Consider the following 57671-nt stretch of genomic DNA (forward strand, 5'->3'; position numbering starts at 1 on the left):
AGCGCAGCGGAGAAGCTTGTGCCACACGGGCTTGCCCGAAAAACGTTGCCCAAGATGCGCAGCGAAGCGGAGTATCTTGGGCAACGGTATTGTATATGAAAAGTAGGCGATTTCGAAGTACAAAACTTTCAGTTAAGCACAAACTTTGAAACGAGCCAAAAACCTTATATTTAATACTATTTCGCCTATTTTTTATATACCTTGTTGCCAGTAGTTATTCATAATTATATCTTTCCATTAAGGTCGTATTTTCTTAAGAAATTCCATATTTCTTCGGTAGCGTCAATGTCCATATTACCTTGGTGACCTGGCCAGTCGTGTGCGCCACCTGTTACTTTAAGGTGTTGAATTTCTACTTCATTATCGCCATTTAGATAAGTAAATCTTTCTACAGTACTGCCATCAGTTGTATTAGAATTTGGAATTGTAGATATTATAGGTGTACTATCTGTGTTATTGTGATTTATCCAAAAGTTTATTACATCATCCACTCCTGAATAATTGACAACATTATCTTGCGTTCCGTGTATTTGAAGTACAGGTATTGGTCTTGTGGGTTGGCAATTATTAATTACGGGTTGAAACATTAATCCAGTAACCGAGCCAATGGCAGCAATTCTTTCTGAAAGCTCACAAGCCAGTAAAAAACTAAAAAATCCCCCATTGGACATTCCTGCACTATAAATTCGATTGGATTCTATGCTATAGTCTGCTTCTAGTTGATTCAAAAGAGCTTGTGTGAAATCAACATCTATATTGTTGTTTGCAGTAACCGCATTCCATTGATTCGAAATTCCATTAGGGTGAACAGCAATAAAATTTTCACTTTCAGCAAGTAAATAAAGTTTTGAATTGTTATAACTCGTTTCCATAGTACCTCCTAAACCGTGAAATGCCAATACTAAAGGGTATGAGGTTGTATTAGTGTAATTTTCTGGTATATAAACAATATAATCTCTAGTGGTCCCATTTACATTAAGTTGCTTTGTTATTTTTCCTGTAGAAATACCTTGTTCTGGATTCACAGGTTCGGTATCATCAGATTTATTGCAGGAAATCAAAAATAGGGTTATCAGAAAATATGAGACTTTTTTTATCATTATTTATTTTTTTAATTTGGACTAAATATTTTGAGTAAGGTTTAATTACTGGCAACGTTTTGCGTGTATGAGAAGTAGCGGATTAAAAAGCACTTCACTTTCAGTTTGGCACTGACTTTTATTAAAAGCACAGACCTTTGATTTAGCACTAAAACCGCTATTTCTTATACACGCTGTTACCTGCTGGCTATTTTTATTTCAGTTTATATTCTCTTCTCTATTTTAGAAAACATTTTTACTTTTCTGTCGGATTATCTTTTGGAAAAAAATTATAAACACCTTTTCCTTCTGCAATTAGTTCATCATTTTGGAAGGCTTTCATTTTCGTTACAAGTATTCTATTTCCAAATCTAACAATTTTGCCTTCTACAATTATTGACGATGCTTCTGCGCCTTTTAAATAATCTATTCTTATATCAATTGTTACTAATTTATCCTCAAAAGATTTAAAGTGAGTTCCGCCCGCAATTCCTCCAACAGAATCCATTATTGTTGCAATAATTCCTCCGTGCCATCTGTTTCTTCTAAAATCACCGACCACTTCGTCTCTAAAGGGAACGCTAACTCTTACAAATCCATTTTCGAGGACTAATAATTTCAGTCCTAAAAATTTATGAATTGGAATATTTTGTTCAATTACTTGTTTAAAAAATTCATTGTTTTGTACTGTCATTTCATTCTAGTTTATATTTTTTCACATCGCTCCAAATTTCTACCTTCATATTAGTATTTACATAAGTAGGTGTTTCTATTTTAATTCAGGATTCAATAATAAAACTACGTTCACTAAAAGCTGGAATAGTTGGTTCACCTTCGAAAAAATGCTTGATTTCATCTGTCTTATCTATAAGTCCCAAACTGTAAAGTACAGGAACGTAATGGTCGGGAGTAGGAGCGGCTAATTTCCCTAATTTATGACTGTTTTGGTAATTAATGAGATTGGCAAAGTTTCGGGAATCAATTTGTTGTTTAATCCAAGCATCGTATTCTGCCTCCCAGCCATAAGGAGTTGTATTGTTTGTGCGCATTTTTTGCATTGCCAATGGCAAATTATGGATAAGTGCACCGCTACCAATTATTAAAACCCCTTTGTTTCGCAATGATTTTAGTTGTTTGCCCAACTCATAATGATATTCGGGCTTGGCGTAATAGTCAATACTTAGCTGAAAAACAGGAATATTGGCATCTGGAAATAAGTGCATCAGCATTGGCCACGCACCGTGGTCTAAACCCCATTCCGTTGTTTGGGAAACGGAAGGAACAATTTTCTTTACTTCGTGAGCAATTTCGGGCGAACCTTTGGCATTGTAATACACTTTGTAGTATTCTTCTGGAAAACCATAGTAGTCGTAAATCTGTTTTTGATCAGGAGAAACATTTACGAATGTACCTTTAGTACACCAATGTGCTGATACGACCAATGCAGCTTTTACTTCATAATTTTTTTGAAGATTAATCCCTAAGTCATAAAGTTTTTGCCAAAATTCCCTTTCACTTCTTGAAACCGGGATGTCCATCGGGTTTCCGTGTGAGGTAAACAGCACCGGCATTTTTTTACTCTGTGAAGGAAGTGTGTCAGTAAAATTTTTAAGGCTGCTTAATGTTCCCATTGCGGTTAAGGCTAAAATTGATTGAAGAAATTTTTTGCGTTCCATAGTAATTTATAGTTTGGGTTGAATAGGTACTTTTTTATACCTGCCCCATGCAATGAAAAGTGCTATTGCTCCTAAAATCAAATTAAAGCCTAATACTTGATATTCGCCTTTGGTTATATGATATATAAAAGCGAACACCATAACCATAAAGACCCAACGCTGCCAAAGGCGTAAAAAATGGTTTAATGCGCAATAAGGCAGGCAGTAAAAGTCCGATACCGCCAAGCAATTCAGAAATACCAATGAACCTGACAAAAACCACAGAAAAGTCATTTACCCAAGGCATTGATTTTCCAAGTTCTTCAATGGGTTGAGTTGACTTCATAGCACCTGCCATTAAAAACATGGCTGCTAGTAATGCTTGTGCTACCCACAAGGCTATGTTTAGTGTTTTATTGTTTTTAATTGTCATATTTTATTGGTTGTCTGACAATTTTTGTGGTTTGAGGATGGATTGATTATAGGAGTTTGTAAATCATTGATAATAAACCCCAAAGGAGTGAACTGTTTTCCTACTTGACAATCCTCTACAAAAATTGTCAGACAACCTTTTTATTTTTTAAATTTAGCTAAGAGAAATTCTTGAACTGAAGTTGGTTTACGACCGAGTAGTTGAGTTAATTCAGTTGTAGGAACATTCATAGTATCCGCTGCAAAAGCAACTGCAAATGCTGCAAACATGCGTGCATACATCTCAGGAACACCATATTGCATTAAGGTTTGCTGATATTCTTCTTGTTCGGGAGAAACATAGTTTATCGCAACTCCGGTAATATCAGAAATGTACTTCGCAACTTCTCCAAACGACACTGGTTGCTCAATTCCAATGTTGTATGTTTTATTTTCGTGACCGCCCGTAGTTAACACATTAGCAAGTGCTTCTGCAATTTCGTTACGAAGTACAAAATTTATTTTTCCATCACCTGCCGGAACAAAAATGGTTTTGGTTTCTAATACCTGTTCACCTACAAAATCCATTAGCATATCCAAATAAAAAGCGTTTGCAAAAAGAGTATAAGTAATGCCTGATTCTTTAAGGTATTTTTCGGTTTTCACATGATCCTCGGTAATAAACCAAAGCGGAGATTTAGGGTCGTCATGGGTTCTCATAAAGCCCGTATAGATGATATGCTTCACACCACTTTCTTTTGCAGCTTTGATCGCATTGATGTGCTGCACCGCTCTGCTTTTTGTCATTTCGCTTGAAGAAATTAGTAGCAAAGTTTCTACGCCTTGCATAGCAGAGCGAAGGGAATCAAAATCATCATAGTTGCCTATTTTTACATCTACACCCTTAGATTTTAATTCTGCTGCCTTTGCTTCATCTCTTGCCAAAGCTGAAATTTGATTTGCTGCAACACCTTTTTCAAGCAGAAAGTTAATTGTTGACTTCCCTAGCTGTCCTGTTGCTCCCGTAATTAATACTTTATTCATAATGATTTTATTTTTTTTAGTGACACATTTTTTTAACTGTGCAAATATAGTTACTTTTGCTATACTTTAGTAACTATTATACCATAGTATATTACTATACTTTAGTATAGCATAAGCATAAACAGGATAAAATGAGCAGAATATCACAATTAGAAAGTGTAAAGAAGTGTTCGGGAGAGTTTGTTTTAGCCATAAACGATACGATGAACGTGTTGAACGGCAAATGGAAATTGCCGATAATAGGTTCTTTGCTCTATGGCAAAAAACGCTTCAAGGAATTGGAAAGGGAAATTCCTAAAATCACACCCCGTATGCTTTCCAAAGAACTGAAAGACCTGGAAGTCAACGGTATTGTAACCCGCACTGTTTATGATACCATACCTGTTACGGTAGAGTATGAACTGACAGAATCGGGAAACACCCTCAATATGGTTTTGGATGCTATGATAGCATGGGGCTTGCAACACCGAAAAATAGTTATCGGAAAAAAGAAGAAGGTTGCGGAAATTGTCAGTGTTTAACAAAGTGGTGGTTTTTAGAGGTGTCCTTAAATAGTTCCCGCTTCAATCTTTTCTTTAACAAGCGGAATTACTTTTGTCGCATAAACGCTTATTGCTTCTTTAACTATATCGTGAGGCATAGTTGCCAAAGGCATTTGAATTATAAACCTGTCAATGTTCAAATGGTTTATAAGCAACATAATTTTGTCAGCTACTTCTTCGGGTCCACCTACAAATAATCCTTGTCCTGAGGAACGTGCGTAATCAAAGTCGCTTCTTGTGTAAGGCGGAAAACCACGTTCTCCCAATAAGTGATTTCTGTAATACTGTATGTATGGAAAAAATGTGTCGGCAGTTTCTTTGCTGTAGTTAAGCACAAAACCGTGTGCGTGAACGCTGAATTTTAATTTATCCGAATCGTGTCCACTTTCTTGTGCTACCGCGCGATATAATTTTGCGTAATTACAGAAATCAACAATATTGCCACCCAACATAGCTAAAACCACGGGAAGTCCAAGTTTTGCCGCTTTAATGACTGTACTCCGCGAACCACCCAAGGCCATAGATATGTTCAATGGTTTTTCGGTACGTGGATAAACGCCTAAGTTGTCAATCGGACTTCTTGTTTTTCCCCTCCACGTAACAAATTCGTTATCTCTTGCTTTAAGTAACAATTCAAGTCGTTCATCAAACAATAAGTCGTATTGATTGAGGTCGAAACCAAACAAAGGAAATGATTCGGTAAATGCACCACGACCAACCAATAATTCTGCTCGTCCATTACTGATGGCATCAATTGTAGCAAAGTCCTGATACACACGAATGGGATCGCTGGTCGATAAAACGGTGACGGTACTACCCAATGTAATGTGTTTGGTATTTCCCGCAGCCGCAGCCAACACTATCGCTGGCGATGAAGCCGCAAATTCTCGTCTATGATGCTCGCCTACGCCATAAAAGTCAACTCCCAACTTGTCAGCCAATACAATGTCATCAACCACTTGTCGAATGCGTTCTGCTTGTGATATAGTTCTGCCCGTATGTGGGTCAGGCATAACATCGGCAAAGGTGGAAATGCCATATTCAATTTTCTTTTTCATACTTTATTATAATGCTAGCGGTGCTTCACTATTGTGGTTGATATTATTTACATTACTTATCTAGCGTGCATATTTTTCCTTCTTTCACTTCCAAAGCAGTTTCTGGATGCGTTTTTTACACAATAAAAAATTCAATGTTTAGTTCCATAATTCCTTTGAGTTTTATTTTTTTTCAGCTTGCAGGTAACGTTTTTCGGGACATGCGAAGTTCGGAAATTTTCGGCGCAGCCGAAAAAATTTTTGAATTTCCGCATGTCCCGTGTTGTACGAGGTTCGCAGCGCAGCGGAGAAGCTTGTGCCACACGGGCTTGCCCGAAAAACGTTGCCCAAGATGCGGAGCGCAGCGGAGTATCTTGGGCAACTTACTTATATGCGAACAAAATACCCCATTTGACGTACTTTTACAAAAAAAGATCATCGAAAGGGCTACGGACCTTTTGCAAGGTTTGCTGGCTCACGTGGGTGTACTTTAGCGTGGTTTTAATATCACTGTGCCCTAGAAGTTCTTGAATAAGACGTACATCCGTACCTGATTCCAACAAGTGAGTGGCGTAGCTGTGACGTAAAGAGTGAAATGTAACGGCCTTACGGACACCTGCTTTCTCTTTTGCTCTCCGGAAAATGGTCTGAAGACTACGCACGGAGTAGGGTTCTCCTGGTAACTGTCCGGCAAATAGCCATGTTGTTGGTTGATACTCCAAGAGGTAAGCCTGCAACAAACCAACCAGAACAGGGCTTAGGGGCACCATTCGATCTTTGCTTCCTTTAGAATTTACGATGTGAATCGTCATTCGTTCCAAGTCAATGTCGCGGGTCTGCAATTGGCAAACTTCACTCACCCTCAGGCCTGCACTGTAGGCAATGTAGACCATCGTTTGGTGCTTTTTGTTCTCAATCACAGCAAATAGTCGCCGTAACTCTCCTGCCGATAGCACACTGGGTAAGCGGCTGTTTTTTCGAGGTCGCTTGAGCTCGTAGACCGTCCTTGGTTGGTTCAGTACCTTTTCATAATAGAACTTAATGGCGTTAATGTGCTGATTGAGCGTAGACAGCGCGATATTGCTTTTTGCTAAATCGTTGCAGTACTCCTGAATCTCTTCGCGATTTCGATCTGCTAAACCCTCCTCACCAAGGCGTTCCAAATATCGCTTAAAACAAGCCGTATAGGTTTTGATGGTGTTCCAGCTATAGCGCATACCAATGAGCAAATCGGTGTAGGCCCGAACGATATCTTTCTCATTCGTTTCCAGCTTTTTCAACAGGTGCTTTTGCCTCGTCGACCAATCACGCCTGTCCAACCCAATGGCGAGTTTAACGCCCTGATAATATAAAGTAACACCAAGGTCAGAGAAATGTCCCGCTAATTCCTTGATCAACTGGATATTATTAGGGATAAGCCAACCGCCTTCTGCTTTTGAATATCTCCGACCAGCGATCCGCTTCACCGCCGCAATCGTATCTACCCGATACGGAAAATTGACTTTTAGCCAATCGTCCAAGCTTGGATGGGCAACAACTCGCGCGCACAGTCCTTGTGGCCCTGATGAAGCATCGGTCAACGAGTTTTTTTCAGGTGTTCTGAGTATTCCTTCTAGCTTTCTGTAATCCGATTGCTCCCAGTACTGGTAGCGTTCTTGCAATGCCAGAAGGTTGCCCTCACTGGCTTTCATTACCCAGCAAGCTTCGGTTTTGTGCCAGTAGGCAGACTCCAAGCTTCGTAAAAAAACAACTTCTTCCCGTTTATAAGCCAATTTAATGGCTAAATATCCTCCTCGCAAAGCAATATGGTCAGGCTTTATTTTTGGCCTTATGTCAACCTTGTGCCGTGGTCTTCCTTTGGCAGTAGTTGAAGAAAAAGGGATGTCCGTATTGTCAGGCGCATTGGAAGACAGCCCGGTCCGGAAATTTGCTGCAGGAGTAAGATTTAAATCAGGGGAAATCGCGCTTAAAGCTTCAGCAATTTCAGGGCCAATAGGTAGATGCCAACACTTGCGCGTTTCACTCCACCTTCGCCCGGGGATTTGCTTTATCTTATCAACCAGTTTTTTTTCGTACCCAAAGTTTAAAGCCCACCGCTTTTCACCACGATGAGTAATGGGTTCTATTGCTATGTTAGAGCGCGACATTTTTCAAGAATTAATAAGCTTGACTTTCGGCATTTTTCTGAAAGCCGTAAAAGGATGCGCGGCGATTGGATCGCCACTTTGAGTAGAGCGACTTTAATAACGCTAGTAGAAACGATTTGTAAATTTCCAAACGCCAACTTTTACAATCGATTTGGGAATTAATACTTAATCGTCTACTATCCCTTTACCCTTTACCCTTTACCCTTTACCCTGAGGGTGTGAAGCAACCCGCATCTTTCTACAGACTTTTGCTGAAAGCCAAAATAAGTGTTTTTGTTTAAAACTCTGCACAAAGACAACAAAATAGTTATTTATTTACAATATTGCAAATTCTCTCAGCTTTTTTAGGGATTTAGGGCTATTCGGGGTACCCGAACCGAATCCCGATCTTTGGTTGATGATTGGATGGATGGTGCTTAGAAAATCTTACATCTACCCCGTAGGGATGCCTTCGGCAAAATTTCTACAGGCCATCTTCCAGGATTGAATTTACGAATCCAACCACGCAGATAATATCCAATCACCCTGTCATTCCCATAGCTTCACTGCACCAGCCCACCAGCCCCCTGCAAAGTCTCCTCCACTTGAATAGAATGTGTTATTTTGCCTCAGTATAGTCCTCCATCTCAGGATTACAATTCAAAAATCAGCTTAATTCATACTGTTCACTATGTTGAAATACCTACTTTCCATCCTGATACTTGCACTGAGTATTAGTGGCTTTAGCCAAACCGACACCACTGCGGTTCAGCAGGATTCTGTCAAAAAAGAAGACAGCAAAGAACCATTGCCACTAGAGGCCACCCGCAGCATTCGCATCAATACCGACAATGGCACCTGGCTTTCGCTGGATGTTAGCCCCGACGGGAAGACCATTGCTTTTGATATGCTGGGCGACTTGTATACGCTACCTATTGCTGGTGGAAAAGCTACCCGTATCACGGAAGGCCTGGCCTTTGATTCGCATCCGAAGTTTTCGCCTGATGGCAAATCGCTCCTCTTTCTTTCTGATCGCAGCGGCGGCAACAATGCCTGGATCATGGACCTCGAAAAAGGAGACAGCACCCAGGTTACCAAAGGCAACAACGACAATATGCAGTCGGCCGAATGGACACCCGACGGGCAGTACATCGTCGTCAGTAAAGGTACCCGTAACCTCAAGTTACACCTCTATCACCGCGACGGTGGATCGGGTGCTCAGCTGATCAAAAAACCGGAAGCCTTGAAAACAGTAGAGCCGGCTTTCGGTGCCGACGAGCGTTATATCTGGTTTTCTCAACGCAAGGGAGCTTGGCAGTACAATGCGCAGTTTCCGCAATACCAACTGGCCACTTACGATCGCGAAACCGGGAAAATCGCCACTCAAACTGCTCGCTACGGATCGGCCTTCACACCTACCCTTTCGCCTGACGGTAAATGGCTGGTGTACGGTAGCCGATGGAACGACGAAACCGGCCTAATGGCTCGCAACCTCGAAAACGGTGACGAAAAGTGGTTGGCCTACCCTGTACAACGTGATGAGCAGGAATCTATCGCCCCGCTGGGCGTACTCCCGGCCATGTCATTTACACCTGATAGCAAGCATTTGATCGCTTCTTACGGTGGCAAAATCTACCGCCTGCCTATGGATGGTGGCGATGCGGTGAACATCCCCTTCCAGGTGGATGAAGAACTGGCAGTAGGGCCGCGCCTGAAGTTCAACTACCCGATCAGTGATGATCCGATGATGACGGTGACCCAAATCCGTGACCCCAAGGTTTCTCCTGATGGCAAGCAGGTTGCCTTCACGGCACTCAACCGGCTATACGTCATGAATCTTCCTGATGGTAGCCCACGCCGCCTGACCAACTTCGACTACACGGAAGCCATGCCCACTTGGAGCCCTGATGGCAAACAGATCGCATTCGTGACCTGGAATGATACCGATGGTGGCCACCTTTACAAGGTAAACGCAGCAAGCGGTAGCACCCCAACCCGACTGACCCAAATGGCTGGTGTCTACTCTGAACCCGCTTGGAGCCTGACCAAAGACCGCATTGTGTTTATGAAAGGCAGCAAGCAAACCTACAAAGACGGCGACAGTCCTTTCACCTTCGGCACGCAAGATGAACTCCGTTGGATTGCTGCTAGTGGCGGCGAAAGCCAGTTGATTGAAAAAAGCAAAAACCGGGCTACTCCTCATTTTGTAGAAGGCAAAGACCGCATCTATCTGTATGGGCTGGGAGGACTTCAGTCTATCCGCTGGGATGGTACTGATGAAAAGACCATCGTTAAAGTTACCGGTATCACCACTTATGGTTCCATCCATGATATTCTTGACCATCACCATCACAGTTTGCCGGAAACGGTAACAGAGCCGCAAAAGAAACCCTCTAATGCCTCAGTGATTATGATGGCACCACAAGGTGATCAGGCGATGGCCAAAATTAACAATGAGATTTACACCGTTACGATTCCTTACCTCGGTGGGGAAACCATTACCATCAATGTAGCTGATGCCAGCAAGGCGGCTTTCCCGGCAAGGAAGCTCACCAAAATAGGCGGGGAATTCCCTAGCTGGAGCAATGATGCCAAACTGGTTTACTGGTCGATAGGAAACGCCTTTTTTAGCTATGATTTAGCTGCAGGCAAAGCCCGTGACGAAGAAATTGCCGCCAAAAAGAAAGCCGCTGCTGCTGAAAAAGCTGCCGCTGCCAAGAAAAAAGAAGAAGGTGGCGAAGAGGACGGGGAAGAAGAGGAGAAAGAAGAAGAAAAAAAGGACGAGGAGAAGAAAGAGGAAGATAAGCCCTACGAAGCCGCAGAACTGCGCATCAAGGTAGAAGTACCACGGGACATTCCACAAGGCACGGTCCTATTGCGCAACGCGCGCGTGATCACCATGAAAGGCGATGAAATTTTCGAGCAAGGAGAAATTCTTATCGAGAACAATCGCATCAAGCAGGTGGGAGCTGCTGGTAGTATCACCGTTGGCAGTAGTGTCAAGACGATGGACATGAGTGGCAAGACCATTGTCCCTGGTTTCGTAGATACGCACGCCCACATGTGGCCAGCTTGGGGTATTCATAAAAATCAAATTTGGATTTACGCGGCCAACCTCGCCTATGGCGTTACGACTACGCGTGATCCGCAAACGGCAACGACCGATGTACTTACCTACGCCGACATGGTGGACGCGGGTATGATGTACGGCCCTCGGGTATATTCTACCGGCCCAGGGGTGGGCTTCTGGTCTTACAATATCAAAAGTCTCGATCAAGCACGGGAAGTACTCAAGCAGTACTCGGAGTATTACCACACGAAGACGATCAAGATGTACCTCACCGGTAATCGCCAGCACCGTCAGTGGATCATCATGGCCGCCAAGGAGCAGGAATTGATGCCCACCACCGAAGGCGGGCTGGACTTCAAGCTGAATGTTACCCAAATTCTGGATGGCTATCCTGGGCACGAGCATGCCTTCCCGATCTACCCGCTTTACGAAGATTTCAAAGCCTTTGTCTCGGAGTCTCGTACCACCTACACCCCTACCCTGTTGGTAGCTTACGGTGGCCCTTGGGCAGAGAACTACTACTATGCAACAGAAAATGTGCAGGGTGATCCCAAGCTCAATTTCTACACCCCAAAATCGGAGCTTGATGCCAAATCACGCCGTCGTAATGCGGGTTGGTTTATGAAAGAAGAGCATGTATTTGAAGACCATGCTGTATTTGTCAAAGACCTGGTAGAAGCCGGTGGTTTGGCCGGTGTTGGTTCTCACGGACAGCTCCAAGGGTTGGGCTACCACTGGGAATTGTGGAGCGTACAGTCTGGTGGACTGAAAGAACATGACGCCTTGAAAGTAGCAACCATTTTCGGTGCCGAATCTATAGGTTTGGAACAAGACCTGGGCAGTATTGAGCCTGGTAAGATTGCTGATCTGGTCATCTTGGGTAAAAACCCGCTGGAAGACATTCGCAACTCCAATACGGTAGAGATGGTCATGAAAAACGGCCGCCTCTTCAATGCGGAAAACCTGGACGAGGTGTACCCACAGGTGCGCAAAGCACCTGCCTTTGAGTGGCACCAGGCTGCGCCGGAAGGTGTGCCGGGGATACGGAAGTAAATATTTTGTTCTCGGACAACTTTAAGTTGCCCGAGAACACTTTTTAAGATCGACACTTATTTGTAGAATAGGAATAAAAGCTTTAACATTGCCTCACTGGATTTTATAGAACATCATATTTTACCAGCCATTTTTTCATAATATTTTATTGTGAATTAGAGAGAAGTATACCTAATTAAACCATAGGTGTTCCTACATCTATTCTCTTGGCTTGGTTTCTTTTCACTAGACATTTTCAAGAGTATCATGCGATGGAGTAGCCTCCACTCGTACTGGTTATTTTTTTGGCGTTTTGGGATTTCCTGACAAATACTAATGTAGGCGTCAGGTTTACTTTATTCTACCATTGGTTTTGTATTTGAGAACCCAAAATATTTTGCTTTTAACAAATACCCTTCCGGTGATCCATGAATTTCCTACCATTGGTTCACTTTAAGAGGGCACATTACTTTTACTCACTAAAATTTTTAAAATGAAGTATTTAATCACCCTGCTTTTACTGGGCACAGTGCCGCTCCTGGCTCAGGACATTTCGGTAACAGGTACAGTTACCGATGATGCAGACGGCCAACCATTGATTGGTGTCAATATTCTGGTAGAGGGTACTGCTACCGGTACCATTACGGATCTTGATGGCAATTACCGCTTGTCGGTACCGGCAGACGCTACCCTCGTTTTTTCTTACACGGGTTTCACCCCCGAAACGGTCGCTGTAAACGGCCGTAACCTTATTGATCTTTCTATGACTGCGGGAACCCGCTTGGACGAAGTGGTCGTAACTGCCTTAGGTATTTCCCGCGAGAAAAAAGCCCTGGGCTATGCCGTTCAGGAGCTCAATGGGGACGAACTTACTGCCACGCAAGAGAGTAATCTGGTAAACTCTTTACAAGGGAAAGTAGCCGGCGTACTGATCAACAGTTCGTCTGGCGCCCCTGGTGCTGGTTCTAACATCGTCATCCGAGGTATTACCTCTTTTGGCGACAACAACCAGCCACTCTTTGTTGTCGATGGCGTACCTATTGACAATAGCACCATTGCAGGTAACAACCTTCCTAGTGCAGGGTCTAATTCTCCCGGCAGCTCCGAACAATCGAGCTTTACCAACCGGGCGGCGGATATCAATCCTGCGGATATTGCCAGCGTTTCGGTACTAAAAGGCCCTGCTGCAACAGCACTTTACGGTCTTCGTGCTGCAAATGGTGTTATTCTGATCACGACTAAAACAGGTACAGCGGGTAAGGCCCAAGTTTCCTTGAACTCATCTTATGGCATTTCAGAAATTGCGAAACGCCCCGAATATCAGACGGACTATCGCGAAGGTCGCTTTGGCCGGCTGCGCTTCAGAGGCGATGGTTCTCCTCTGCGTTTCCAGCAGTTTGGCCCCAAGGTATATAGTGGACTTACCCCTCAATTTGATCCCATTGACGACTTTTTCCAAAGTGGTTATTCCCAGGATCATTCACTGAGCATTTCCGGAGGAACCGACAAGGCAACCTTCGCTACGTCTTTTTCTTACCTTGACCAAGAGGGTATTATTCCTAATTCTACCTGGAGCCGCCTTACCGGGCGTTTATCGGGTACCGTGAAAGCGTCTGACAAGCTCAAGTTTACCGGTTCGGTCAACTACACCAACTCTGGTGGTAACAAGCCTCACTCGGGCGACAAATCTATCTTATCTTCCCTGAGTTACCATGTGACCAGCTTCGATGTCAACGATTACATCAATGCCGATGGTAGCCAACGGGATTATTCCGGTGGAATCATTGACAGCCCACGCTACCTAGCTGAATTTTCTACTCTCAATGATGATGTAGACCGCTTTTTAGGTAATATGGGTTTCACTTATGAGCCTACCGATTGGTTTACGTTGAGCTATCGTGCCGGGCTGGATTTCTACAATGATTCTCGGGTACGTGTAGTACCTGCTGGTTTGGATGTCTCTTCCCAAGTGGGTGGTTTCATCATTGAAACAGACATTGATCAGCGTCAATTCAATGGCACGCTAACCCTGAATTTCAAGAAGCAACTGACTGACAGAATTGGTGCAAACCTATTGTTGGGTCATGAAATGAATGAGCGTCGTAGCGAATCCACCAATGTACGTGGAGAACGTTTCACTGAGCCTGATTTCTTTCACCTTAGCAACACCGAAGTAAGCTTCATTGACAACAGCAAGTCTTTGCGTCGGATCGTCAGTGGTTTTGGCCTTCTGAGTCTTGATTTTGATAATGCTATCTACCTGGATATTACGGGGCGTAACGACTGGTCGAGTACCCTGCCTATAGAAAATAGATCGTTCTTCTATCCTTCTGCTAGTTTGTCTTTAGTACTTTCCGAATTGATGGGCCTGCCAAGTTTCGTGACCTTTGCCAAAATTCGTGGATCTGTAGCACAGGTAGCAAAGGATACCAACCCTTACCTTATCGGAACCCTCTACGGCCAGGACCCTGCTTTCCCGCAGTTTGGCACCAACGGCTTCCGTCTGAATTCTGTTTTCGGCGATCTCAACCTAAAGCCAGAAACGACCACCTCCTCGGAAGTGGGGCTTGATTTGCGCTTTTTCAACAATCGCCTGGGGCTGGATATCACTTACTACCAGCAGAACTCTAAAGATCAGATTTTGCAGGTTCCGGTATCAAATACTACCGGCTTCTCGCGCTTCCTGACTAACGCCGGAGAGATTGAGAACAAGGGTATTGAGGTATTGCTGAATGCTACACCAGTAGAACGTGGCGATTTCACCTGGGACGCTTCTCTTAATTACACCCGTAACCGCGGCGAAGTAATTTCTATCCGTGATGGCATTGAGGAAATCGTCCGTTTTGAAGGTACTGGCGGTATCACTTACAAGCTTGTTCCTGGCGGACAAGTGGGTGATCTATATGGCTATGCGTTCAATCGCGATGATGCAGACAATTTAATCATTGGCAGCGATGGTTTCCCTTCGCTGAACCTGGATACCTTAGTAAAAGTAGGCAATGCTTTGCCCAACTTCACTGCTGGTCTCACCAATACATTTCGTTACAAAGGTGTAGGTTTATCTGTTCTTTTGGAATGGCGTGATGGCGGCGACATGGTAGACATGGGCATCCGTAACAGTATCCGTAATGGACTGCTTGAGCAAACAGCTCGTCGTTACGAAGAAGTTATATTTAATGGTGTTACCGAAACTGGCGAAACCAATACACAACCCGTAGAGATCACCGGCGAAACGCTCTACCGTAGTTTTGCTCGTTATAACGGCGCAGCAGAAGTGATCCTGGAAGATGCTTCTTGGTTCCGTATTCGTCGGGTGAGCGTTTTCTACGATCTACCGAAAGCTTTGCTCGGAGGTGGCAAGTTTATTTCTACCGCAAGGGTAACCCTTACGGGGAACAATCTCTTTATCAACACCCCTTTCCGTGGTTTTGATCCAGAGACCAACTACCTAGGTTCAGGCTCTAGTATCTATGGCTTTACTGGTCTTCAGACGCCAGGCGTCCGTACCTATACCGCCAGCCTAAACCTGACCTTTTAGTATTCCCTTTATCTAATTAAAAACTGATTATTATGCGCAAGCATTTCAAATATATTATCCCCTTGTTGCTCCTCGTATTTTCACTAACCAACTGTGAAGACTACCTGGATATCAACGATGACCCCAACAACCTCACAGAGGTCGGTTTGGCGTCCTTACTTCCTGCTATTGAGTTCCGACTGGCTGATGCTCAGTATTCAGTGTCTTACCAAGCGGCCCAAGCTACCCAGCAGACCGCCTCTTATTTTGGCTATTTTGAGAACTTCCGGATGGGAGGCGCATGGAGTATTCTCTACCTGCGTGTATTGGCAAATGCTGACATTTTGGCTCGCCAAGCAGCAGCAGCTGAGGTACCTAACTACGAAGGCATTGCCTATGCTATCCAGGCTTACGCCTTGAGTACCGTAACCGACAGCTGGGAAGCAGCGCCTTGGACGGAAGCCTTTGACGGTAGTAATGACCTGGAACCTGTTTATGATGAACAAGAACAGCTCTACGCTACCATCAATACTTTATTGGATAAGGCTACTCCCCTACTGGAGTATGAGGTTGTTGATTGTAACAACGAAATTTGCGTTAGCGCTGGCAGTGATCTCATTTACGGCGGCGACATGAGTAAGTGGCTAAAAATGGTCAACGCACTACGTGCACGCATGGCGATCCACCTGCTAAATAAAGGTACGGGCAATGCTACAGCGGCGATCACTGCGGCTGGACAAGCCTTTGCCAGCAATGACGATGATTTCCAGTTTGCCTACAATGATGTAGAACGCAACCCTGCTCATACTGGAATTGCATTAGCGGTAAACACANGTAACTTTACCGTAGCACCAGGCGGCTATGCTGTACGGATGCTCAATGGCGAGCTATACAATGTTGCTGATCCACGTTTAGAAATCTTATTTGGTACAGCAACCGAATACATCGGTATCGACAGCTACGATGATGATGCTCCGGCGAATACGGTCGACTTTTCAGAGACCACGTTCCACAGCCGCGAACAGACGCCTATGTTTATGCTCACTTTTGCAGAGATGAAGTTTATCGAAGCAGAAGCACAACTGGCGCTAGGACAAACTGGCCCGGCTTACGACGCCTACCTCGCTGGTATTCAAGCCAGCATGGACAAATACGGTGTTGATCCGACAGCGGCTGATGCTTACCTCAATGATCCTGTAGTAGCAGTAGGTGCAGCAGCACTGACCAACGAACTGATCATGAAGGAGAAGTACATCGCGCTTTATTTCAACTACGAAGTATGGACCGATATGCGCCGCTACAACTATAGCAGTGACGTTTACCGCAATTTCGTCATTCCAGATACCGACCTTTTTGGTGGCCCTGCCCAGCGAGCACTTTATCCTACGGACGAGTTTAACCGTAATGGTGCCGAAGTGAGCAAAGTAGTCCGCGATTTTGAAACACAGATGTGGCGCGACCTCAATTAATTACAAATTTATCGACGATGAGCATTGCTCCTCGTGCTTAATAAAAAGACAATTATTATGAAATCAATTCATATTAGCCTATTTCTTTCAATTTTGGTTTTAGGCTTTAGCTCTTGCTACGAAGAGCCAGATTGGCTAGCTGACAATACTACGCCAGGAAGCGGCAACTTCCCTGTTATTTCTACTTTTGGGACCTCCAACGGCAGCGAATTCGCTGTCGGTGAAACAGCCCAATTAGACCTGCGTTTCTTTTCAGTAGATGAAATTGACCGCATTGTTCTTTCCAGCATTATCAATGGAGTAGAAACGGAGGAAGAAACTTTCGCTTATACACCTAACTTCTCGGAAGACAGCCAAACGGATGTATTACTCATGAGTTATACCGTACCCACAGGCTTGGCCTCAGATGTAACTACCATTTCGCTCAAGGTAGAGATCATCAATAAAAATGGCTTGACCAGGGATAGTAGTGTTGACATCGATATCCTCATGTAAGTAATATTGATGTGATCGTATAAAATAGGCTCTCGGACAATTCAATTTGTTCGAGAGCTTTTTTGTGTAAAACACAGGACTACTGCATCCCTTTGAGCAAAAAAACATGAGATACTTTGTACTAATTATTACTCTTCTCTCACTGAATTCCCTTAATGCCCAATATGGCACCAACTACCAATTTCACTTCACCCTGCGAGATTCAACAACCGGATTTGACAGTACCACCGATGAGCACAAGGTAAAAACCAGTAAAGGGGGCCGTCGTCTTGTAATAAAAACCAAGGACTACAATTATCATATCTACTCCGAAGCGGGTTATTCCTTATCGGCCCAAGATGGCAAAGTAACCGTCGTCTACGGAGTTATTCCTCCTCGCGCTCACCTTGAGCTAACCATACAGCGGCGTGGGCACGGTAATAAAGCCGCCTTACATCTGGCCCTCACTTACTTGCAGAAGGACGATTTTTCGGAATTACATTGGCAACAAGACAGCCTAATACTCGACTTATCCTACCAGAAAAACCTAATAGATTATGAACTTATCACTCCTAAAACAGCAGAAGGCCATAGAGACCTCAGCTGTTTTTTGTTGGCCCAATGCCCTCCTACCTGGCAACTTACTCAAAGAGGAATAGACAAAGAAGAAGCCCGCAGAATCCTGAAATTCAAGCGCATAAAATACCGCCTCGATCATCAAGTTGATAGTTTAATTTCGGCGCACTTTCTCAATGACATTTTTCTGGAACTTTTTGATCTGGAATGCGCCACGGGTTACTATCATGCTAATCTTGTGCCGCCACGCAACCATTGTGAGGTCCTTGTAGATACCAGTCTGATGGGGATGAGACAATTGTATAAACTTAAAGCACCTCAGCTTACTACACCTTTCTATTTGGACATTCATACGTACGAAGGCTATGGAGCCTATTTTAGCAGTCATTATTTTGGCAAAAAGCGTTTTACCCGCCATGAATTAAACTTCCTACCTGCGGAAGAGATCAGTCGATTTGCACAAGAGGAATTTCCTGATCTAGACTTTATCGCAGATGAAAATGGCCAGCCCGTTGCCACCTTGATCTACCTTGCGGAACAACCTCGGAACATTACTGAAAACCATGATTATCCATTTGAACTGCGGGACATTCCTGTGAAAAAAGACACCTCTAATTGGCCTGGCACTTTTGCCTATTATCTCCAACGCCCGCTTCCGCAAGTTGGGGACCTTTGTGGATATGAGAACTATTACTTTTATGCACACACGACACGTTTTATCATGAAAACAGAAAATTATTACGACCTTCTCGACGAATAAAAACCGAACGCTATGAATGCGCTACGCGAGCAATACCCTGCTTTAGAAAACTTCACTTACCTCAACTCCTGCTCCTCGGGCTTAATGTCCAAGGAGTTACTGGCCTTTCGGCGAAACCTGGATGAAGACTATCAACTTCAGGGGAGTAATTTCCGGGCGGGGGTGTACGATAAAATCAGGGCAATCAAAGCTGTTATAGCAAACACCTTTGGCGGTAATACTGAAAGGACAGCGCTTATCCCCAGTTGTTCGCACGGTATAAATATGGTGCTGGATGCCTTAGCGAATGGCCAAAAGGTGCTGCACCTACCGGGAGATTATCCTTCGATAGTCTGGCCCTTTACAAGCAGAAATTTTGTCTGTACGACTTTAGTAGTCGAAGGGCCTGACACCTATTCCCTGGAAACGCTAAGTGAGGCCATCGAATCGCAGCACATTGAAATCCTCGCCGTTAGTGCTGTTCAATATTCCAATGGAGAAATCATTCCTCCTGCTACTTTTCGGGCGCTGAAAGACCGATTTCCTGATTTGCTTATCATCGTTGATGCGACTCAGTTTCTGGGAATAGCTCCTTTTCATTTTCACGAAAGTGGCATTGATTTGTTGGTTGCCAGTGCCTTCAAATGGTTATGTGCGGGGTATGGTAACGGCGTCTTGTTCATCAGTGAAGCATTGGAAAAATTACTCAACTCGAAACTCAGGGGCTACAACACCTACAAGAACCCCCGCAAGGAAGGTGAGCCCACCACCGGAGAGTACTTTGAACCCGGCCATCAGGATTTACTGGCGTTTCAGTCGCTGCGTTTTCAAGTAGAACAGCATCAGGCTATTGGCTACGACCAAATTCAGGCCCAAATTCAAAAGGTAAAAAACTATGCTCGGAGGAAAATCGTTGCGGAAACGCCCTACACCATCATCACCTCCGAAGATCCCGGTATGGCATCGGGCATCCTTTCAGTGGAAGCGCCCCCAAAACTCGTGAAACACCTCAACGAGCAGCAGATCGTATGCTCCTATAATCGAGGCTTGCGCCTGGGGATTCACTTTTACAATAATGAAGAAGATATTGATCAGTTGGTGAGGGCGATGAAAGATTAGTTCCAGGCTTTTATATAAGATTCTATGTGACTATGTGATAAAAAACTTCCTTTAAGTGCCTTTGGTGGTTCAATAAAACTACCACCCTCCCTCCAACAAGCTCCCACTCAAGCGTAGCAGCTCCAACTCGCGTTGTTTAGCCAAGAGCTGAGCCTGTAAAAAACGGGTATTCGCATTGACAACATTGAGCTGAATGAGGCGAAAATCTACATTGGTCAGTGCACCTAATTCGTATTGGCGTTGAGCGATGAACAGGGCTTCTTGCGCCGCGGCTAGGCTTTGCTGCTCTAGTTCGGTCTGACGAACACGACTTTGCCAGCGGGCGTAGGCCACTTGCAGCGAGGCTTCCGTTTCCAAGATCAGGTCTTCGGTACGAAGTTGCTCCGTTTCTACCTGAATGAGGCTGTTCTGGCGTTGTGCTTCTTCGCGGCCACCGGAGAAGAGGTTGAAGCGGACGCGGATGCCATACTCCGGGCCAAAACTACGGCTAGACTCTAGGAAACCGACCTCATTGGCCTGCCTGTTAAAACCAAAGCTACTGTACAGTTCTACCTCGGGAAACAAGGCGCCTTTGCGTATATCTACCTCACTGATGGCAATGAGTTCCGCCAGCTGTTGTTGGTTCAGGGAGGCATTATTGGTACGGGCGCTTGCCGCCAGGGCAGGTAGTTCGAGGTTGGGGCTAAGTTGGATACTGTCCGTCGTTTGAATCGGAGTCACCAAGTCGCGGTTGATCAAGCGATTGATAACAATGGTCAGTTCCTGAATTTGCGCCAGCTGATTGACAATCAGCGCACTGTCTGTATTACAATCTACGCGAGCCAGCTGTACATCCAGCATATTGGCGTTGCCCAATTCGTAGGAGTGTTCGGTAAAATCCAGGCGTTCCTGCGAAACGTCCAGCGATTCACGATAGGCAGTAAGCAGCTGATTTTCTTGTTGAAGCTGATAGTAAGTGCTAGCCAGATCCGCTACCGTTTGTTCCATAAAAAAGCGGGTATCGGCTTTGCTCAGCTGTTGCAATTGAGCCAGTTGCTCCTTGCGGGCAAACATTGCCAGGCCATCAAAAACGATCCAGCTGGCCTCCATGTTTGCGGTAGTAGCGGTACTTTTGGCATTGTTGGCTTCCTGGGAATCACCTGTGAAAAATTGCTGCTGGGAATTGTTGACGGAAGTGCGGCGCTGTGCCGTGATATTCACCTCGGGGAGCATGCCGGCGTTGCCTCGCGTGTTATTGTTGGCTGCCGTACGTTCCGTGTTGCGAACTATACGGATTTGGTAATTTTCCTGTAATGCTCGCTCAATGAGTTCGCTGAGACTCAGCTGAATTTCAGCCGACCCAGTTTGGGCCTGCCCTTGCGTGGTGTAAACAATACCCAGAAATAAAACTGCTCCAGCTATTAGCCCCCTGAAGTTCTGCATATTAATATTCATTATTGTGCGGTCATATCTTCCAATAAGGTCTTATCTTTCTTACTGGTAATAAGCGTATAAAGAACGGGGATTACATAAAGCGTCAGTACCAATGAAAACACCAATCCGCCAATGATCGCTACCCCCATCGGGATACGACTAGTAGACCCGCCTCCCAAGGCAAGAGCTATCGGCATCGCTCCAAGAATGGTGGCCATACTCGTCATCAGAATAGGGCGAAAACGCTGAGCCGCCGCATCTACCGCCGCCGCTTCAATACCCAACCCATCCTGGCGGCGCTGGTTGGCAAACTCTACGATCAGGATGCCATTTTTGGTCACAATACCGACGAGGACAATCATCCCAATCTGGCTAAAGATATTCAGGGTGTGATCAAAAAGCCACAGGGCCAAAATAGCTCCACCAATGGCCAAAGGCACTGTAAGCATAATCGTAAAGGGGTCGCGGAAGCTTTCAAATTGCCCCGATAAAGCGAGGTAAACCAATACCAAGGCCAGCAAGAATGCGAAAACCAAGCTCCCTGAGCTTTCGCTAAATTCTTTGGAGGTTCCAGCCAAACTGGTGGTATAACTCTCGTCCAGCAAATCCTTGGCGATAGACTCCATTTCTTCAATTCCTTGCCCGATAGTGATCCCATCTTTAGGGGCAGCCGAGAACGTAGCCGCTGCAAATCGATTGTAGCGATAGAGCTGTGGAGGGCTACTGGCAAAATTGGTTTTTACTAAATTATCCAACTGGACAGGCTCCCCCAGATCATTGCGAACAGTTATTTTTCCAATATCCCCCGGCTCATCACGCGCGGAACGTATCGCTTCGCCAATGACAAAATATTGTTTACCGTCCTTTACAAAATAACCAAAGCGCTGACCACTATAAAGCAGCTGAAGGGTTTGTGCAATATCAGCAACCTCCACCCCCATCTCGCGGGCTTTATTGCGATCAATCTCAACTGTTAATTCTGGTTTATTGAACTTCAAATCAAGGTCAACGGCATCGAAGACCGGGCTTTCACTGGCTTTCGCCATGAACGGTGGGATGATTTCTTTCAACTCCTTGATGGTCGGAGCCTGCACCACAAACTGAATCGGAAGCCCACGGCCACCGCCACTCACCTGGATGGTTTGTTCCTGCACCACAAAAGAACGGGCAAAATTATAGTCACGCATCTTTTCGCTTAACTCACTGGCCAGTTGCATCTGGCTTTTTTCCCGCTGAGAGGAAGGCCACAAAGTGAGGCGCACAAAACCACTGTTAATACTATTGGAGGAACCAAAACCAGGAGATGTCACCGACAATAGAGATTCTTTCTCTGGCAAGGTGTCGGTCATTTCGACAATCTGCTTGATGTAGGCATCCATCATCTCGTAAGAGGTGCCCTCCGGGGCAGTAGAGAAAATCCGTAATCGCCCCTTGTCTTCCAGAGGTGCCAGCTCGGAAGGAAGCAAACGCCCCACTCCAAAAACCAATGCAATCGACCCCAAAATGATGGCAAAAGAAATCCACTTGTGGTTCATAAAGCCCTGCAATGAACTTTCGTACCTATTGCCCAATCCTTTGAGACCATCACCGATCCAGTTGCTCAATTTGCTCTTGGGACGGCCTTTTTTCAAAATACGTGAACACATCATAGGTGTCAGGCTCAAACTCACAAAGGAGGAAATGATCACACTTCCCACCACCACTACGCCAAACTCTCGGAATAGACGCCCCGTCACACCCTGAAGGAAAATTACAGGAAGGAATACCGCGACCAAAGTGATCGTGGTTGAAATTACCGCAAAGAAGATTTCTCGTGATCCCGAAAAAGCAGCCTGCACCCTGTCCTCGCCTCGCTCTACCTTGGCGTAAATATTCTCCATTACCACGATGGCATCATCGACGACCAATCCGGTAGCAAGTACGACTCCAAGTAACGTGAGGATGTTGATCGAAAAATCTGCGATATACATGACGAAGAAAGACCCGATCAAGGAGATAGGAATCGCCAATACCGGGATGAGGGTCGTCCGCCAATTTCGCAAAAAGAAAAAGATCACCAGTACCACTAACCCAAAGGCAATGAAGACCGTTTGCTGAACTTCTTCAATCGCCCGGCGGATACTGATCGTCGTATCCAACGCTACCCCGAGTTGAATATCATCGGGCAAGTCCTTCTTAATTTGCTCTACCCGCCGTTTGACTTCATCGACTATTTCAATGTAATTGGAGCCAGGCTGAGGTTGAATGGCAATACCGATCATTGGAATGCCGCCATTCCCTCGTAAGAGGCTACGTTCATTTTGTGGTCCAAGGCGGGCTTGCCCTACATCTTTGAGTCGAATCAGTGCCCCTTCCTTTTTTGCGATAAGCAAGTCATTGAACTCCTCTTCTGTAGACAAGCGACCAAAAGTACGAATGACCAACTCTGTACGGTAGCCTTCAATGCGACCAGTAGGTAATTCTACGTTTTGAGACAACAATGCATTACGCACATCCAACGGCGTAAGTTGGAAAGCCGCCAGTCGGTCGGGGTCTAGCGAAAGGCGCATGGCATAGCGTTTATCTCCCCAAATATTGATCTCACTCACGCCGCGAATAGTTTGCAGACGTTCTTTAAACATATTGAGCCCAATATCAGAGAGTTCCAGCAAGCTACGTTTTCCACTTTGTACGGTCAAGGCAAAAATCGTCTGCGCATCGGCATCGCTTTTTTGTACAACGGGTGGGTCAGCATCAGGTGGTAAGCTACGAATGGCTTGTGAGACCTTATCACGAATATCATTCGCGGCATTATCCATATTCACACCAAGGTCAAACTCTACCCGAATCGTACTACGACCATCAGCACTGATAGAGTTCATGGTATTGATCCCACTTACACTGTTGATTTCTTCTTCGAGCGGCTCTGTAATCTGTGACTCCATGATATCTGCACTAGAGCCCGTATAATTAGTCGTCACCGTCACAATCGGAGGATCAACGCTGGGGTATTCTCGGATACCAAGATAACTAAAACCAATGGCCCCGAAGAGTAAAATAACAATGGTAAAAACCATAGCCAATACAGGGCGCTGTATGCTTAACGAGGATAGATTCATGAGCCTAGTTATCCATTTTTTCGACCACTACTTCATTTCCTGCCTCCACCTTCATCCCATCTGCAGCCTGCAGGAGGCCTGCTACCATAACGGTGTCGCCAGCACTCAGACCTTCCTGAATCTGTAACAAGCGAGGAAGACGAACCCCTGGTTTGACGGTCATTGCATGAATGGCTCCTTCTCTGATCTGATAAACGATTTGGTTGTCCAACTGTGGAATGACAGCCTCGGTAGGTAGCAGCAAGGCATCTGGAATACTATCCAATGTTAGGTTAACTTCCGCAAAAGCACCGGCAATGAGCTTCCCGCTTCGGTTAGGCACACGGGCACGTATGCGAAGGGCACGGGTAGTTTCGTTGATGACCGGTTCGCTAGCGTAGACGGTACCCTCGTAAGTAGCATCCTGCCCCGCAACGGTGAACCGTACCGACTGGCCGTTTTTGATCTGGGAGGCATAGCGTTCCGGCACACTGAACTCCAGCTTAAGTGGATCAAGCTGAACCAATCGGGCTACCGGAGCACCTACTTGTAGATAAGCCCCAGGGCTAACCGACCGCAAGCCTATTTGCCCGCTAAAGGGCGCACGGATGAGCGCATAATCAATCATCACTTCCAGCTCCTGCTGATCGGCTTCGATGGTGGCTACCTGTAGGGCGGCGTTATCCACTTCGGCCTGGCTGATGCCTTTAATCTTTAGGAGTTCCTCCTGTCGGGTAAGCGTGGTCTTTGCTGTTTGCAACTGCGCTTCCAATTTTTGGCGTTGAGCGACCCACTGGCGGTCATCTAGCTTGACCAGTAATTGTCCTTTGGCAACGCGTTCTCCTTCCTCAAAATGGATGCTGGTAATCAGTCCCGAAGTTTGGGCACTGAGCATTGCTGACTCACCAGCCATCAAGGTGCCCGTCAGGCTAATTTTATTAGCAATCGGGCGGGCTTCCAAAACCACGTAATCCGCTTGCATAACCTTGGCGGGCGTAGCACCGTTACCAACAGCCGCAGCTTTTTCCTTGCAGCCCCCCAATACCAGGATAGAGAAGCCAAGCAATAAATAATTAATTATCCTCATTATTGGGTACGAAATGAATTTGATATTTATCGTCACCTTCTGATTGTAAGGCTTGAGTCATTCGCTCTAGTGCAACTTCCAGATTGGTAATACCCAGCGCTAGTGCCTCTTCTATACAAGCTAAATTGCTCTGCTCTGCTGCTTTTTTGATTTCGGGAATCATCGTTTTTGCCTTAGGAGTTAGCTCCAGTAAATGCGCCCTTCGATCTTTTGGATTCGGAACCCGGCGAATACAATTTTCGCTTTCAAGATAATCTAGCATTCTTACTACAGTAGCCTTATCCAGGTAGAGTTCTTCCCCTAACAGGGTTTGATTAATATCTCCTTCATATTGTTCAATTATGACTAATGGATAGTAATAACGCTTTAGCGGCAAGTCTTTTAATTGCTCTAAAAAGTGATTAGCGTAAGCTTTTGCGAGTTTACTAAAAACCTTACCAAAAGGGGGAGGAAAGTGATTGTTTTCTAACACAATTTAATTTTAAAATAGTTTGCACTGTCAACTATTGTAATGAAACACAAATTAATAAAATTTGTTCCATCAGTACAACGAATCACAGCTAATTATTGGTGAACATTCCTTCTCGTGAAGTTAATAAAGCTGTCCTAGATAAAGAAGCCTAAGGTGGTGAATGGTTAGAGAACTATAAAAAACAACGGGCAAGCTATCCATCCCCCGATGGTAGCCTGCCCGTCTGCTAAATAATTACGTCGTTTTTACTGCACAATAATCCTTTGGGCCGGAACCAGGCGGCCGTTTGCGTCGATCGCTTGCAGATAGTACAGCCCTGCCGGAAGTTGAGCAGGAATTTCTACCGTGCATTGCTTGCCTTGGGTATTTACTTTGGGAACGCTGATCATTTGGCCTTGCTGGTTCAGCAAGCGTATTGAGCCTGCTGTTAATTCCTGATCAATTTGCACTCGTAAGGTACCACCACATGGTACTGGATTAGGAGAAACACTAAGCCGAGCAGTGCTCAATTCGCGGGTACTGGAGACCAAATCAGCTGCCCGTGGACGATAAATAAAATCCTCTGCACCGTCTGCTCCAAAATTTATACGCACCACAGGTAACTCCATACCGGGTGCTAGAAAGACAAACACCTGATCGGTGGAAACCATTCCCTGGCTTACCCCGAAAGGTGCCGTTAAGTTAGGTGGTGCCACCATACCTGCCACAAAGAAACTGTCAATTGCCATACCGTCTATTTGAACGAGTAGTACATCAATCGGCGGAGAAGGACTCTGATCTTCTAGAGGGATAATCACCTGACCATAACCAATCACAGTGTGGCTTTCGCTGTAGTAACGGCGAGATTCAACAGGCGCATTGGTAAGTCCAAAAGCAGCAACGCTTAAAGAGAGATTCGTCCGTTCAATGCGGTTAGCTTCGTAAGTATCCTGGTAGGTCATCGGAAATGACAACAGATTTATCCGGCCTTCGTAAGTGAAAGTGTCTGCTAAAAACAGGAAGGTATCATCAGGGTTACCCGTAATCGTCGTAAGTGGGTAGCTGGTCTCTTCAATCAATCGGCCTACGTCATAGAAGCCTTCCTCATCAACCCCCTCATAATGTATTGCTTCGGCTTCAAATGCCTGGAACTTAAGATAACCTGTTCCACTGCTGTATGCTTGGGTAAAAATAGGACTGTCTTGCTCATCAGTAGCGTAGGTAACCCGCGGAAAGTCTAAATCAACATCAGAGTAATCCCACACCTGAGCGGCTCCACCCGTGGGGGGGGCTTATTCCAGCCGTCACGCCAAAATAGAGGCTATCCGTATATGCTGCGGGAGGCGTTGAATTTTCAGCAGTGAGGATAATTTGTGCGCCGGCTGTTGTCCATAATACAACCAGAAAAAATAGTGTCAGTGTAATAGTACTTAATTGCATGGTATTGCTTTTTGATAATAATTAAAGGTGTCACACGGTACTTTTCCGTGCTTGCCCCAAAGGTGTAAGCAAAACCAAGCGGGGTGTTATTAAAAACCAGCCGACTCGTATCAATTTCCGGAAAGGGGTAAGAATTTTGGGACATTTATATAAAAAACAGGTCATTTATACTACAAGCTCCCCGGCGTTTGTCCGAATTTTTCGCGGAAGCACTTCACAAAATAAGCGGTACTGCTAAAGCCCGTAGCTATCGCGACCTCAGACACATTTCCTTCTTGCCGTTGAAGCATCAGGAGCGCTTTTTGTAATCGATAGTTTCGAATAAATGGATTAGCCGACAAATCGGTAAGCGCACTGAGTTTGCGATTCAGGTGCCGACGGCTCATACCAACCTCCTCTGCTAATACATCTACGCCAAACTGTTCATTATCGAGGTGGGTGTCAAGAATTGAGTATACTTTCTCCAGGAAAGCACGATCTGTTGCGTTTAACTGAGGATCAATGCCAGCTTGTTCTGTGGGTTCGGTACGCTGCTGACGTAACTGCTGACGGGAAGCGATGAGATTGCGGACGCGCAGCTGGAGTTCTTTGGTATCAAAGGGTTTGAGTAAATAATCATCAGCACCTTCTTCCAGGCCATGTAGTTTCTCTTCGCGTGCTGCTTTGGCCGTCAATAATATTAAAGGTATATGACTGGTGCGTTGATCATTTTTCAAGGTACGGCATACCTCGTAGCCATTTTTCTTGGGCATCATCACATCGCTGATAATGAGGTCGGGCTGGTGTTCCAGAGCTTTATCGATACCATCCTGCCCATCAACCGCTTCTAACAGACGATAATGCTGAAGTAAGTTCTGTTTGATATAAAAGCGCACATCCTCGTGGTCTTCAATAATCAAAACCAAGGGAGTGGTACTGGTATGGCGATCAATAGGCAAATAGGAAGGCGCCCCCACTACTGACGGCACCTGCTCTTTTTCAGGAAAAACAAACGATGCCGATGCTGCTGCCACCCCTTCATTCGATTCACTTTTATTCAAAGGAAAACGGAGCCGGAAAGAAGTTCTTTTGTTTTGAATACTGCGTACCGTGATTGTTCCGCCATGCAAATTGACCAGCTCTTTTACCAAAGTCAGGCCTATTCCTGTACCGGGAACGTCTTCCGTTTTAGCCTCATCCGCTTGAAAGAAACGATTAAAAATATGGGACAATTGATCAGCAGGGATTCCCCGCCCGGTATCTTTTACAAGTACTGTTACCCAGTCCTCTTTTACAGTGAGTAGTACTGCTACCTCCTCAGAGGTTTTGGTAAATTTGAACGCATTGGATAACAGGTTATTAAATATTTGTTCAATTTTATTGGGATCTACCCAAAGGTTCAACTCATCTACTTCACTCGCAAAATTCAGGCGTACACCTTTTTGTTCTGCCAATGATTCGAAAGACATAACAATCCCTTTCACTAAAGCAGGAAAATTAACCTCTTGCAAATCCAATGTCATTTTACCAGCTTCCAGTTTGGAGAGGTCCAGTATTTGATTGATTAAGCTCAGCAAGCGCTCTGCGTTCCGGTGCATCATCCCCATAAGTTTACGATCTTCGGCTTGCGCCTGCTTCTCCTTTAACTGATTCAGTGGGCCCATGATCAAGGTGAGGGGGGTGCGAAATTCGTGCGAGATATTCGCAAAAAAGCGGGATTTGAGCTGATCGAGTTCTTGAAAGCGGTCTTTTTCCCTACGGATACTGTCGATTCGGGTAAACAGATCATAGAATAGTACAGCCGCAAATATCATCGTGCCCAACTGAAAGAAACTAAAAGCACTTCCAGCATCAGGGGCCGTTGTGTTTATTTCTAGCAAATGAAAGATAGAAGCGACAAAAAGAATCATGACCGTTCGCAACAACATCTTCCCTTTTGGTTCTCCACGCCAGGCGGCAACGACAACGGGTAGAAAGCATAAGACGACCCAAAACAAGAGCATTATATTATGGTAGATCACCGACATATTATGATCCATTAAAAAAGGAGCCAGGAGAGAATAAGCCTCCATAGTAGCAATAAAGATCAAGGCAATACCTACATACCGTCGGTAACGCTGCCTTAAGTCCAGGTAATTAATAATAAAAAGACTGGAGCAAAAAACAATCCCTAAAATGGCCCATCTCAAAAACAAAAATTCCTGGTAAGGAAAACAAGCAAGTAAAAATGCATCTGACACTCGGCTTGTGATAATAAAATAACATCCAAAGCTAAGCATCAGTCCCGCAAAATAAAGGAATATACGATCCCAAAACAAGCGGTACATATACAGGCTCAATAGGCAGAAAAGCACCATAAAACCCAGATAGAAAGACTGCCAAGCATAGCTTCCTACGATGTACTTATTGATTGGTGCAGTCGGTTGAATGCTGAATGCCATATTTAAGTATTCCCCCATCTCTGGTACACGAACCCGAATGCGCAACCACAAATACTTCGTCTCTCCGGGAAAAAGGCCAATAGCAGCCATGTTCTTGATGTGAGAAGGATGTTTGTTCCAAATGGACACTCCTTCACCCGTAATTTGCAAGTTCACTACCTCATCACCAACAACCGTATAAGTCCACAAGGAATCAATACTCCACAGTCCAACAATAAACTCATTACGAAAAACATTGCTTTGATTACTTAACGCTACACTCGTCCAGAGATAGTAAATGGTGTCGGGAATTTCCACTTGCCGCGGATCAACAGCCACCAGGCTGGAATCGGCCAATACATCCGCTATGGTAAGCTCACCCGTAGAATCAATAATAAAACGTAAATCCCGATCAAATAGCACACTTTGCTCCTTGTCCTCTTCGTAGGTATACTGCTGGATTTGCCCCTGAGCCAGAGGAAATGCAACGAAAAAAAATAAGAGGATAAGTACGGTAATTCTCATGAATATAGCAGGTGCTTCAGACTACAAATCAAATAGCTTTTCAATACAAGAAACTCTAAGTTAACTTTAAAAATGAGTACTCCATATTGGAAAAGCAAATAATAATTACAAAACAGCACGTTCCTGGAAGAGGCTTATATTTACTCAAATAACCGAGCATTTGACAATGTAATTAAACCCAGTGTCTTAGGCACTAAATGTTCGTGCAAAAACGTGGCTTGGGCTTCAGCCCGAGCGTGAAGATGACGCTCGGGCTGAAGCCCAAGCTACGGTTAGTCAGTGCCATAGGCACCAGTAAACTGCAACTTCGTCGAGATAAAACGAATAAAAATCAATCATGCTGAAAAAAACACACATTCCAGCGCAGGATTTTCTTCGCTTAGCTGTCTTAGCAATGCTGTAAGCAGCATTAGGAGGTGTTATGTTTGCTTCTTAAATAAAATTCTATTTCTTAAATGACAAATATGAAAAACCATTTATTCTACCTTTTCTTCTTGTTTTGTACTAACAGCTTCGCCCAAGAATTCTATAACATGGAAAACATCCAGACCATAGAAATCACTTTTGAACAAAGTAACTGGGATCAATTACTCGACGCCGAATACGCCGGAAGCGGCGATTACATTATGGCGCAAAGCGTCAGCGTAAACGGTGAAGTCTTCGACAGCGTAGGCGTAAAATACAAAGGCAACAGCACCTACAGCGCCAACCAGGCGAAGAACCCTTTCCACATTGAACTGGACACTTACAAAGACCAGGAATATGATGGTTATACCGATATCAAACTCAGTAATGTTGCTAAAGATCCTTCCTTCCTGCGCGAAGTATTGTCTTACCAAATTATTAGACAATACATGGATGCGCCGCTTTCCAACTATGCCAATGTCTACGTTAATGGAACCTTGATTGGCCTTTACAGCAACTCAGAATCTATTTCCAAGAAATTTGTCAACAGCAGATTTTATTCTAAAAAAAATACCTTCATCAAGTGTAATCCTCCCGGCGGTGCAGGGCCACAATCCAACAACCTCCCCAACCTTGAATACCTCGGCCAAGACAGTACCGACTACTACGATGCTTACGAGCTAAAGTCTGATGATGGCTGGCAGGAATTGATCGACTTGTGCGACACGCTCTCCAATGAGATTGATGCTATTGACCAAATTCTAGACGTTGACCGTGCCCTATGGATGCTGGCGCTGAACAACGTACTCGTCAACCTCGACAGTTACATTGGTGCTTTCGCCCAAAACTATTACCTCTATCGTACCGACTACGGCCAGTTTGTGCCTGTCATCTGGGATTTGAACGAATCCTTCGGTCGGTTCTCTATGACAGGGAGCGGCAACCTCAACAATACTACGGCTAAGCAACAAATGAGCCACTTACTCAACCAGAACGATTCCGACTTTCCGTTAGTGCAAAAGTTGTTGAGCGTACCGATGTACAAACGCATGTACATCGCGCACTGCAAAACCATTCTTGAAGAAAATTTCGAAAACGGCTCTTATGAGGCTACGGCTGAAACACTGCACAATACCATTGATGCGGCAGTGCAGGCAGATAACTATAAGTTTTTCACCTACGCCAACTTCCTCACCAACATCTACAACGACATCAATGGCGGTCCTGGACCTGGTGGTGGAGCGACACCCGGCATTACCAACTTGATGGATGGCAGAGCAGCCTACCTTTTAGGCTTATCAGACTTTAACCAAGTGACACCAGCGATCTCCGATATTACTGTATCTGACCCTACGCCGGTTGTCAATACTCCCGTTACCCTTTCGGCCTTTGTAGCGGACGAAAATGCCGTATTTGTGGGTTACCGCAGTGAATTTGGTGCACCATTCACCCGTATTGAGATGTACGATGATGGCCTCCACAATGATGGCGCTGCCAACGATGGCACCTATGCGGTAGAACTCCCCATCAACAATACGTTTGTACAGTACTACCTCTACGCTGAGAATGACAATGCAGGTATTTTCTCCCCTCAAAGAGCAGAGCATGAGTACCACAGCCTGACGGCAACCACCTCTAATCCTATGATAGAGGATTTGGTGATCAATGAATTTATGGCCTCCAATGATATTACTGCCGCTGACCAGGATGGTGAGTTTGACGATTGGGTAGAGCTGTACAACAACAGCGACGAAGGAATCAGCCTCGACGGTTATTTCCTTTCCGACGATGCCGATGACCTCATGAAGTGGGAATTCCCTAGCGGTACTTCCATTGCTGGCAACGGCTACCTCATCATCTGGGCAGATGACGACGAAGACCAGGAAGGCTTGCATACCAGCTTCAAACTATCTGCTGCTGCAGAAGCTGTTCTCCTCGTGGCCCCTGATGGTACCATTGTTGATGAAGTAACTTATATCGACCAAGTAACGGATGTCTCTTACGGACGATACCCTAACGGCACCGGTGAATTTCAATCCATGAGTCCCACCTTCAATGCCGAAAACACAGGAACGACTGCCACCACTGATGCCTTTGCCAACCAGCAAGCAATTAAGGTCTACCCTAATCCCGCTAACGATAGCTTTACCCTAAGCGTTGACGGAGAAACCGAAGAGAAGCAAATTGTAATGATCTACAACCTCAATGGTACCAAAGTATACCAAGGCATGGTTCGGCAAAGCACTCAAATAGATGTTTCTTACTGGCCTGTAGGGCTTTACATTGTAAAAATCGGGAATGCCGTTACCAAGGTGGTGGTAGAATAAAGAACACAAAAGACCACTCAGTATTCCCAATACAGACAATCAATTTCATAGAGAAGGCGGCCTCGAATAGGTCGCCTTTTCTATTTTTCTAGGTTCATATCTAAACGTGCTACTGCTAATCCGTCATAAAAAGCAATCAAAAACCATTAGTTATACAAATGCTATTCATTAAAAGTATATATAATAATTTATGATCAAAAAGACAGACCTTTGCGTTGTCAAGGTGATTAAACTGCATGAAACTTGAGAAATCATTCTCTTATTACATCATAAAGCAAATGCATAAATCGATGAACAAACGTATAAGTTCTTCCTTCCTTCCCTTAATTGTTAGCCTGGGTCTTCTGGTTACGGTGATCCAATTGTCGCTTGCTAACAATCGGTTATTTTTACCTCAATTGCTGGTTTCAGGTACTATCATTTTAATTCTTGTGGGTATGAAGACAATATCTTCTTCCAAGTTATCTGACTAATCCTTTACGGAGCATTCCTTTTCCAGGAATGCTCCGCTCCCCCTCCTACTTCATTGTGTTCTTCATCGGCAATAGCTTGCCTGTAACCCTTTATGTCTGTTATGGATTTACATCTACTGATTGACAACTTAAGCAACCCTGCACTCCTGTTTTTCTTCCTGGGTATTTTAGCGACTCAACTCAAAAGTGACTTGGAAATACCGGAAGGTTCCTCCAAATTCATTTCACTTTACCTTTTGTTATCCATTGGTTTCAAGGGAGGTCAGGAACTCTCTCACAGCCAGTTGGACATGGAAATTTTCTGGTCAATTGCAGCAGGAATTTTACTTGCGATTATCGTCCCACTGTATACTTTTTTCTTGCTTCGGCGCAAGTTCAATGTCTACAATTCAGGTGCTATTGCCGCTTCTTACGGATCCGTGAGTGCGGTGACTTTCGTGACGGCGATCTCTTTTCTGGAAATGGAGCAGATTCCTTTTGGTGGCCATATGGTGGCTGTGATGGCTTTGATGGAGGCCCCATCTATCATTGTGGGGGTACTACTCATTGCTATTTACAATAAAGAGCGTACGGAGAAGCCTGCCCTGGGCAAGATTGTTCGCCATGCAGTCACCAATGGGAGTGTGCTGCTGATTCTTGGCAGCCTGGCTATCGGCCTCCTGGCCAGCGAGCAACAAGCCGAAGGGATCAAGCCTTTTACAACCGACATTTTCAAAGGATTTCTTGCGGTATTTCTCCTGGACATGGGAATTACCAGTGGCAAGAAAATTGCTGCGTTTATCAAGAAAGGGTGGTTTGCTTTTGCTTTCGCCATTGTCATTCCGCTGTTCAATGGTTGTATCGTAGCACTGGCCAGTGATACCTTTAGCGACAGTACAGGCAACCGTTTCTTGCTGTCGATATTGGCTGCTAGTGCTTCGTATATCGCTGTCCCCGCAGCCATGCGACTAGCAGCCCCCAAGGCTAACCCCAGTCTGTATCTGCCTATGGCACTGGCCATTACCTTCCCCTTTAACATTACACTGGGTATGCCGCTTTACCTTTATTTGATTCAACTGGGAGGAGGAGTAGTGTAGTTTTTCAAGAGCAGAGTGACCCAACGACTGGGTACGGTAGGGGTACTTCAAAAGAGTACCCTCAGTAAGGCACAGCAATATGATTTTTGACTTATTTTGAGCACGCTCCAAAAAAAAATCCAAAAACCGGGCTAAAGCCCAATTTACGCTTATTTTGAGCACGCTTTAAACAAGTCACGATCAAACTACAAGTGCCATGTCCAACGTTTCGATAAGCTCTGAAAAACCCAAGCTCAGTTTTTGGCAAATCTGGAACATGAGTTTCGGGTTCCTGGGGATTCAATTTGGTTTTGCTTTGCAAAACGCCAACGTAAGTCGAATTTTTGAAACCCTGGGCGCTTCCAAAGATGCACTGCCGATATTGTGGCTTGCCGCACCGGTAACTGGCTTATTGGTGCAACCCATCATTGGTTATTACAGTGATCGAACCTGGCATAAAAAATGGGGACGACGACGGCCCTTCTTTGCTGTGGGAGCCATATTAGCAACCATCGCATTGTTCCTCATGCCCAATTCTACGGCCCTTTGGATGGCCGTGATTATGCTCTGGCTGATGGATGCTTCTATCAATATCAGTATGGAACCGTTTCGGGCCTTTGTAGGTGATATGCTCCCCAATGAACAACGGACCAGTGGTTTTGCCATGCAAAGTTTCTTCATTGGCCTGGGGGCCGTTATCGCTTCTGCACTCCCTTGGATGTTTACCAACTGGTTTGGCGTAAGCAACGTGACGACAGACGGCATGATTCCCGACTCGGTGCGTTGGTCTTTCTACCTGGGTGGTGTTGCTTATTTCACCGCAGTGATGTGGACGGTATTCAACACCGAAGAATACCCACCCGATGACCTGGAAAAACTAAGGGAAGAAAATGCAAAGGTTGGTATCTGGGGCGGTTTAATCGAATCCTTCCTCGGTATCTTCAAGATGCCCAAAACCATGGTGCAGCTGTCGCTGGTACAATTCTTCAGCTGGTTTGCGCTTTTTGCCATGTGGATTTATACGACTTCAGCGGTTACCAGTCATGTTTATGGCACGGATGACCCTACATCTGCCCTTTACAATGAGGGCGCCGACTGGGTAGGTATCTGCTTTGCCATCTACAATGGTATTGCGGCAATCGTCGCCTTTCTATTACCCGTTCTGGCTAAGCGGATCACTCGCCGAATGACCCACTTGGTAGCCTTATTCTGTGGTGGCATTGGTCTTTTCTCCATTTATTTCATTACTGACCCCAACATGCTGCTCGTCTCTATGATTGGAGTGGGTATTGCCTGGGCCAGTATTTTGTCTATGCCTTACGCCATGCTTTCAAGCATACTTCCCGCCAATAAGATGGGGTATTACATGGGTGTTTTCAATTTCTTCATTGTCATCCCTCAAATTGTAGCTGCTGGAATCTTAGGCTTTATGCTCAAGTCTTTCTTTGGGAATGTTTCCGTCTATGCACTCATTATCGGTGGCGTTTCTATGATGGTAGCAGGGTTGCTTTGCTTGGTGGTGGAGGACAAGGAATAAGACCAGCGGTGCTCGTGCCGATTCTCAGGACTCATGGTAGTGCTCGCTTCGCTCACGGTTTTCAAAATTACTTGTAGGAGAGTTACTTCTCTCAAGGAAGAACCAATGACGAAAGCCCCCGCTCGTGTAACGAGTACCTCCGCGAACGTAGTGAGCACAACCGTTCGTGAAACGAACACCTCCGCGAGTAAAACAAGCCCCCCACACCCTCCCAGGCAGCGCTCAATCATTGGTCTTACGTTTTAGAAGGAATAAGCCCTACTTTTAAACAATGAAAGCTATCTCCCTCCTTCTCGCACTCCCACTACTCCTAGCTGCCCAGCAATCGGAGTATACTTACGTTTTTCAAATTACTGCCGATGAGGCACAAACGCTTTATCAATACCAAGGGGAAGATTTATACAGCGATCCGTTTCTCTATCAAATGGTTGACTCTTTTGAAAACAGCATTCCTGTACTGGCTACCGGCCATTACTTGCTCGTCAAGGCTGCCAATGAAGGACTGAATATCCAGCAACACAGTGTCCATCAATACGGGGTGCAACAAATTGCCGATGGCAATTATCTTCGTATAGGGGTACGCAACACCCATGGCATGGTAGCCCCTGATGGCCGCTTACTTTTTGACGAAGAACTCATCCCATGGCAAGCATCCATACAAAGCTACCGTACTAAACGGCCACGCGAAAATGGCTGGCTACGTATCGAGATGCCGGGAGATACGCTTTTCTACCAAGTTGCTTACAACAAGATTAAACCCCAGCGGCGGCGCTTTTTACGCACGCCAATTGGCTATTTCATCAGCACGCCTTACCGTTTTGCAAAAAACACCTATCGCTACTTTAAGCGAGGGATTGGTCGCGGCAACTGGCACCTCAACTGGCGACGCATCTGGCCATTCCCTAAAAAAGATCGTACCCTCAAAGGTTATATCGCCCTCAGTCAGCCACGCTACCGGCCAGGCGACACGCTGCGACTAAAAACCTACCTGACCAAACGCAATGGCCGCCCCTTCAGAAAACCGATTCAACTGACTATGAACGGGTACAGGTACCAACAAGTGATCAACAGAGAACTCCAACCTGATCGCGCTGGCGCTTTTACCACCGAAATTGTGCTGGCTGATTCCCTGAAACTCGACCAGACCTATAGCCTCTACTTTTCCGTACTGGGCAAAAACAAATATGGCCGAAAATCGGCCTCTTTCCATTTGGAAGACTATCAGCTGGATGCAGCCACTTTTGAATTAGACCTTTCGCAAAAACAATACCGTCCTGACGAACCCATCCTGATTACCGCCAGCGGGCAAGACAAAAACGGCAATCCACTTCCCGGCGCAGCAGTGGAGCTGGTGGCATTGCGGCAGCACGTCACGGATATTGAACCGGATTCACTGATGATTCCTGATACGCTATGGACTTTCCAGCAAGACCTCAGCCTGCGAGAGGATACCAAAATCAGGTTCCCCGACAGCTTGCTTTACCCTGCAAATATGGGGATAAAAATAGAAGCCTTCTTTTCTACAGCTGGTGGAGAAGCAGCGCAAAAAAACACTAGCTTCTTTTACCATTATCAATCAGGAAAGCTGGCTCATTCCCTTCAAAGAGGACAGTGGAAATTCACCTATGAGGAAGCCGACAGTAGCATTAGCCAAACCGCTACCTTGAAAACCCAACACAGCATACCGCCTTTTTCAACGACCCAAACCATTACCCTGCCCCATCAGGAAAAACTTGATCCTTTTATAACCAACTACCTGCTGGAGACCAGCAAAAATCTTCGTTATTCCGTTAATCCAAGTCAAGAAGCGAGTGGTGTAGAAATACTGGGACAACATACAGGTGACTCCTTACTGCTTCATGTCGCCAACCCACATGGCCTCAACATCACTTACCAGCTTTACGAAGGGTCCAAACATATTGCGGAAGGCAGCCTACGGCAAGACAGCCTTCTTGAGATATCCGCGCAGGCCAAGAAAAAATATCAAATAGATATTCAGTACACTTGGGCTGGGGCTCCACGAACAAAATCACAAACATTCCAATCTTTTGCCCGCCAGCTACAGTTTAGCGCCGACCTTCCAGATAAAATTATTCCTGGCCAGACCGTGCAGGTAAAAATTCAGGCCACCGACCAGAAAGACCGACCCGCCAAAGGTGTGGAGATGGTCGCCGGCGCTGTCAATGCCCAGTTCAACTCATTGCAAAACCTCTCGCCGCCGCAGGTGACCTACAAGGTTCGCAAAGGCTACAAGCAACGGCATCAGTTTAGTTTACACGCAGTTAGCAACCAACATATAACTTCCATTAGTCCGCATTGGTACCAGCGCTTTGCACTTGACACCATGCTCTATTACAAAATCCGTTATCCGGAGCGAGGGATTTTCGAGCAGCAGGATACTATCCTCGCCGATTCCTTTTACCTCCAAAACCCGCAGATCAGCCCCTATTTGGTGGAAAACCACAAGTTGCAGCCGATCTATTTGATTTATCTCAACCGCGAATTAGTCTACAGTCACTATAGTCAAGACGATCGTCCTTATGCCTTCAATGCCCGTCCTGGCTACAACCAAATCCGTATTCGCACCCTCGATGCCGAATACCGGATCGACAGTGTATTCGTAAAAGCAGGGCATAAGCTAAGTTTAGCGCTTGACGCCAAAAACTTTGGCGTTCATCCTGTTTATGGTTCCCGCATTAAGCGAACAACGACCAAGAAATACCTCAGTCCAGGAGAAAAAGATTTGCTCAATCTGAAAATGATCCGCATCAGGAAAGAGGAGAGGCAATCTATTAGTTATCTCTACTCAGATAGTACCCAAATCTATCAGTGGAACAATCCTTACTCCAATGCCAACGCTAAAGTGATTGGCCCAGTGCCTGCTAATCAGCACCTCACCTATCTGCAACGTGATGGTCTGAAAAACCGTTTCTTTTACGAACCTGGCTACATTTACGAAATCAGAGCTAATCGAGAACGACTTTACAGCACCCCCTTCCTCCTTACCAAAAATCAGTACGACTTACCAGCGGCACTCCCCCACCCTCCGGTAGATCAGATTGCCCTACGACCGTCGGATATCGTGGAGGTTTCGCCAAAACGCAAAAAGATTATTTTCCGAAAAGGTTGGAACTCCTCTTTGGATGGCGGCCACTTGCAAATCCTTTATGGGCAGGAAAATGATTCTACCCTTGTAGCCGTAAGTCTGCAAAACGTCAATGGCGAATACAGCATTTACCGGCCTACTGACCGTTATTTCGCTCGATTGCCACAAGGTTATTACGAGCTTACGCTGATTACCCCAACGGGGAATACCGCACAACGAAAATGTTGGATTTATCCGCACCAATTGCAAGTACTGGATTTTCGCGGCATTGCTTTCGAGCAAGACACCAGCTTCGATCTTTTCAAAGAACTGTACACTTATGAATTAGTGAAGCCTAGTTTTTTGACTTATCAAAGCCAGGGGAGCACCCCGCCGGCCAATAATAGATATCAAGACGTGGGCTACCTGGCTCAAGGTACTTTAACGGATGATAACGGTGAACCGCTCATGTTTGCCAACGTTTTGCTGGCTGGTACAAATATCGGTACTATGACCGATATTAATGGAAGATATGCCATATGGGTACCTGATGCCAATGCTATTCTCCAGTTTTCATATTTAGGTTACAGTACTCAGCAAGTTAAAGCTGGTGATATTGGAGAACAACTTACTCTTAGTGATTCAGGCATGGCCCTGGACGAAGTTGTCGTAACGAGCTACCGTGTACCCTTGGTTGAGCAAGACAATACCACCCAAGGAGCAACCCTTACGTCGGACCAAATCCAACGTTTGCCCACCCGCAACATCAATGCCTTGGCCGCAACAACGGCAGGGATAAGTGTTGCCGATAGTGATCAAATCAACGTTCGTGGCAGCCGTGATGCTGCTACTAGTTACTATGTAGATGGTGTCCGTGTAAGTGCCACCGTACCCGGTGCGGAACTTCTACTCAGCGGCAGCGGCCTGCGCACCGAGTTTCGCGACTACGGCTTCTGGGTAACGGACCTCATCACAGACAACAAAGGCGAGGCCTACTTTCAAGTCACTTTCCCGGATGATATCACCCAATGGAAAACCTTCGTTCTGGGCATGGACGACCGCAAACGGGCTGGAGCTTGGTATGGTGAAACGGCAGCTTTCAAGCCCGTGCTGGCACAGCTGTACCTGCCGCGTTTTTTACTCCCCGGCGATCAGATAGAACTCGTAGGCAGTAGTGTTAATTACACCAACGACACCTTCCAAATCAGTACCCAACTAGAGGTCGAAGGCGTATCACTACTAAAAGAAGAACACCAACTTGTCGACGGTATTACCGACGAGGTTAGCTATACCGCGCAAGAAGGTAGAGATAGCCTTACGGCCAAATATACCCTCCAAACTGGCAACTACCAGGATGGCGAAGAACGTTCCATCCCTATTTTTAAAGTGGGGACAGAAGAAACCATTGGCGCTTTCCACCGCTTACAGGGGGACACCACCATTGAGCTAAGTTTCCCTCCGGAAGACGGGCCGGTCACCATCTACGCCCAACCGGATATGCTGCATGTGATGCTGGAGGAGATTGAAGCACTCATCCATTACCCTTACGGTTGTAATGAGCAAAGCGCCAGTCGTTTGCTGGCTTTGCTGATGTATAAAGAAATCCAGGAAGCTATTGGCCAACCCTTCACCGAAGAGGAAGCTATTCAGAAAATGGTCGCACTCTTGCGGCAACGCCAGCGGCCAGATGGCTCCTGGGGTTGGTGGGGCGGCAGTCCTCAGAATCAGTGGATGACCATCTACGTGGTACGTGCCCTGCACGCCGCCAAGGAGGCTGGCTATGAAACGGAGGCCCTCGAAAAAGGCTTGATTTTCTTGACCAATCAGTTGAGTAGCCTGCGGGGCACTTCCCGTTTGGAAGCCATTGCTTTGTTTTCCGAAATAGGGCAAAACATGGATTATGAGGCGCTGTTGACACCTTATGATACGCTGCCCTACCTCAATTGGACAACGCTGACTACCACCTTGATCAAGGCCCAACAAGGACTCCCATTTCAGTTGGACACTTTGGCCAAATACCGCCAGGAGACCCTCTTTGGTGGACATTACTGGGGGCAAGAAGGCTACGGTTTTTATCAAAATTACCATCAATACAATTTGCTGGCCTACCGCACGTATCGTGCAGCGGGCGAAACCGAAGCACTGGCTCCCATTCGGCAGTTCTTTCTTGAACAACGGCATCGCAGCCCGGGCTATCACTGGCGAGCAGGTTACCGCAACACCTTTGAGGCTGCCCTCATCCTAAGGACGATCATTCCGGACTTACTTGAAAATCACCAGCAGGACAGCGCCCTCAATTTCAAACAGCAAGTCGTCATCCAAGGGCAAGAAAACATCGTTTGGGATACCTTTCCTAAGCAAGTGACCATTGATGCTGGCCAAGCTATTCGCATCCAAAAAACGGGGATAGGGCAAACCTTCCTCACCGCCTACCAGCAGCGTTGGAACCCACAACCCGAACGGGTGGAAGGGCCTTTTGTGGTGACCAGTAGCCTTTGGCAGGGAAATAAAGCAACGGACCAACTAGCGCAAAGCCGGCCCGCCTTCCTAAAAGTGGAGTTAACCGTCGAAAACGCGACCGACTACCTCCTTTTGGAAGTGCCCATTCCGGCAGGTTGCTCTTATGGCAGCAAGCAACGCAGCCGTGGCTATACGGAAACCTACCGCGAATACCTACGCAATAAAGTCGCCATTTTCTGTGAGCACCTCGAACCCGGCGAGTATAGCTATTACATAGAGCTAGAGCCTAGGTTTACTGGCCAATTTCAGTTGAATCCGGCGAAAGCGGAGCAGATGTACTTCCCTGTTTTTTATGGGCGGGAAGGGATGAAGCGCGTGGGGATTGAGTGATTGTGGTGGGTTTGGCCGCGGATCGGCCTACGCTGAGACAATACAAACAGCATTTTTCGAAAAATCTATTATAAATGCAATCTCGATTAAAACAATGTATGTAAATGGAAATTAAAGAAGGTACAGTATTAAAACGTTTTGACATGAAGACATTTTTGGTTCAAATCAATAATGAAGAGGTTATATCTGGAATGGATTTTAAATTAATAATAAATGGCTATCGAGTAATCGTAGGAGACAAAATATATGTGAAAGGTGCAAGAATTATGGGACCAAGGGAAATGATGTTATATAATTTGCGATGGTCTAGCAAGCATTCACCAATATCTCCAGAAGATTACAAAAGGCGTTTTAAGGAGAAGAAAGAAGATAGTCCGAGTTGACCGCATTTAGAACCAATCAATCTTGCCTGAATGGAGGGAGCTTTTGACTTGGATGTTGGGGAGAAGTTTGCTCCTTGGTGTCGGGGGCGTATTATTTTTTCTAATCAAAGCAAAATCCATGTCCTCTGCTCGGGCGGAGGTGTCCGAAGGACGGAGGTGGGATGCCATTCGCGGCTAGGGCCTCGAGCACTAGGGCACCTCTTCAATTTTGAGGAGGGAGCTTTTGAGTTGGATATTGGTTTGCAGGCCTTTTAGACCTACCGTTGGGACACATCTAAACTATACAGGCTTCCCGACCTCTTGGTCTTCTGACCAGCGTAAAATGGGCTAATATTGATTGCTGGTCAGGGGACCAGCGGGATATTACATGTTAGTTTGGAAACTAACATGAGCAGGCCCTAGCTTTTGAATTGGATGTTAATGTGCAGGCCTTTAGGCCGAAGCGTGTTTTTTTTTCGCCCCTTTTACGTCACTCCTTCCTCGCGAGGAAGGAGCCGGAGGATGGAGCCCAAGTCTAACCCAGTGCGCAGGCCAGCAGGCCGGAGCTCGGGGCCCGGAGGGCGCAAGGCCAAGGGATAGAGGGCAGCGATAGCAACCGAAAGCCCAGTGCCGTAGTGGCGTTGGCATAGCAACGCCACTACCGGCATGGCCCCAAAACATCTTAAGCAATAGAAGAATTACCTTCCGTTAATAATAACGGTACCGACGCACCCGCGCCAGGTGCTTGGCCAGGCGAACGACCTGACAGGTATAGCCGTACTCGTTATCGTACCAAACGTAGAGCACAATATTGCGGCCATCGGCAGAAACAATGGTGGATGGGGCATCTACTACCGAGCAGCAGGTGGTCCCCACGGCATTGCTGGACACATACTCGGTGGAGGAAGAATACTGTATTTGTTCTACCAAAGCTCCTTCCAGCGCAGCTTCCTTGAGGAAGTTGTTGACTGCTTCCACCGTCGTTTCCTGTTTTAGTTGCAGGTTCAATACGGCGAGTGATACATTGGGCGTGGGTACGCGAATGGCGTTGCCGGTGAGCTTGCCCGCCAGCTTTGGCAATACCTTGGCTACCGCGGTAGCAGCACCGGTAGAGGTCAACACCATGTTTACGGGTGCTCCCCTACCCCGGCGAGGCTTCTTATGAAAGTTGTCCAGCAGGTTTTGATCGTTGGTGTAGGAGTGGATCGTCTCGATGTGGCCTTGCTCGATGCCCAATTGCCTTTCCAATACATCAAGTACTGGCGCGATGGCATTGGTCGTACAGGAAGCCGCACTGAAGATTTGTCTTTTTGAGAAATCCTCCGGTTCATTGACGCCGTAAACGATATTGGGCACATCGCCTTTGGCGGGAGCGGTGAGCAAGACTTGTGCGACCCCAGGCCGAAGATGGCTGCTCAGTTCCTTATCATCTCTCCAAACACCCGTGTTGTCGATAACGAGCGCATCTTGGATGCCGTATTTGGTATAATCGACTTCAGCGGGTGATCCGGCGTAGATCAGTTGGATGTGGTTGCCGTTTACGATCAACTCACTACCGTCGGGGCTTACTTCCACCAAGCCGTGAAACTCGCCGTGTATAGAATCAGATTCCAGTAGGGAAGCGCGTTTTGTTGCTTCTTCAAAGCGATCTGCTAATTTTGGGCGAATCACAATCGCCTTTAGTCGCAGCTGTTCGCCCCGGCCGGTGGACATGATGATTCGGCGGGCAACCAAGCGGCCGATACGACCAAAACCGTACAGTACAATGTCGCGGCCATCCTCGTTCAGGGGAGCGGCGCCTCGTAGGTGACTCATCTTATCGCCGACAAAATCCGCCAGGTCGTTATAGTTACCCGCTTCGGCTTGCCATTCCAGCCCCAATTTGCCTAAATCAATGCGGGCAGCTGGCAGGTCTTCCAGGTCGCGGATAGCTTTGGCCAGTGCTAGCGTACCAGTAATATGAAGCGCCTCTGCTGAGTAATTTTCCGCAAAACGGTGATCATTGAGCAGGGCACTTGGCCGGGCATCGTAGATATCCTCACGGAACAATACCAACTCGATGGCACGATCAAAGCGTAGATCGCCAACGATCTGTAAGAGTTCCAGCGCTTGTTTTTCTTCCTGACGCCATGCTTCCAATGCAGCATCAACACGTACTGCCTGCGGAGCTTTTTCAACTAACATGTGGTGGTCATTTTAAGGTTACTCTACCACAACTTTACGGCTGGCGCTTTGGTCATCAGTTACAATGGTTAGGAAATAAACGCCTGCTGTCAGTGGTGGTGTAATTTGGTTTTTCCAGGTAAAAGTGCCGGGCTGAACATCCTGAATGGTGTCCGTTATGACAACTTTCCCCTCAATATCGCGCAAAGATACGCTTACTGCTGTGGATTTCCTGACGTTTAGCTGAATAGTGAACGTTCCTGTCGTAGGATTTGGGAAAACCTTCAAATTGAGGTCTCCATCCGTTATTTTCGCTGTAGAAGTATTGATCTTCTTAATGAGCTTCAGGCGGTAGATCACATTGTTAGCCACACTTTGGGTACCATCGTTGATCCAAAAAATATTAGGAGCACTACTACTGATACCGCCAAAGATGTAACCAAGTTCTACGGTATCGGCAGTGAGTTGGTCCATCTGCAAAACACCATTTTCGTACATCGGCAAATCTGGCAAAGCAATAAACTCAGCACCGGAACCTAACAACGCTGGCATCTCTTCCGCTAGCTTGTACTCCGTCATGGTGCCGTCGGCTGTTCGGCTTACGCGTGCAATGGTATTCACAAAAGGCACATTATCGTCTTGCATCAGGTTATCGCCCTCTTGGTAATATTGGGCCATACCGCCAAAAAAAACCGTGTGCATCTCATTGGTCGAAGCTGCGTACAAGGAAACGTGAGCACAATGATAGTGATTGAAGTACTGTTCAAAATTCTCCTGAAGCTGATACCCGTCGGAAGTAATATTGACACTACTGAGAAAAGGTAAATCCTGCACATACTGAAATACGCCGGAAAAAAGGGTTAGCCCTTGCGAACCATCTGGCATTACCTGCGCAGCCAAGTTATAATCACGGCGGTGCAAATTAACCGTATCGGTTAAAGGCTCAAGCATTGTAATCGTCAGGTCTTCTCCATCGTCTGACAGTTGGAAACGGCGAATCTGGTTGGTGTATTCCTGAAAGAAGCCAGGACCGTGATCCGGGCCATGAGGATTATAGCGGCCAATAAACTTTTGCCCACCTACCAGGTAATAAGTATCCTCAATTTTATTCAACTGCCCACCAGTTACCGCAAAATCTGCTACCGCCTCTTGGCGGACATGAGGATTCAAATCGGTATTGGTCTTGATGGCTGCTATGATACCTGGTACATCAATCGCCGTAATTTGGCCAAAGGTAGTATGATCATTCTCCAGGTTGCTATAGCCATAACCTCCCAGCACGTAGAGGTAGTCTCCCTCCTGGTAAAACTCCATATTGGTAGACCGTAATTGCTCTTGAACAACAGCAGGCAGCGTCTCCAAACTGGCAACCCAGCGCTGCTGCTGCACGGGATCTACAACAATCAGTTGGTCATTGTGTCCGGCAAGGTCAAAAGAGGCAAAAGGCTGCCGGCGGTGCAAGCCATCCAAGCGGCCACCAACAATCAGCCATTGCCCATCGTGCTGGCCGTATGCATAGGATTGAATACCGCCAAGGTTGTCTATCGTAATGGGCTCTAATGCTACCGCGTAATTAAAGGATTGCCCGACAAGTATACTGCTTAGCGCGATGGCCAAGGCAAAGGTGAATAGAATACGCATGATTTGGTTAGTCTTAAATTTCAATAAAAGGGTTTCTGCCTACCAAGCTTCTCCGTGTTGCTCTTCGAAGTGCTCCGGAAACCAAGCTGGTACGGGTAAGTCATTGTCATAGATAAACGCTGCCAACTGCTGCACCTCCGCTAATGGCAAGGGGACCGGAGGCATCAACCCAAACCGGCGTACGGGGCCACGCATTACCGCATTTTCCTTGGTGGGAGTTACCGTAAACGTGGCCAATCGCTGCATAAAAACATTGCGATCGGGATACAATTGCTGGTACTTGTTTTTAATGCCCGCCAAGGGTGGGGCCAGCATATCATCATGGGAAGTCGACTCGGGATTGTGGCAGGAATAACAATGCTGCTTCAATAGGCGCGCACCTTCTTCTTCCGATAATGGGGTAATTTGCTCCAGGTCGGCCAATGTTTCAGCCGTAAGTACTTCTTCCTTGTTGGCAGGTTCCGATTGGCAGGAAAAAGTTATGCCCATAAGGAAAAGAGCTATTGCAAGTAAGCTTGTAGTATTGCCAACCTTACCCCAAATAGCCCGCTGCGAGGTCATTAATTGAGCAATTATTTTTTGCATTATCAATGGGTGTTGATTCAACGCCAAAGATCAGCCCTTTCCTATTAGTAGTTTGTGTTCTAAATCACAGTACCAGCCAATAATTCAACTTCAGCACCAATGCCCGGTTCTTAGGGCCCCATACCTCCACAGCGTAGTTGTCGGTATATACCAAAAACAGCCACGACAAAGGCCGAAACTGCCATTGCAGGCGGCTGTTAATATTGAAATTATCGTCCTGGGTATTGTATTGTACGAAAGTGCTCCAAAAGAGGTTTTTAGAAAAATTCACCTCTGCTCGTGGGCCAATCAACCACAACTCCCGTTCTCCGTAATTTTCAGGAAACTTTAATCGGTTGTATTCTGCTGAGAATGTAAAATTGCCCCACGGTTGTATCCTGTATTGTGCTCTCGCCCCCAACAAAATACGCTCGCCATTGTAAAATCCACCGGCCTCTGCCCGGATACTGTACCCCAATCGCTTTCGTTGGTCAGAAGAATAATTTATGCCATAATCGAAATAATGGTAACGCCCAGCCGGTAACGGATCGTCCTCTGTAAAATCAAAAGGGTACAGTAAATCCGTAGTAAAGCTTGTTCCACCTACTACAAAACGAGAAGAATTGGGAAATTCTAACTCTGCAATGAAACTCGTCGTTCGTTCATTCAAGCTGTAATCATCATTCAAAAAGAAAGCGTTTTCCAACTGCAAGTTCAGGTTCTGCAACCAATCTGCCTCTGGCAACAAGGTGAATCTTAGAGGAGTATAAAGAATCTTGTATCCTCTTCGGATCGTTGTATCTCTAAAGGCATCATAATTCTCCAGGCGATTCACAAAACCCACGTCGGCAAAATAGTTCTCCCCTACAGATACGTAGTCGACCAAAAGGTTGAAATTTGCCCCCGTATACAAGCCCCCCATGTTATAAAAGGTGTGCTCCTCTTTCACCCCTTCCCGAAAAGCCCGGTGATACCCCGTCCAGGCTTCCCAACTGCCATCAGCACTTTGATAATTAAATTCCAAGTCAGCATTGCGGTTGTAATCAGTGGTACTAAACTCACCATCCACAAAAGCTTGCCGGTTGGTAAACATCCCCCTAATGGTAGAGCGCTCCAATACCCGATGAGAGAACGCTGCCGTTACATAATTTTGGCCGGCCTGTATGTCGTTAGCCTTTGTTTGTACTCCCAGCACTCCTATCCGCAAATCGTCGGTCACGTTGCCCGTCAGGCGCGCACCAAAGGTGATGGGCACCGCTTGACCATCTTCATCCAAACCAATACGTCGACTAAAAAAGGGCCGCGCCGGAGGAATGCCAAAACTGGCAAACAGATCGCTGTTCTCTAAAAAGAAATTCCGGCGCTCCGGAAAAAACAAGCTAAACCGGGTCAGGTTAGTCTGCTGCACATCTACATCTACCTGACTAAAATCGGGGTTCACCGTAAGGTCTAGATTGAGCGAGGGGCTCAGTGCTATCTTGGCATCTACGCCTGCCTGTCCTACAAAATCCTCCAAATTTCCAGGGTCCTCCGCTTCCTTATCTTCCTGATAAGCGCCCGACAGGTAAGGTATTATGGCTACATTACCTTTCGCCACAGGTGGCGCAGCATCCCATAGCAGCTTACCAGAGTAGCCCTGGTCAATTCCCCAAAATTGGCGTGGAATCGGTGCCCACACATGAAACTGGTTACGCTTGGGGTCGTTTCTTAAAAAATTTATTCCCCACTCGGTCTTACCTGCTTCGTAGCGCAAGGTCTTAAAGGGAATAGCCATCTCTACCGTCCAGCGATCTTCATATTGCTGGGTCTCCACAAACCAGATATTGTCCCAGTTATTGTTCCAGTTGCCATCGCCACTTCCTCCGCCCAGCAGTGCTTCCATCTGCACGCCCAGCGGGTTTACCCCAAACATAAAAGCATTCGTAGCCTCGTTTATCGGGTCTAGCGTAATGGCTATAGCGTCACTATCCCAATAACCGGCGTCCCGCTTTAAAGTCTGAATAATATGGTTTTGACTGGTATCGTAACAAACAAATCCTACGTACAGAAACTGCTCATCGTAAGTCAATCGAGCTTCCGTTTTCACACTGGCCTTTACATCATCGCGCGGGTCTTTCTCCCAGAAACCATCTGCTACCGCTGCCTGCTGCCAGGAAGCTTCCGACAAATCCCCATCCAGATGAATCTCGTCGCTTGATCGTTGAATGCTGAGCTGGTGAGAAGATTGATTCGGGCGTTCGCTTTGTGCTTGCGCAAAAAATCCAAACAGACAGCCTAGCAAGGCCAAAAAATGACGATTCATGGAGGTGTAATTTGCGTTTCTTCGGTTAGGCCCCCTTCCAAAGTTCATGTAAAGTTGGCCCGAGAGCCACAACACAAAAACCTCCTTAGGAGTTCCGAAGCGCAAAGGTCGGAATTTATAGCTTAATCAGTCTCATTTCTATAATATTGCATCACCACCAGCCTATCGGCGGTGGCCAGGCTGTTCGCTCTTTCCGCTCCTTAAAATCGGGTTTGAAACCCGATTTTAAGGAGCGGAACCACTACCATCCTTTGCTGTTGCGTGCCTCCCGGCCCACCGAGCTCCGGGCCTTGCCCTGCGCGCTGTATATGGGGGTACAGAGGGCTAATCGTACCAGTGCGATCTACGGTTGGGACACATTTATGTGTTTTGACCTCGGCGAGGTTATAGATTGGTAGAACAATGTTTATCGGAATTAATACGGCCTCGGATGAGGTCGTATATCAATTTCTATTGGATGATGGGGAAGAACGAATCAAAGTGAAGGGCGACATTTCAGGGTAATTATTCCGCTCAATATGCTGAAAATGCCGTTCCTGGTGGGCAATCACAAATCGGAAACTATCCCCCAACTTCAGTCGTATCATTTTGCTCAATGAGGTAGGTACTCGGTGCCCTCCCAAATCTACTTGCCGGGCCCGTTGCAACAAGTACAACAACCGTTTTTGGAAACCCAAAAATGTTTCCAATTCAGCTTCTACCTCCAATTCACTGCTATGAGGTGGAATTGCGTTTGCTGGTGATTTCATTTTCACCTTGAGGGGTTGTTCCACTTCTGCCGGGCCAATAATCGTTGTGAAATAATTGCCCAACCAGCCACTATTGAAGGTTTCCTTGGAACTACTCTTTGCGCCATCCAGGCATTGCTCGATGACCTCCGTATAAAAGGTCGCATAAAAATTCAGATGATGCAGATGTTGTACAACACTCCAGCTACCTTCCGCCCCTGGGGCGCTTAGACGGGCTTCTCCGGTGGTGCGGAGCTGAGCAATAACATCAATTCCACGTCGTACGGTGACTTCCAGATCTTGTAATAATTTCTTACGATTAAATACAGGCATAGTTCCTTTTTTTGATTCTATCACAAATAACCCGCTATTTCAGAAGAAAAATCTTGAGGAATGTCATGATTTAAGAATTATGCAAAAGCGCTCACAGCTTCACACTCCCCAGCAGGCGGCTAAAAGTTGCCGGATCAATACCTAAGTAGGAGGCCAGGTATTTATGAGGAATTAAATTGAGTACATGAGGGCTGCGCTCTAAAAGGGCCCTGAACTTAGCTTCAGCGCCAGCCGTTTGCAGCTCGGCTTGCCGCAGCAATACCCCTTCAAAGGCAGAAGCTGCCAAGGCCAGCGACAATTGGTTCATCTCCGGAAAAGTCAGACACTGCTCCATAAAAGCATGATAAGGTATACGCAAGAAGCGACTCTCTGTCAGGGTTTCCAGATAAAAATGCGACGGATGCTGCCCCAAGAAAGAATCTGCTACGCCACTCAGCGATGGTGCATAGGTAAACACCAAGGTAGCCTCTTTGGCGCCATCTTCGGTTAAGAAAAATACCCGCTGAATACCGTCCAATACAAAATAAAGGTATCGCTCACGATCTCCCGCTGTAGTCAAAATCGTCCGTCGCTTAGCCGAAAAAGGCTGCCAAGCAGGCAAGCAGACATCCCAAACCTCTTCTCTAATCTTGACTGTTTGATTAAAAAAGGACTTTAACTGTTCTTTATCTGCATTAAGATCCATCTTATTATGTTATTCCCCATTACTGATCAAAAAAAATCTACATCCAACACTTGTTATTTTAGTAGATACTTCTATCTTTGCACCGCAAAATTAATAACTCGTAGTAATTATGCTAATTATCGACGTTCGCAGTGGCGAATCTATTGACAAAGCACTCAAGCGTTACAAGCGCAAATCTATCAATACTCGCGTGATTCGTGAAGTACGAAATCGTCGTGAATTTACGAAGCCTTCAGTAAAGCGTCGTAAAGAAACATTAAAGGCAATCTACAAGGAAGACAAATTTCGCGACGCCGAATAGTCATTCCCTACGAGGTGAAAGCCCTAGCACTAAATAGTGTCATAAAATCCCAAATGTCTTTCCTGACATTTGGGATTTTTCATTGCAAAAGATCAAGCATTCATTACTTGATAAAATTCATAAACCAGGCTGAGAAAAATCACCAGCCCCGTAGTCCATTCCTCCGAAATTGTTGGTATTAATCAATGACTACAAGTTATGAATAAGCTACATACCGTTGAACGCATTATGACTAAAAATGTCATCAGTGTATTTGAAACTGCTACCTTTTCTGAGGTCAAGAAAATATTCGACAATCACCACTTTCATCACGTACCCGTGCTGGATTTCGACAATAAACTAAAAGGTATTATCAGTAAAGAAGACCTTGGGCGAGCTACTTATATTCTCAGTCTCAACTCTACTGGTGCCACCTACAGTGAAAAGGAGTTTGATTACCTTTCTGCTCACGACATGATGTCTGCCTATCCTGTTTTTCTGACACCCGACGATCAAATCGATCTGGCTGCTGATGTATTCCTGTCTAACAAGATGCATGCCCTCCCTATTTTGGATGACGGCAAATTGATTGGTATTGTAACAACGCACGATCTACTGCGCTATGCCTTTACGGAAATGCGCACTGGTGTTTATTAGGCTTGTTTTGGCGTAGGTAATTTCATTTGAAATACCACAAACAAACCTTACCTTCGGACCAAAATACGCTATTGACATTTCCTTACCAGACTCAAACGGACACCCTCGATCTGCATGGTCTTGCAGTAAACATCACACATATTACCAACGGTGATGAGTTGCTTGATGCCCTAATCAAAAAAGGGGAAGACCATGAGGATTACCTCGACCAACGGATTCCCTATTGGGCAGACCTTTGGCATTCGGCCATTGCACTGGGAAAGTACTTGGTACGTGAAAACATCATCAGCCCAGGGCTATGTGTAACGGAAATAGGTTGCGGCCTTGGGTTACCAGGAATTGTTGCAGGCATGTTAGGTGCGAAGGTTACTTTAACCGACTATCTGCCCGAACCTTTAGATTTCTTGAAGAAGAATTGGAGTCAAAATTTGCAGGTACCCTTGCAAACGTTAACAATGGATTGGCGGAAACCAGCCGAACACCTACAAACCGAATTGTTACTCGCTTCTGATGTCGCTTACGAACAACGTTTCTTCGCCGATTTGGAGCATGCTTTCAATAAAATGATGGAACCAGGGGGGCGTATTATCTTGACAGAACCCTCTCGCGAAATGGCAAAAGGTTTTATCGAAAAACTCAGTAATCATACCAATTATAAGTTACAATTGACCAAAGAAGATATCCTCTGGGATGATGTTACCCGTTCCGTCAATATTCTGGATATCCTGGTACTTATTTGATTTCGCAGCAGTTTAGGACGAGGCTTTCGTAATCCGGACGATCATGAGAAAGGCGGTGAATGAAAGCATCCTTTATTTTTCCTTTATGGATAACGAATACACCTGGCATCTGAAACCCGTCTCCGATACGCCTAAAACCAGCGCCATTCCCTTCGACGACACTAGACTGGAATCCTCGGATCCATGACTGTAGTCCATACAGCTGGGTGAAGTTGCCTTTCACCAATCCAAATTTTGCATAATAATTACACTCGGGGTCGCTGATATGAATAGCACCTGATAATTCGTAACGCTGAAAATATCGATCAGCGATCTTGTTTTCTGTCATGTGAACAAAAACAACACTAATTCCCTTTGATTCAATCCGGGGCTTAATCTTAGCAATATCACTTAATGCCTCGCGACAGAAGGTACAGCCAAAGTGTCTTAAGAAAACCAATAATACGGGGTGCCCAAGAGAAAGTTGCCAGAGGTTGGTACCTTGGTTAGTGAGCATGCTCTCCATCGTCTCCTTGTCCACTGAAAATGTACTCATATACCGCTTCTGAGATGAATTTATTTCATTCCCGCCCATCTAACAAAATTAGGGTAGCTAATTGTTCATGGTTTTTTACTAATTTTTACCCTTGCAGCAGATACAAGCGGATTAACAAGCTATTTCAGAAAACAAAACGGACTACCTTCAAATGAAGATAGTCCTATTGGTTCGCTAAACATTAGTGTTAAGCTGATTTGATCAGGCGTCAGAAACGGCCAGATCATTTTCGTACTTCCTTACTAAATTAGCCTGATTAGAAGCCAGGTGATTTAATACCTTTAGTTCATCTTCCAATTTAGCGGAGTGTTCTTTGAATTCAACCAATTCGCTTAATGCTTTTCGTTTGCGGTTAATGTCCAAAATTCGATTCAGGGTCTGTTTTAAGGCAATACGGGTTCTTAGCAACCTCTGCTTGAGAGACCTACGATTCATGAGCATTGGGTTTGATGATAAAACGATTGTATAGCAGACATAAAAACACATTCACAATTCTTACGCTGATCATCCTTAAAATTACGAATAATATTTTGAATATATCAATTATTCCAAATTTTAACAAATGACGATTACTTCCTATAAAACCCTCCAATCCCCAATTTAGTTTGCCTTCAAAGAAATTTTAACATCCAATCCTCCTGTTTTTTATACAAACTGTTACTGTTGAATTTTTGACCAATTCCGATAAATGGCCCAGCCTGCTATCAAAGACAGCAAAAGGCTTACAGTAGCCTGCCCAAATGCACCATAAAGTAAAAACCCAGTACTAAACAACAAACCATAGACCAAAAAGCAACCTGCAAACATACAGCTCAACTCTAGCATAAATGAGCTTGTGGGGATAGGAGCAGCCAACTCTTCTGCTTTTTTAGCATACTGGATGACAGCATCCCAGCCCGCTGAATGTGGGCGAATGAGGCGGTAAAACCGAATAAGTGTGTCTTTTGAAGTAGGCCTGGTCACGAAGGTCACCAAGACCCACCCCACGGTTGTTATCCCAACACTATACACTAAGCGGGCATGATCTGGTAAATCAACAGGATGCAAAAACTCAAAATAAACAGCAACGAAGAAAGATATAAACATCGCTGCAATTTCAGAATAAGCATTTATCCTCCACCAAAACCAACGGAGGATAAATAAAAGTCCTGTACCTGCTCCAATTTGGAGAATGATATTGAAAGCCGCCAGCGCATCTTCCAAAGCTAACGCCAATAGCGCAGCCAACGCCATCAGAACAACGGTAGCAAAACGGCCAAGCCGAACCTGTTCCTGCTCTGTTGCTTCAGGCTTCAGGAAGCGCCTGTAGACATCATTAACCAAATAAGAAGCGCCCCAATTGAGGTGCGTAGAGATCGTAGACATGAAAGCGGCGATCAAAGCTGCTAACAGTAGCCCTAATAGTCCAGAAGGCATAAATTGCAGCATCAGCGAGAACCCGAGGTCATGCCCCAGCTTACTCAATGCAATATCCGGTTTTGCCAAATGGATATAAACCAAGCCTTCCTCGGTCAGCGGATCGGTCCATTTTGCTTTATCTGTAGCCGTCTTATTTTTTTCGTGATAAATATAGGCCAATGATCGTACTTCCAACGACATTGGATGATCTTGAACAATCGCTGCTAGTCGTTCATAATCAGCCTCTTCTTCCTGTCCGGAATTTTGGGCTATTTGATAAGCAAGACCAGCCTCTAATGAAGCCAAAGCAGCATCATCAAGGTGATTGTTCAAAAAATCTGCTGCATCGGCATGTACGTAGACTTGAGGCGTTGCCGGAGAAGGGTTAACCTTTAACGGGTAATAAATAAGGGAAGCAAGGGCAATCAGTAACCAAGGCCAAGGCCGGAGTGCATAATGAGTTATATTAAACAATAGCGTAGCACCAATCGCATGTTTCTCGTCTTTGGCAGACAACATTCTCTGCACGATATAGCCTCCTCCTCCGGGCTCTGCCCCAGGATACCAGACGGACCACCACTGCACCGCCAAAGGAAGGATAAATAACGGCCATACAACTTCCCAATTATTGAAATCGGGTAAGAAGTTCAATTTCCCTTGTAAATTGGGATGAGCCAATAAGCTATCAAGCCCTTGAATATCCGGACGATCGAGAATAATCATGGCAGCCCATACCATTCCCCCCATCGCCAGGACAAACTGAAAAAAGTCGGTAATAATAACGCCTCTTAATCCACCTAGGCCTGTGTATACAACGGTAACAAGAGAAGCAATCAGAACCGTTTGTACGGGGGTGAGCCCCAGTAAGACGCTCCCAATCTTAATTGCTGCCAGGCAGACGGTCGCCATGATCATAACGTTAAAGATAACGCCCAGGTAAACCGCTCGAAATCCTCGTAAAAAAGAAGCAGGCTTACCACTATATCGAAGTTCGTAAAACTCGAGGTCTGTTAATACACCGGACCTTCGCCAAAGTTTAGCATATAGAAAAACTGTGAGCATTCCCGTGAGCAGGAAAGCCCACCAGACCCAGTTGCCGGATACACCATTCTGACGAACAATGTCGGACACTAAATTTGGGGTATCAGCACTAAAGGTAGTGGCAACCATACTGATACCAAGGAGCCACCAGGGCATACCGCGGCCAGACAGAAAAAATTCGGCAAAACCTTTACCGGCTCGGCGAGAGGTCCAGACCCCAATTACCAATGAGAAAAGGAAAAAGGCGGCAATGATGCCCCAGTCAAGGGTACTCAAACGCATAGGAAGGAACTTTAACGACGATAGCGTATTAGTTAATCGTGCTCAATTTAACAAATTCCGTGCCTTGCGCAATACTTTTAAGCCTCCGTATTCATCAAAAAAGCCGCAGGCAGTGCCTGCGGCTTTTTTTGATGCCTATTTATTCGTCTTCTTTCTTCTTACGCTTACGCCGTGTTTTGAAGAGATTGACAATTTCTTTGTCCGTCAAGAAGCCAAAATCAAGGAATGTCGCTGAAACAAACTTTTTGATATCCTGGTAGTCTTTACCGCGCTTATCCGTATAGACTTTCAACAACTTTTTAACATAAGCCATTGAAAGTTCTTTAAGGTCTTGGTTAAACTTCTGGTTGCCAAAGAGCCCCATGTAAACGGCAAAAAGCTTTGTAATCTCAAAATATTCAGGGTAATCCTTTGCTTCAAGATTTTTAACAAAAATGTCAAAATAATGAAAAATAGTACGACGGATACCTTCATTAAAAGAGGAAAGCCCTTCATGGTTTAGGTATACCTCCCGAATTGCCTCTTGGGTTGGCTCGTTGGTATAGCCCTCTGTATGAATTTTTTCAATGATCGTAAAGTAATCACTAAGTTGATCATCGGTTTGGCGATCATATAGTGCAGCCAGATTCAGATCAGCCTCGGGTGTGAGTTTTACTTCTTTATGAGCATGGAGGTACAACAAAAACTCCAACTGAGCCTCATCAGCATCAGGCAAACTTGTACGCATTTTCTCAATGGCTTCACTTAGTACTACCTGGCTATCGTCAGGCAATTCAAAGAAAGCACCATAGAGTGTAGCTATTTTCATGTGCTCTGTTGTACCATTGAGTTCATCACTGCTCACAAAAGTATCAAGAGGGGGGACAATGGAAGAATTATCTTCCTGGGTATTGATACGGTACAAAAGGAAGCGCTCAAGGCCAGCGTATTCGATAGTAAGCTCTGCTGGCGTATCCGGAAACACAACAGAGAGGTAGTTTTCACTAACAAACTGGCGGTTATAGCGAGCATAATCACGCTTACGTTCATCCAATACCCGTAAGCGGTCTGATTTCAAGCCTTGCAAGTAATGGCGTACTCGGCGATTATCTATCGCATTGATCAAGTTAGTCACCCAGATATCACTACTTAAAGCGAACCCAATCTGGATCGTTTGCCCAATCCGTTTTTTAAGAATATCAAAATTTGCTGAATTGCAAATGGCCAGGAGAATATCCTGAAAATGATGTTGTGGTCGAGTGTACTTGTAACGATGATCGACGGTTCCTCTTAATACACTAAAACCGAGGATACGAGGCAGGAATAGACCTTCAAAGGCCGTATCCAGAAGGATGCGCTCGAGGTGGATAAGTTGTAGTGGGTGATGGGCTGCTACATCCTGATAAACCAAATTGATGTTTGGCTCAAACATCTCTTTAAGGGTATTGAAGTATTCTTCTTCTTCCTCTTCAAGATATTGCTGCAAAACTTCACTTGCCTGGATTTCTCCGGCTATTGTTTCTAATCTTTCCAGATATTCTGGTATTAACTCATACATCCTAAGCTATTTTTTATAAAAGCGAACCTGGTAGTGCAACATTCGGCACTACCAGGTTCACTGCAATAATTTTGGAATAAAGTATGGCTTTTAGGAAGCCGTTGCAAATATACATTGTGTATTCTGCAAAAAATAATTTCGGACGTTAAAATATAAATGGAAAAGGGCTTACCTGCCAGTAGCAGATAAGCCCTAAGTCAGCTTTTATAGAAAACGAAGGGTTTAAGCTTCGTCCTTCTTTTCTTCTTCAGCAGCTGGTGCTTCTTCCGTAGCAGCTTCAGCAGCAGGTGCTTCTTCGGCTGGTGCTTCAGGAGCGGCCTCTTCAGCAGCAGGAGCCTCTTCAGCAGCTGGTGCTTCTTCGACTACAGGAGCTTCTTCGACAATTACAGGTGCATTGCCAAACAATTTA

General features: G+C 45.6%; 41 protein-coding genes (1 of these 41 running past the window's edge). 15 read left to right on the forward strand and 26 right to left on the reverse strand.

The window, feature by feature from the left end:
• Nucleotides 1-224: 224 nt before the first annotated feature.
• The 5 genes from A3EU_RS0106725 to A3EU_RS0106745 all read right to left on the reverse strand — a co-directional run bounded on the left by A3EU_RS0106725 (nt 225) and on the right by A3EU_RS0106745 (nt 4189).
• Nucleotides 225-1100 (reverse strand): extracellular catalytic domain type 1 short-chain-length polyhydroxyalkanoate depolymerase, encoded by an 876-nt coding sequence (locus tag A3EU_RS0106725; protein ID WP_020535370.1) that lies wholly within the window; start codon nt 1098-1100, stop codon nt 225-227.
• 235 nt (nt 1101-1335) lie between these two features.
• On the reverse strand, nt 1336-1773 hold the full coding sequence (locus A3EU_RS0106730) for a PaaI family thioesterase (RefSeq protein WP_020535371.1): 438 nt from the start codon (nt 1771-1773) through the stop codon (nt 1336-1338).
• 85 nt (nt 1774-1858) lie between these two features.
• Entirely contained in the window at nt 1859-2755 is an 897-nt protein-coding gene (locus A3EU_RS0106735) for a dioxygenase family protein (RefSeq protein ID WP_020535372.1), read from the reverse strand.
• An 82-nt stretch (nt 2756-2837) separates the two neighbouring features.
• On the reverse strand, nt 2838-3167 hold the full coding sequence (locus tag A3EU_RS29615; protein WP_211213907.1) for a DoxX family protein: 330 nt from the start codon (nt 3165-3167) through the stop codon (nt 2838-2840).
• Nucleotides 3168-3307: 140 nt separating this feature from the next.
• Nucleotides 3308-4189: an SDR family oxidoreductase gene (locus A3EU_RS0106745; RefSeq protein WP_020535373.1), complete on the reverse strand. Its 882-nt coding sequence runs from the start codon at nt 4187-4189 to the stop codon at nt 3308-3310.
• Nucleotides 4190-4320: 131 nt separating this feature from the next.
• Here A3EU_RS0106745 and A3EU_RS0106750 point away from each other — a divergent pair, with 131 nt between their 5' ends.
• A complete protein-coding gene (locus tag A3EU_RS0106750; protein WP_020535374.1) occupies nt 4321-4710 on the forward strand; it encodes a winged helix-turn-helix transcriptional regulator in 390 nt (129 codons plus the stop codon).
• A gap of 26 nt (nt 4711-4736) precedes the next feature.
• Here the strand turns inward: A3EU_RS0106750 and A3EU_RS0106755 are convergent, their stop codons facing one another.
• Both A3EU_RS0106755 and A3EU_RS33825 read right to left on the reverse strand, forming a co-directional pair.
• Nucleotides 4737-5777: an LLM class flavin-dependent oxidoreductase gene (locus tag A3EU_RS0106755; protein ID WP_026211260.1), complete on the reverse strand. Its 1041-nt coding sequence runs from the start codon at nt 5775-5777 to the stop codon at nt 4737-4739.
• 413 nt (nt 5778-6190) lie between these two features.
• Nucleotides 6191-7915, reverse strand: coding sequence for a tyrosine-type recombinase/integrase (locus A3EU_RS33825; protein ID WP_020535376.1), 1725 nt, complete (start codon nt 7913-7915; stop codon nt 6191-6193).
• Nucleotides 7916-8585: 670 nt separating this feature from the next.
• On the opposite strand from A3EU_RS33825, the gene A3EU_RS0106765 reads away from it, so the two are divergent.
• The 6 genes from A3EU_RS0106765 to A3EU_RS0106790 all read left to right on the forward strand — a co-directional run bounded on the left by A3EU_RS0106765 (nt 8586) and on the right by A3EU_RS0106790 (nt 19890).
• Entirely contained in the window at nt 8586-12017 is a 3432-nt protein-coding gene (locus tag A3EU_RS0106765) for an amidohydrolase family protein (protein ID WP_020535377.1), read from the forward strand.
• A 472-nt stretch (nt 12018-12489) separates the two neighbouring features.
• Nucleotides 12490-15534 (forward strand): SusC/RagA family TonB-linked outer membrane protein, encoded by a 3045-nt coding sequence (locus tag A3EU_RS0106770; RefSeq protein ID WP_020535378.1) that lies wholly within the window; start codon nt 12490-12492, stop codon nt 15532-15534.
• Nucleotides 15535-15566: 32 nt separating this feature from the next.
• Complete coding sequence (locus A3EU_RS0106775) at nt 15567-16982, forward strand: SusD/RagB family nutrient-binding outer membrane lipoprotein (RefSeq protein WP_020535379.1); 1416 nt, start codon at nt 15567-15569, stop codon at nt 16980-16982.
• A 57-nt stretch (nt 16983-17039) separates the two neighbouring features.
• Complete coding sequence (locus tag A3EU_RS0106780; protein WP_020535380.1) at nt 17040-17477, forward strand: hypothetical protein; 438 nt, start codon at nt 17040-17042, stop codon at nt 17475-17477.
• A gap of 106 nt (nt 17478-17583) precedes the next feature.
• Nucleotides 17584-18792: a hypothetical protein gene (locus A3EU_RS0106785; RefSeq protein WP_020535381.1), complete on the forward strand. Its 1209-nt coding sequence runs from the start codon at nt 17584-17586 to the stop codon at nt 18790-18792.
• A 12-nt stretch (nt 18793-18804) separates the two neighbouring features.
• The gene (locus A3EU_RS0106790; protein ID WP_020535382.1) at nt 18805-19890 is read left to right on the forward strand and encodes an aminotransferase class V-fold PLP-dependent enzyme; all 1086 of its coding nucleotides are present in this window, start codon (nt 18805-18807) and stop codon (nt 19888-19890) included.
• A gap of 78 nt (nt 19891-19968) precedes the next feature.
• On the opposite strand, the gene A3EU_RS0106795 is transcribed toward A3EU_RS0106790, so the two are convergent.
• From A3EU_RS0106795 to A3EU_RS32575, 7 genes are all read right to left on the reverse strand, one after another.
• Nucleotides 19969-21324, reverse strand: coding sequence for a TolC family protein (locus A3EU_RS0106795; RefSeq protein ID WP_020535383.1), 1356 nt, complete (start codon nt 21322-21324; stop codon nt 19969-19971).
• A complete protein-coding gene (locus tag A3EU_RS0106800) occupies nt 21324-24401 on the reverse strand; it encodes an efflux RND transporter permease subunit (protein ID WP_020535384.1) in 3078 nt (1025 codons plus the stop codon). Before A3EU_RS0106800 ends, A3EU_RS0106795 begins: the two co-directional genes overlap by 1 nt.
• A gap of 4 nt (nt 24402-24405) precedes the next feature.
• On the reverse strand, nt 24406-25467 hold the full coding sequence (locus A3EU_RS29625) for an efflux RND transporter periplasmic adaptor subunit (protein WP_020535385.1): 1062 nt from the start codon (nt 25465-25467) through the stop codon (nt 24406-24408).
• Nucleotides 25454-25939, reverse strand: a complete 486-nt coding sequence (locus A3EU_RS0106810) for a MarR family winged helix-turn-helix transcriptional regulator (protein WP_020535386.1) — start codon at nt 25937-25939, stop codon at nt 25454-25456. The genes A3EU_RS29625 and A3EU_RS0106810 overlap by 14 nt, the downstream gene beginning before the upstream one ends.
• Nucleotides 25940-26184: 245 nt before the next feature.
• Nucleotides 26185-27183 (reverse strand): T9SS type A sorting domain-containing protein, encoded by a 999-nt coding sequence (locus A3EU_RS0106815; RefSeq protein WP_020535387.1) that lies wholly within the window; start codon nt 27181-27183, stop codon nt 26185-26187.
• Complete coding sequence (locus A3EU_RS34185) at nt 27167-27358, reverse strand: hypothetical protein (protein ID WP_156825685.1); 192 nt, start codon at nt 27356-27358, stop codon at nt 27167-27169. Before A3EU_RS34185 ends, A3EU_RS0106815 begins: the two co-directional genes overlap by 17 nt.
• Before the next feature lie 170 nt (nt 27359-27528).
• Nucleotides 27529-30282, reverse strand: coding sequence for an ATP-binding protein (locus A3EU_RS32575; protein ID WP_020535389.1), 2754 nt, complete (start codon nt 30280-30282; stop codon nt 27529-27531).
• Nucleotides 30283-30746: 464 nt separating this feature from the next.
• Here A3EU_RS32575 and A3EU_RS0106830 point away from each other — a divergent pair, with 464 nt between their 5' ends.
• From A3EU_RS0106830 to A3EU_RS0106850, 5 genes are all read left to right on the forward strand, one after another.
• Complete coding sequence (locus A3EU_RS0106830; protein WP_156825686.1) at nt 30747-33014, forward strand: CotH kinase family protein; 2268 nt, start codon at nt 30747-30749, stop codon at nt 33012-33014.
• A 574-nt stretch (nt 33015-33588) separates the two neighbouring features.
• Nucleotides 33589-34563, forward strand: coding sequence for a sodium-dependent bicarbonate transport family permease (locus A3EU_RS0106835; RefSeq protein ID WP_020535391.1), 975 nt, complete (start codon nt 33589-33591; stop codon nt 34561-34563).
• A gap of 196 nt (nt 34564-34759) precedes the next feature.
• A complete protein-coding gene (locus A3EU_RS0106840; protein WP_020535392.1) occupies nt 34760-36079 on the forward strand; it encodes an MFS transporter in 1320 nt (439 codons plus the stop codon).
• Nucleotides 36080-36350: 271 nt separating this feature from the next.
• Nucleotides 36351-42014 (forward strand): carboxypeptidase-like regulatory domain-containing protein, encoded by a 5664-nt coding sequence (locus tag A3EU_RS0106845; protein WP_020535393.1) that lies wholly within the window; start codon nt 36351-36353, stop codon nt 42012-42014.
• A gap of 104 nt (nt 42015-42118) precedes the next feature.
• Nucleotides 42119-42397, forward strand: a complete 279-nt coding sequence (locus A3EU_RS0106850; RefSeq protein ID WP_020535394.1) for a hypothetical protein — start codon at nt 42119-42121, stop codon at nt 42395-42397.
• Nucleotides 42398-42861: 464 nt separating this feature from the next.
• Here the strand turns inward: A3EU_RS0106850 and A3EU_RS0106860 are convergent, their stop codons facing one another.
• The 7 genes from A3EU_RS0106860 to A3EU_RS0106890 all read right to left on the reverse strand — a co-directional run bounded on the left by A3EU_RS0106860 (nt 42862) and on the right by A3EU_RS0106890 (nt 50792).
• Nucleotides 42862-43044: a hypothetical protein gene (locus A3EU_RS0106860; protein WP_020535396.1), complete on the reverse strand. Its 183-nt coding sequence runs from the start codon at nt 43042-43044 to the stop codon at nt 42862-42864.
• 40 nt (nt 43045-43084) lie between these two features.
• On the reverse strand, nt 43085-44560 hold the full coding sequence (locus A3EU_RS0106865; protein ID WP_020535397.1) for a glyceraldehyde-3-phosphate dehydrogenase: 1476 nt from the start codon (nt 44558-44560) through the stop codon (nt 43085-43087).
• An 18-nt stretch (nt 44561-44578) separates the two neighbouring features.
• A complete protein-coding gene (locus tag A3EU_RS0106870) occupies nt 44579-46180 on the reverse strand; it encodes a T9SS type A sorting domain-containing protein (protein WP_020535398.1) in 1602 nt (533 codons plus the stop codon).
• 39 nt (nt 46181-46219) lie between these two features.
• Nucleotides 46220-46765: a c-type cytochrome gene (locus A3EU_RS0106875; protein WP_044085545.1), complete on the reverse strand. Its 546-nt coding sequence runs from the start codon at nt 46763-46765 to the stop codon at nt 46220-46222.
• A gap of 64 nt (nt 46766-46829) precedes the next feature.
• Nucleotides 46830-49046: a carbohydrate binding family 9 domain-containing protein gene (locus A3EU_RS0106880; protein ID WP_020535400.1), complete on the reverse strand. Its 2217-nt coding sequence runs from the start codon at nt 49044-49046 to the stop codon at nt 46830-46832.
• A gap of 443 nt (nt 49047-49489) precedes the next feature.
• The gene (locus tag A3EU_RS29635) at nt 49490-50107 is read right to left on the reverse strand and encodes a DinB family protein (RefSeq protein ID WP_020535401.1); all 618 of its coding nucleotides are present in this window, start codon (nt 50105-50107) and stop codon (nt 49490-49492) included.
• A gap of 91 nt (nt 50108-50198) precedes the next feature.
• On the reverse strand, nt 50199-50792 hold the full coding sequence (locus tag A3EU_RS0106890; RefSeq protein ID WP_020535402.1) for a Crp/Fnr family transcriptional regulator: 594 nt from the start codon (nt 50790-50792) through the stop codon (nt 50199-50201).
• Nucleotides 50793-50901: 109 nt separating this feature from the next.
• On the opposite strand from A3EU_RS0106890, the gene rpsU reads away from it, so the two are divergent.
• The 3 genes from rpsU (at nt 50902) to A3EU_RS0106905 (ending at nt 52469) form a co-directional block, all read left to right on the forward strand.
• A complete protein-coding gene (gene rpsU, locus A3EU_RS0106895; RefSeq protein WP_020535403.1) occupies nt 50902-51093 on the forward strand; it encodes a 30S ribosomal protein S21 in 192 nt (63 codons plus the stop codon).
• A 198-nt stretch (nt 51094-51291) separates the two neighbouring features.
• Nucleotides 51292-51729, forward strand: coding sequence for a CBS domain-containing protein (locus A3EU_RS0106900; RefSeq protein WP_020535404.1), 438 nt, complete (start codon nt 51292-51294; stop codon nt 51727-51729).
• Nucleotides 51730-51800: 71 nt separating this feature from the next.
• Nucleotides 51801-52469 carry a class I SAM-dependent methyltransferase gene (locus tag A3EU_RS0106905; protein WP_020535405.1) on the forward strand — a complete coding sequence of 223 codons (669 nt, stop codon included), beginning with the start codon at nt 51801-51803 and terminating at the stop codon, nt 52467-52469.
• Here A3EU_RS0106905 and A3EU_RS0106910 read toward each other — a convergent pair.
• From A3EU_RS0106910 to A3EU_RS0106930, 5 genes are all read right to left on the reverse strand, one after another.
• Nucleotides 52462-53004 (reverse strand): peroxiredoxin-like family protein, encoded by a 543-nt coding sequence (locus A3EU_RS0106910; protein ID WP_156825687.1) that lies wholly within the window; start codon nt 53002-53004, stop codon nt 52462-52464. The two genes, A3EU_RS0106905 and A3EU_RS0106910, sit on opposite strands and share 8 nt — an antisense overlap.
• 201 nt (nt 53005-53205) lie before the next feature.
• Nucleotides 53206-53439: a hypothetical protein gene (locus A3EU_RS0106915; protein WP_020535407.1), complete on the reverse strand. Its 234-nt coding sequence runs from the start codon at nt 53437-53439 to the stop codon at nt 53206-53208.
• A gap of 222 nt (nt 53440-53661) precedes the next feature.
• Nucleotides 53662-55725 (reverse strand): sodium:solute symporter family protein, encoded by a 2064-nt coding sequence (locus A3EU_RS0106920; RefSeq protein WP_020535408.1) that lies wholly within the window; start codon nt 55723-55725, stop codon nt 53662-53664.
• A 139-nt stretch (nt 55726-55864) separates the two neighbouring features.
• Nucleotides 55865-57262 (reverse strand): hypothetical protein, encoded by a 1398-nt coding sequence (locus A3EU_RS0106925; RefSeq protein ID WP_020535409.1) that lies wholly within the window; start codon nt 57260-57262, stop codon nt 55865-55867.
• 222 nt (nt 57263-57484) lie between these two features.
• Nucleotides 57485-57671, reverse strand: the 3' portion of a protein-coding gene (locus tag A3EU_RS0106930; RefSeq protein ID WP_020535410.1) for a 30S ribosomal protein S16. Its footprint extends 389 nt past the window's final position; only the last 187 of its 576 coding nucleotides appear in the window; its start codon lies off the right edge, out of view — the gene reads right to left on this strand; the stop codon is at nt 57485-57487.

Source organism: Lewinella cohaerens DSM 23179, assembly GCF_000379805.1.
GTDB lineage: Bacteria > Bacteroidota > Bacteroidia > Chitinophagales > Saprospiraceae > Lewinella > Lewinella cohaerens.

Excerpts from the sequence above, each read along its gene's own strand:
- A3EU_RS0106840 (WP_020535392.1), top strand. The coding sequence starts at position 34,760 with ATGTCCAACGTTTCGATAAGCTCTGAAAAACCCAAGCTCAGTTTTTGG.
- A3EU_RS0106925 (WP_020535409.1), bottom strand. The coding sequence starts at position 57,262 with ATGTATGAGTTAATACCAGAATATCTGGAAAGATTAGAAACAATAGCC.
- A3EU_RS0106725 (WP_020535370.1), bottom strand. The coding sequence starts at position 1,100 with ATGATAAAAAAAGTCTCATATTTTCTGATAACCCTATTTTTGATTTCC.
- A3EU_RS0106890 (WP_020535402.1), bottom strand. The coding sequence starts at position 50,792 with ATGGATCTTAATGCAGATAAAGAACAGTTAAAGTCCTTTTTTAATCAA.
- A3EU_RS0106735 (WP_020535372.1), bottom strand. The coding sequence starts at position 2,755 with ATGGAACGCAAAAAATTTCTTCAATCAATTTTAGCCTTAACCGCAATG.
- A3EU_RS0106780 (WP_020535380.1), top strand. The coding sequence starts at position 17,040 with ATGAAATCAATTCATATTAGCCTATTTCTTTCAATTTTGGTTTTAGGC.
- A3EU_RS0106865 (WP_020535397.1), bottom strand. The coding sequence starts at position 44,560 with ATGTTAGTTGAAAAAGCTCCGCAGGCAGTACGTGTTGATGCTGCATTG.
- A3EU_RS0106920 (WP_020535408.1), bottom strand. The coding sequence starts at position 55,725 with ATGCGTTTGAGTACCCTTGACTGGGGCATCATTGCCGCCTTTTTCCTT.
- A3EU_RS0106845 (WP_020535393.1), top strand. The coding sequence starts at position 36,351 with ATGAAAGCTATCTCCCTCCTTCTCGCACTCCCACTACTCCTAGCTGCC.
- A3EU_RS0106900 (WP_020535404.1), top strand. The coding sequence starts at position 51,292 with ATGAATAAGCTACATACCGTTGAACGCATTATGACTAAAAATGTCATC.
- A3EU_RS0106800 (WP_020535384.1), bottom strand. The coding sequence starts at position 24,401 with ATGAATCTATCCTCGTTAAGCATACAGCGCCCTGTATTGGCTATGGTT.
- A3EU_RS0106795 (WP_020535383.1), bottom strand. The coding sequence starts at position 21,324 with ATGAATATTAATATGCAGAACTTCAGGGGGCTAATAGCTGGAGCAGTT.
- A3EU_RS0106790 (WP_020535382.1), top strand. The coding sequence starts at position 18,805 with ATGAATGCGCTACGCGAGCAATACCCTGCTTTAGAAAACTTCACTTAC.
- A3EU_RS0106875 (WP_044085545.1), bottom strand. The coding sequence starts at position 46,765 with ATGCAAAAAATAATTGCTCAATTAATGACCTCGCAGCGGGCTATTTGG.
- A3EU_RS0106745 (WP_020535373.1), bottom strand. The coding sequence starts at position 4,189 with ATGAATAAAGTATTAATTACGGGAGCAACAGGACAGCTAGGGAAGTCA.
- A3EU_RS0106850 (WP_020535394.1), top strand. The coding sequence starts at position 42,119 with ATGGAAATTAAAGAAGGTACAGTATTAAAACGTTTTGACATGAAGACA.
- A3EU_RS0106785 (WP_020535381.1), top strand. The coding sequence starts at position 17,584 with ATGAGATACTTTGTACTAATTATTACTCTTCTCTCACTGAATTCCCTT.
- A3EU_RS0106765 (WP_020535377.1), top strand. The coding sequence starts at position 8,586 with ATGTTGAAATACCTACTTTCCATCCTGATACTTGCACTGAGTATTAGT.
- A3EU_RS0106915 (WP_020535407.1), bottom strand. The coding sequence starts at position 53,439 with ATGAATCGTAGGTCTCTCAAGCAGAGGTTGCTAAGAACCCGTATTGCC.
- A3EU_RS0106750 (WP_020535374.1), top strand. The coding sequence starts at position 4,321 with ATGAGCAGAATATCACAATTAGAAAGTGTAAAGAAGTGTTCGGGAGAG.
- A3EU_RS0106830 (WP_156825686.1), top strand. The coding sequence starts at position 30,747 with ATGAAAAACCATTTATTCTACCTTTTCTTCTTGTTTTGTACTAACAGC.
- A3EU_RS0106770 (WP_020535378.1), top strand. The coding sequence starts at position 12,490 with ATGAAGTATTTAATCACCCTGCTTTTACTGGGCACAGTGCCGCTCCTG.
- rpsU (WP_020535403.1), top strand. The coding sequence starts at position 50,902 with ATGCTAATTATCGACGTTCGCAGTGGCGAATCTATTGACAAAGCACTC.
- A3EU_RS0106835 (WP_020535391.1), top strand. The coding sequence starts at position 33,589 with ATGGATTTACATCTACTGATTGACAACTTAAGCAACCCTGCACTCCTG.
- A3EU_RS29635 (WP_020535401.1), bottom strand. The coding sequence starts at position 50,107 with ATGCCTGTATTTAATCGTAAGAAATTATTACAAGATCTGGAAGTCACC.
- A3EU_RS0106730 (WP_020535371.1), bottom strand. The coding sequence starts at position 1,773 with ATGACAGTACAAAACAATGAATTTTTTAAACAAGTAATTGAACAAAAT.
- A3EU_RS0106860 (WP_020535396.1), bottom strand. The coding sequence starts at position 43,044 with ATGCCGGTAGTGGCGTTGCTATGCCAACGCCACTACGGCACTGGGCTT.
- A3EU_RS29625 (WP_020535385.1), bottom strand. The coding sequence starts at position 25,467 with ATGAGGATAATTAATTATTTATTGCTTGGCTTCTCTATCCTGGTATTG.
- A3EU_RS32575 (WP_020535389.1), bottom strand. The coding sequence starts at position 30,282 with ATGAGAATTACCGTACTTATCCTCTTATTTTTTTTCGTTGCATTTCCT.
- A3EU_RS34185 (WP_156825685.1), bottom strand. The coding sequence starts at position 27,358 with ATGCAATTAAGTACTATTACACTGACACTATTTTTTCTGGTTGTATTA.
- A3EU_RS0106880 (WP_020535400.1), bottom strand. The coding sequence starts at position 49,046 with ATGAATCGTCATTTTTTGGCCTTGCTAGGCTGTCTGTTTGGATTTTTT.
- A3EU_RS33825 (WP_020535376.1), bottom strand. The coding sequence starts at position 7,915 with ATGTCGCGCTCTAACATAGCAATAGAACCCATTACTCATCGTGGTGAA.
- A3EU_RS0106870 (WP_020535398.1), bottom strand. The coding sequence starts at position 46,180 with ATGCGTATTCTATTCACCTTTGCCTTGGCCATCGCGCTAAGCAGTATA.
- A3EU_RS29615 (WP_211213907.1), bottom strand. The coding sequence starts at position 3,167 with ATGACAATTAAAAACAATAAAACACTAAACATAGCCTTGTGGGTAGCA.
- A3EU_RS0106910 (WP_156825687.1), bottom strand. The coding sequence starts at position 53,004 with ATGAGTACATTTTCAGTGGACAAGGAGACGATGGAGAGCATGCTCACT.